This window comes from Paracoccus sp. SSJ (assembly GCF_030234105.1).
Lineage (GTDB): Bacteria > Pseudomonadota > Alphaproteobacteria > Rhodobacterales > Rhodobacteraceae > Paracoccus > Paracoccus denitrificans.
Map to the genome: position 1 here is coordinate 108,369 of NZ_JASSPE010000002.1, position 56,510 is coordinate 164,878.

Annotated in this window: 49 protein-coding genes, 1 other RNA gene and 1 pseudogene (2 of these 51 cut by a window edge); 19 read left to right on the forward strand and 32 right to left on the reverse strand. The window is 67.3% G+C overall.

Translation table 11 applies throughout. From position 1 onward, the window contains the following. On the forward strand, positions 1-884 hold the 3' portion of the coding sequence (locus QPR87_RS02765; protein WP_285048212.1) for a prephenate dehydratase. It extends 4 nt beyond the left edge of the window; 884 of the gene's 888 nt are visible here — the last part of the coding sequence; the start codon falls outside the window, past its left edge; the stop codon is at positions 882-884. 39 nt (positions 885-923) lie between these two features. On the opposite strand, the gene QPR87_RS02770 is transcribed toward QPR87_RS02765, so the two are convergent. Then, complete coding sequence (locus tag QPR87_RS02770) at positions 924-1,385, reverse strand: hypothetical protein (protein WP_011748104.1); 462 nt, start codon at positions 1,383-1,385, stop codon at positions 924-926. A gap of 117 nt (positions 1,386-1,502) precedes the next feature. Here QPR87_RS02770 and QPR87_RS02775 point away from each other — a divergent pair, with 117 nt between their 5' ends. The 4 genes from QPR87_RS02775 to QPR87_RS02790 all read left to right on the forward strand — a co-directional run bounded on the left by QPR87_RS02775 (position 1,503) and on the right by QPR87_RS02790 (position 5,417). Further along, positions 1,503-3,401 (forward strand): bifunctional 2',3'-cyclic-nucleotide 2'-phosphodiesterase/3'-nucleotidase, encoded by a 1,899-nt coding sequence (locus QPR87_RS02775; RefSeq protein ID WP_502921590.1) that lies wholly within the window; start codon positions 1,503-1,505, stop codon positions 3,399-3,401. 48 nt (positions 3,402-3,449) lie between these two features. Then, positions 3,450-3,546: signal recognition particle sRNA small type (ffs, locus tag QPR87_RS02780), an RNA gene on the forward strand. A gap of 63 nt (positions 3,547-3,609) precedes the next feature. Further along, complete coding sequence (locus QPR87_RS02785) at positions 3,610-4,506, forward strand: PfkB family carbohydrate kinase (RefSeq protein WP_285048216.1); 897 nt, start codon at positions 3,610-3,612, stop codon at positions 4,504-4,506. Next, positions 4,503-5,417 (forward strand): pseudouridine-5'-phosphate glycosidase, encoded by a 915-nt coding sequence (locus QPR87_RS02790; RefSeq protein WP_104491949.1) that lies wholly within the window; start codon positions 4,503-4,505, stop codon positions 5,415-5,417. Before QPR87_RS02785 ends, QPR87_RS02790 begins: the two co-directional genes overlap by 4 nt. Here the strand turns inward: QPR87_RS02790 and QPR87_RS02795 are convergent. From QPR87_RS02795 to QPR87_RS02815, 5 genes and pseudogenes are all read right to left on the reverse strand, one after another. Further along, positions 5,414-6,470, reverse strand: a pseudogene (locus QPR87_RS02795) (patatin-like phospholipase family protein). The gene QPR87_RS02790 and the pseudogene QPR87_RS02795 sit on opposite strands and share 4 nt — an antisense overlap. Before the next feature lie 178 nt (positions 6,471-6,648). Next, positions 6,649-7,776: a peptide chain release factor 2 gene (gene prfB / locus QPR87_RS02800; protein WP_285048218.1), complete on the reverse strand. Its 1,128-nt coding sequence runs from the start codon at positions 7,774-7,776 to the stop codon at positions 6,649-6,651. 88 nt (positions 7,777-7,864) lie between these two features. After that, on the reverse strand, positions 7,865-10,402 hold the full coding sequence (locus QPR87_RS02805; protein ID WP_285048219.1) for a penicillin-binding protein 1A: 2,538 nt from the start codon (positions 10,400-10,402) through the stop codon (positions 7,865-7,867). A gap of 70 nt (positions 10,403-10,472) precedes the next feature. Further along, complete coding sequence (locus QPR87_RS02810) at positions 10,473-11,708, reverse strand: N-acetylmuramoyl-L-alanine amidase (protein ID WP_011748111.1); 1,236 nt, start codon at positions 11,706-11,708, stop codon at positions 10,473-10,475. Continuing rightward, a complete protein-coding gene (locus QPR87_RS02815; RefSeq protein WP_285048220.1) occupies positions 11,705-12,841 on the reverse strand; it encodes a pyridoxal phosphate-dependent aminotransferase in 1,137 nt (378 codons plus the stop codon). The genes QPR87_RS02810 and QPR87_RS02815 overlap by 4 nt, the downstream gene beginning before the upstream one ends. Positions 12,842-12,976: 135 nt before the next feature. Here QPR87_RS02815 and QPR87_RS02820 point away from each other — a divergent pair, with 135 nt between their 5' ends. After that, the gene (locus QPR87_RS02820; RefSeq protein WP_285048222.1) at positions 12,977-13,729 is read left to right on the forward strand and encodes a DsbA family protein; all 753 of its coding nucleotides are present in this window, start codon (positions 12,977-12,979) and stop codon (positions 13,727-13,729) included. Between the two features lie 89 nt (positions 13,730-13,818). On the opposite strand, the gene ispG is transcribed toward QPR87_RS02820, so the two are convergent. The 3 genes from ispG to hemA all read right to left on the reverse strand — a co-directional run bounded on the left by ispG (position 13,819) and on the right by hemA (position 17,629). Next, entirely contained in the window at positions 13,819-14,943 is a 1,125-nt protein-coding gene (gene ispG / locus QPR87_RS02825) for a flavodoxin-dependent (E)-4-hydroxy-3-methylbut-2-enyl-diphosphate synthase (protein ID WP_011748114.1), read from the reverse strand. A 126-nt stretch (positions 14,944-15,069) separates the two neighbouring features. Continuing rightward, positions 15,070-16,290: a helix-turn-helix domain-containing protein gene (locus tag QPR87_RS02830; protein WP_011748115.1), complete on the reverse strand. Its 1,221-nt coding sequence runs from the start codon at positions 16,288-16,290 to the stop codon at positions 15,070-15,072. A 109-nt stretch (positions 16,291-16,399) separates the two neighbouring features. Continuing rightward, positions 16,400-17,629 (reverse strand): 5-aminolevulinate synthase, encoded by a 1,230-nt coding sequence (gene hemA / locus QPR87_RS02835; RefSeq protein WP_285048225.1) that lies wholly within the window; start codon positions 17,627-17,629, stop codon positions 16,400-16,402. A gap of 169 nt (positions 17,630-17,798) precedes the next feature. Between hemA and QPR87_RS02840 the strand changes: the two genes are divergently transcribed. Both QPR87_RS02840 and QPR87_RS02845 read left to right on the forward strand, forming a co-directional pair. Continuing rightward, positions 17,799-19,184 (forward strand): dipeptidase, encoded by a 1,386-nt coding sequence (locus QPR87_RS02840; RefSeq protein WP_285048227.1) that lies wholly within the window; start codon positions 17,799-17,801, stop codon positions 19,182-19,184. Positions 19,185-19,333: 149 nt separating this feature from the next. Beyond that, entirely contained in the window at positions 19,334-19,909 is a 576-nt protein-coding gene (locus QPR87_RS02845; protein ID WP_285048228.1) for a LysE family translocator, read from the forward strand. Positions 19,910-20,047: 138 nt separating this feature from the next. Here the strand turns inward: QPR87_RS02845 and QPR87_RS02850 are convergent, their stop codons facing one another. The 5 genes from QPR87_RS02850 to QPR87_RS02870 all read right to left on the reverse strand — a co-directional run bounded on the left by QPR87_RS02850 (position 20,048) and on the right by QPR87_RS02870 (position 25,327). Further along, a complete protein-coding gene (locus QPR87_RS02850) occupies positions 20,048-20,557 on the reverse strand; it encodes a CarD family transcriptional regulator (RefSeq protein WP_011748119.1) in 510 nt (169 codons plus the stop codon). 453 nt (positions 20,558-21,010) lie between these two features. Continuing rightward, complete coding sequence (gene fdxA, locus QPR87_RS02855; RefSeq protein ID WP_011748120.1) at positions 21,011-21,349, reverse strand: ferredoxin FdxA; 339 nt, start codon at positions 21,347-21,349, stop codon at positions 21,011-21,013. A 162-nt stretch (positions 21,350-21,511) separates the two neighbouring features. After that, complete coding sequence (locus QPR87_RS02860) at positions 21,512-21,781, reverse strand: RNA-binding S4 domain-containing protein (protein ID WP_011748121.1); 270 nt, start codon at positions 21,779-21,781, stop codon at positions 21,512-21,514. After that, a complete protein-coding gene (locus QPR87_RS02865; RefSeq protein ID WP_285048231.1) occupies positions 21,778-24,705 on the reverse strand; it encodes a helicase-related protein in 2,928 nt (975 codons plus the stop codon). The genes QPR87_RS02860 and QPR87_RS02865 overlap by 4 nt, the downstream gene beginning before the upstream one ends. 1 nt (position 24,706) lies before the next feature. After that, positions 24,707-25,327 (reverse strand): tetratricopeptide repeat protein, encoded by a 621-nt coding sequence (locus QPR87_RS02870; RefSeq protein ID WP_285048232.1) that lies wholly within the window; start codon positions 25,325-25,327, stop codon positions 24,707-24,709. A gap of 166 nt (positions 25,328-25,493) precedes the next feature. On the opposite strand from QPR87_RS02870, the gene QPR87_RS02875 reads away from it, so the two are divergent. The 5 genes from QPR87_RS02875 (at position 25,494) to QPR87_RS02895 (ending at position 30,739) form a co-directional block, all read left to right on the forward strand. Then, positions 25,494-25,778: an SCP2 sterol-binding domain-containing protein gene (locus tag QPR87_RS02875; RefSeq protein WP_011748124.1), complete on the forward strand. Its 285-nt coding sequence runs from the start codon at positions 25,494-25,496 to the stop codon at positions 25,776-25,778. Positions 25,779-25,781: 3 nt separating this feature from the next. Continuing rightward, positions 25,782-26,726: an alpha/beta hydrolase gene (locus tag QPR87_RS02880; protein ID WP_011748125.1), complete on the forward strand. Its 945-nt coding sequence runs from the start codon at positions 25,782-25,784 to the stop codon at positions 26,724-26,726. A 133-nt stretch (positions 26,727-26,859) separates the two neighbouring features. After that, a complete protein-coding gene (locus QPR87_RS02885; protein ID WP_285048431.1) occupies positions 26,860-28,677 on the forward strand; it encodes a M3 family oligoendopeptidase in 1,818 nt (605 codons plus the stop codon). Positions 28,678-28,861: 184 nt separating this feature from the next. Beyond that, a complete protein-coding gene (locus QPR87_RS02890) occupies positions 28,862-30,043 on the forward strand; it encodes a dipeptidase (RefSeq protein ID WP_285048234.1) in 1,182 nt (393 codons plus the stop codon). Positions 30,044-30,079: 36 nt separating this feature from the next. Then, positions 30,080-30,739, forward strand: a complete 660-nt coding sequence (locus QPR87_RS02895) for a glutathione S-transferase family protein (protein ID WP_285048235.1) — start codon at positions 30,080-30,082, stop codon at positions 30,737-30,739. 162 nt (positions 30,740-30,901) lie between these two features. Here the strand turns inward: QPR87_RS02895 and ppk2 are convergent, their stop codons facing one another. Then, the gene (ppk2, locus tag QPR87_RS02900) at positions 30,902-31,885 is read right to left on the reverse strand and encodes a polyphosphate kinase 2 (RefSeq protein WP_104491925.1); all 984 of its coding nucleotides are present in this window, start codon (positions 31,883-31,885) and stop codon (positions 30,902-30,904) included. 269 nt (positions 31,886-32,154) lie between these two features. Here ppk2 and parE point away from each other — a divergent pair, with 269 nt between their 5' ends. Both parE and QPR87_RS02910 read left to right on the forward strand, forming a co-directional pair. Continuing rightward, on the forward strand, positions 32,155-34,125 hold the full coding sequence (gene parE / locus QPR87_RS02905; RefSeq protein WP_230999105.1) for a DNA topoisomerase IV subunit B: 1,971 nt from the start codon (positions 32,155-32,157) through the stop codon (positions 34,123-34,125). Further along, on the forward strand, positions 34,122-34,457 hold the full coding sequence (locus tag QPR87_RS02910; RefSeq protein WP_011748131.1) for a YnfA family protein: 336 nt from the start codon (positions 34,122-34,124) through the stop codon (positions 34,455-34,457). The genes parE and QPR87_RS02910 overlap by 4 nt, the downstream gene beginning before the upstream one ends. Before the next feature lie 98 nt (positions 34,458-34,555). Here the strand turns inward: QPR87_RS02910 and QPR87_RS02915 are convergent, their stop codons facing one another. The 11 genes from QPR87_RS02915 to ccoN form a co-directional block, all read right to left on the reverse strand. Then, positions 34,556-35,059, reverse strand: coding sequence for a phosphatase PAP2 family protein (locus QPR87_RS02915; RefSeq protein ID WP_285048238.1), 504 nt, complete (start codon positions 35,057-35,059; stop codon positions 34,556-34,558). Further along, positions 35,056-35,718, reverse strand: coding sequence for an ABC transporter ATP-binding protein (locus QPR87_RS02920; protein ID WP_285048239.1), 663 nt, complete (start codon positions 35,716-35,718; stop codon positions 35,056-35,058). Before QPR87_RS02920 ends, QPR87_RS02915 begins: the two co-directional genes overlap by 4 nt. Continuing rightward, positions 35,711-37,012: an ABC transporter permease gene (locus QPR87_RS02925; protein WP_285048240.1), complete on the reverse strand. Its 1,302-nt coding sequence runs from the start codon at positions 37,010-37,012 to the stop codon at positions 35,711-35,713. Before QPR87_RS02925 ends, QPR87_RS02920 begins: the two co-directional genes overlap by 8 nt. Before the next feature lie 79 nt (positions 37,013-37,091). Then, a complete protein-coding gene (gene ccoS, locus QPR87_RS02930) occupies positions 37,092-37,250 on the reverse strand; it encodes a cbb3-type cytochrome oxidase assembly protein CcoS (protein WP_011748135.1) in 159 nt (52 codons plus the stop codon). A gap of 9 nt (positions 37,251-37,259) precedes the next feature. Continuing rightward, on the reverse strand, positions 37,260-39,458 hold the full coding sequence (locus QPR87_RS02935) for a heavy metal translocating P-type ATPase (protein WP_285048242.1): 2,199 nt from the start codon (positions 39,456-39,458) through the stop codon (positions 37,260-37,262). A gap of 1 nt (position 39,459) precedes the next feature. After that, positions 39,460-39,924, reverse strand: coding sequence for a FixH family protein (locus QPR87_RS02940; RefSeq protein ID WP_011748137.1), 465 nt, complete (start codon positions 39,922-39,924; stop codon positions 39,460-39,462). Then, positions 39,924-41,381 (reverse strand): cytochrome c oxidase accessory protein CcoG, encoded by a 1,458-nt coding sequence (gene ccoG, locus QPR87_RS02945; protein WP_011748138.1) that lies wholly within the window; start codon positions 41,379-41,381, stop codon positions 39,924-39,926. The genes QPR87_RS02940 and ccoG overlap by 1 nt, the downstream gene beginning before the upstream one ends. A 275-nt stretch (positions 41,382-41,656) precedes the next feature. Then, complete coding sequence (gene ccoP / locus QPR87_RS02950; RefSeq protein WP_011748139.1) at positions 41,657-42,706, reverse strand: cytochrome-c oxidase, cbb3-type subunit III; 1,050 nt, start codon at positions 42,704-42,706, stop codon at positions 41,657-41,659. After that, positions 42,706-42,894 (reverse strand): cbb3-type cytochrome c oxidase subunit 3, encoded by a 189-nt coding sequence (locus QPR87_RS02955; protein ID WP_285048244.1) that lies wholly within the window; start codon positions 42,892-42,894, stop codon positions 42,706-42,708. Before QPR87_RS02955 ends, ccoP begins: the two co-directional genes overlap by 1 nt. Before the next feature lie 8 nt (positions 42,895-42,902). Beyond that, entirely contained in the window at positions 42,903-43,628 is a 726-nt protein-coding gene (ccoO, locus tag QPR87_RS02960) for a cytochrome-c oxidase, cbb3-type subunit II (RefSeq protein WP_011748141.1), read from the reverse strand. Positions 43,629-43,637: 9 nt separating this feature from the next. Then, positions 43,638-45,257 carry a cytochrome-c oxidase, cbb3-type subunit I gene (gene ccoN, locus QPR87_RS02965; protein WP_011748142.1) on the reverse strand — a complete coding sequence of 540 codons (1,620 nt, stop codon included), beginning with the start codon at positions 45,255-45,257 and terminating at the stop codon, positions 43,638-43,640. A gap of 250 nt (positions 45,258-45,507) precedes the next feature. Between ccoN and QPR87_RS02970 the strand changes: the two genes are divergently transcribed. Then, entirely contained in the window at positions 45,508-46,341 is an 834-nt protein-coding gene (locus QPR87_RS02970) for a universal stress protein (RefSeq protein ID WP_011748143.1), read from the forward strand. A gap of 87 nt (positions 46,342-46,428) precedes the next feature. Here QPR87_RS02970 and fnrL read toward each other — a convergent pair whose 3' ends face one another. Further along, positions 46,429-47,178 (reverse strand): transcriptional regulator FnrL, encoded by a 750-nt coding sequence (fnrL, locus tag QPR87_RS02975; RefSeq protein ID WP_041529894.1) that lies wholly within the window; start codon positions 47,176-47,178, stop codon positions 46,429-46,431. Between the two features lie 48 nt (positions 47,179-47,226). Here fnrL and hemN point away from each other — a divergent pair, with 48 nt between their 5' ends. Beyond that, entirely contained in the window at positions 47,227-48,582 is a 1,356-nt protein-coding gene (hemN, locus tag QPR87_RS02980; protein ID WP_011748145.1) for an oxygen-independent coproporphyrinogen III oxidase, read from the forward strand. A 2-nt stretch (positions 48,583-48,584) separates the two neighbouring features. Here the strand turns inward: hemN and QPR87_RS02985 are convergent, their stop codons facing one another. From QPR87_RS02985 to QPR87_RS02995, 3 genes are all read right to left on the reverse strand, one after another. Continuing rightward, a complete protein-coding gene (locus QPR87_RS02985) occupies positions 48,585-49,520 on the reverse strand; it encodes a cation diffusion facilitator family transporter (protein WP_285048252.1) in 936 nt (311 codons plus the stop codon). A 71-nt stretch (positions 49,521-49,591) separates the two neighbouring features. Beyond that, positions 49,592-52,414, reverse strand: coding sequence for a DNA polymerase I (gene polA, locus QPR87_RS02990; protein WP_285048253.1), 2,823 nt, complete (start codon positions 52,412-52,414; stop codon positions 49,592-49,594). Positions 52,415-52,597: 183 nt separating this feature from the next. After that, complete coding sequence (locus tag QPR87_RS02995) at positions 52,598-52,786, reverse strand: zinc-finger domain-containing protein (protein WP_011748148.1); 189 nt, start codon at positions 52,784-52,786, stop codon at positions 52,598-52,600. A gap of 69 nt (positions 52,787-52,855) precedes the next feature. On the opposite strand from QPR87_RS02995, the gene QPR87_RS03000 reads away from it, so the two are divergent. Further along, positions 52,856-53,815: an ABC transporter ATP-binding protein gene (locus QPR87_RS03000; RefSeq protein ID WP_011748149.1), complete on the forward strand. Its 960-nt coding sequence runs from the start codon at positions 52,856-52,858 to the stop codon at positions 53,813-53,815. Here QPR87_RS03000 and QPR87_RS03005 read toward each other — a convergent pair. Continuing rightward, positions 53,803-54,177, reverse strand: a complete 375-nt coding sequence (locus tag QPR87_RS03005) for an HIT domain-containing protein (protein WP_011748150.1) — start codon at positions 54,175-54,177, stop codon at positions 53,803-53,805. The genes QPR87_RS03000 and QPR87_RS03005 overlap by 13 nt on opposite strands. 10 nt (positions 54,178-54,187) lie before the next feature. Continuing rightward, entirely contained in the window at positions 54,188-55,765 is a 1,578-nt protein-coding gene (locus QPR87_RS03010; protein WP_285048432.1) for a DUF5928 domain-containing protein, read from the reverse strand. A gap of 162 nt (positions 55,766-55,927) precedes the next feature. Between QPR87_RS03010 and QPR87_RS03015 the strand changes: the two genes are divergently transcribed. Next, positions 55,928-56,510, forward strand: partial view of a sulfotransferase family protein gene (locus tag QPR87_RS03015; protein ID WP_230999111.1) — the 5' portion only. The gene runs 236 nt beyond the window's last position; the window shows 583 of its 819 coding nt (coding positions 1-583); its start codon is at positions 55,928-55,930; its stop codon lies off the right edge, out of view.

A 56,510-nucleotide genomic window follows, 5' to 3' on the forward strand; every position in this document is an offset into this window, starting at 1 on the left:
CCGACGCCTCGACCCAGAACGTGATCGCATTCCAGGGCGAACCCGGCGCCTACAGCCACCAGGCCTGCCGCTTCTATCGCCCGCAGATGGAGGCGCTGCCCTGCCGCACCTTCGAGGACACGATCGAGGCGGTGCGCAGCGGCCGTGCCGAACTGGCCATGCTGCCGGTCGAGAACTCGACCTACGGCCGGGTCGCGGACATCCATCACCTGCTGCCCGAAACCGGGCTGCACATCATCGACGAGGGATTCGTGCGGGTGCGCATCAGCCTGCTGGCGGTGCCGGGCACGAAGCTGTCGCAGATCAGCGAAGCCATGAGCCATCCGGTGCTTCTGGGCCAGTGCCGCGGCTTTTTGCGCCGCCACGCCATCCGCAGCGTGATCGGCGCCGACACCGCCGGCTCGGCGCTGGAGGTTGCGCGCCGGGGCGAGCCGGCGCTGGCCGCGCTGGCCGCGCCGCTGGCGGGCGAGATCTACGGGCTCGAGGAACTCGCCTCGGGGATCGAGGACCGCCAGAACAACACCACCCGCTTCCTGGTCATGGCGCGGCAGCCCGATTTCAGCCGCCGCGCCAATGCCGAGGGCGGCACGACCATGATGACCAGCTTCGTCTTTCGGGTGCGCAACATTCCGGCCGCGCTTTACAAGGCGCTTGGCGGCTTTGCCACCAACGGCGTCAACATGACCAAGCTGGAAAGCTACATGGTGGACGGCGTATTCACCGCCACGCAATTCTATGCCGACATCGAGGGCCACCCCGAAGACCCGCATGTCGCCCGCGCGCTGGAAGAGCTGGATTATTTCACCTCCAGCCTGAACATCCTGGGCGTCTATCCCGCCGACCCGCTGCGCGCGGCGCAGTCGCAAGCGGCCGCCGCCGAGTAAGCGCGGCCGGGCAGCGCCGCTGCGGGCCGGGCGGAAGGCTCAGGCGTGTTGGCCCGAGACGAGGGCGGCGATGAAATCCCCGACCCGCCGCGCGAACTTGCGGTCGAGCTGCGCCTTGCCCAGCTTGGCGGTCTGCACCATCAGCCGCGCCTTCATGCTGCGCGGATGCGCCTCGGTCTCGAAGATCAGCCGCGCCTTGGCCCGGGTCAGCGCCACCACCGTCAGGCGGATCGTCAGGTCGAACTGGTCGGAACCGCCCTTGATGACGACCACCTCGGGCGCATCCAGCTGCGCAACCTCGGCGGTCACTTCGCGATGGCGGCCGCGCCAGTCAAAGCCGATCAGCCACCGCATGCCGACCCCCGGCTCGGCCAGGTCGTCCAGCCGGCGCACCGTAGCGCCGCGACGCACCAGCAGCCGCTCGATGGCAGGAAAGTTGCTGGCGGCGCGGAACAATCCTTCCGCGGCAAGGTCGATATCCTGTCGGGTCGAGAATTTCATCGTTAATCCGGTCAATATGAAAAGGTCGCAGCTTGGCGGCTCATCCCATGTTGCGTTGCGGCATGCAAGTCCGCCCGCCCATCTGCGGTAGCGACCTTTGATCACGAAATACAATCCATGGTTGCGTTATGGACCAATTGTCTGCATTCGCATGGCATGAGCTGCACGTCCTCCGCCATCCATCCGCATTCCGCCGCCAATGCCGTCGAGCTTCGCATCATGGCGACGACGGACCTGCACATGCATGTGCTGGGCTATGACTATTTCGCGGACCGGCCCTCGGACCGGCTCGGGCTGTCGCGGGTGGCGGCGCTGATCGCCCGCGCGCGCCGGACGGCACGGAATTGCCTGCTGTTCGACAATGGCGACGGGCTGCAAGGCAGCCCGATGGGCGATTACCTGGCCGAATCGGACGGCATCGGCCCGAACCGGCCGCACCCGGCCATCGCGGCGATGAATGCGCTGCATTATGACGCGGCCACCCTTGGAAACCACGACTTCAGTTTTGGCCTGGGCTTTCTGCGCCGCGCCCTGGAGGCGGCCGCATTCCCGGTGGTTTCGACCAACCTGCGGCCATTGCGTCCCCTGCCGGTGCCGAGCCATGTCCTGCTGGAGCGGCAGTTCCACGATGCGCAAGGACGCCCGCAGCGGCTGCGCATCGGCGTGTTGGGTTTTCTGCCGCCCCAGACGGTCGCGTGGGAGCCGAGGCTGAAATCCGAGATCGCCGTCGAGGACATCCTGCCGGCAGCCCGCACCGGCATCAGGGCGCTGCGCGACCAGGGCGCGCATCTGGTCGTGGCGCTGGCGCATAGCGGCATCGGCGCGCTTGCCCCCGCCCCGATGATGGAAAACGCCGCGACCGCCCTGGCCGCCCTGCCCGGCATCGACGTGGTGATCGCCGGCCATACGCATCGGCTGTTCCCGTCGCCTGACCATCCGCAGGGCCCAGGGATCGACGCCCTGCGCGGCACGCTGGCCGGCAAGCCCGCGGTCATGCCGGGCTTCTGGGGCTCGCATCTGGGGCTGGTCGACTTGCGGCTGCTGCCCACGGACGACGGCTGGCGCATCGCCGGCTTTGCCTGCCGCGCCGAGCCGGTCGGGACCGAAGACGACGACCCCGCCGTCACCGGCCCGGCACTGGCCGTCCACCGCCGCACCCTGCGGCATTTCCGCCGCCGCATCGGCCGGACCGAGCGGCCGCTGAACAGCTATTTCTCGCTGATCGGCCAGGATTCCGGGCTGCGGCTGGTGACCATGGCGCAGTGCTGGCATGTGCGGCACGCCCTGCGCGGCACGCGCTGGCAGGACCTGCCGATCCTTTCGGCGGCCGCGCCCTTTCGCGCCGGAGGGCGCGGCGGGCCGCAGCATTATACCGATGTGCCGGCGGGGCGACTGACGCTGCGCAACATCGCCGATCTCTACCTGTTCCCGAACCGGATCTGCGCCATCCGCCTGACCGGGGCCGAGCTGCGCGAATGGCTGGAACGCTCAGCCGGCCTGTTTCTGCGCATCGAGCCGGGCCGGCCCGACCAGCCGCTGATCGACCCGGAGTTTCCCAGCTACAATTTCGACGTCATCGACGGGCTCGGCTGGCAGATCGACCTCAGCCGCCCGCCGCGCTACGCCCCGGACGGCCGGCTGGCCCATGGCGATTCGCACCGCATCGGCGCGCTGACCCATCGCGGCCGCCCGGTGGTGCCGGACCAGCCCTTTATCCTGGTGACGAACAGCTACCGGCTGTCCGATTGCGGCCTGTTCGCCCCGGTGGCGGCGGGCCGGCCGGTGCTGCTGGACGGCGCCCTGCGCACCCGCGAGGTGCTGCGCCGCTATGTGGCGCGCCGCCGCGTGCTGGCCCCCGACCCGCAGATGGGCTGGAGCTTTCGCCCCTTGCCCGGCGCCTCGGTCCTGTTCGAGACCGGGCCGGCCGCCGCCCGGCATCTGGACGGGCTTTCCGCGCGGGCCGAGCCGGCCGGCATGGGCCCTGACGGCTTCCTGCGCCTGCGGCTGCATCTCTAGCGGGCCAAGCCGCTTGCATCCCGCCGCGCGCGCGCCTATCTAGGCGGCGAGAGGTTGGCGCGGGCAGGCGCCTCGCCAACCCGGTCAGGTCCGGAAGGAAGCAGCCGTAACGAGTCCCGCTTGGGTCGCTGTCCAGCCTCTCACCCTCTTTTCCCCCTCAGCGTGAACCGATAGCCTGCGCGGGCGCAACCCGTCCGAAGGCCCGCCGATGACCACCCGCCCCCGCATTCTCTGCCTCGGCGCCATGCTATGGGACGTGATCGGGCACAGCGCCATGCGGCTTGACCCGGGGGCCGACCTGCCCGGCCGGATCACCCGGCAGCCGGGCGGCGTGGCGCTGAACGTGGCGCTGGCCCTGGCGCGGCAGGGGCTCGCGCCGGCCATGCTTTCGGCCGTCGGCCGCGATGCGCCAGGCGAGGCGCTGGTGGCCGAGGTGGGCCGGCGCGGCGTCGATACCCGCTGGCTGTGGCGCGACGGCGGGCTTGCCACCGACAGCTACCTGGCCATCGAAAGCCCGGACGGGCTGGTCGCCGCCATCGCCGATGCCCGGGCATTGGAAACCGCCGGCACCGCGATCCTCGCCCCCTTGCTCGACGGCCGGCTGGGCGATGCCGCCCGGCCCTGGCGGGGCACGCTGGTGCTCGACGGCAACCTGACCGCGCCGGTCCTGGACCGGATCGCTCTGGATCCGTGCCTCTCGGCCGCCGACCTGCGCATCGTGCCCGCCAGCCCCGACAAGGCGGCCCGGCTGCGGGTGCTGATCGACCATCCCCGCGCCATCTTCCACCTGAACCGCGCCGAGGCCGAGGCGCTGGCCGGCCGCAGCCTGCCCGATGCCGCCCGCGCAGCCGAGGCCGTCGTCGCGCTCGGCGCCCGCCGCGCGCTGGTGACCGACGGCGCCCGTCCCGCCGCCGATGCGGCACAGGACGCGCCGACCCTGACCGAGGCACCGCCCCCCGTCGCAGCCATGCGCGTCACCGGCGCGGGCGACAGCTTCCTTGCCGCGCATCTCGCGGCCGAAAGCCGCGGCGCCGGGCGCGCCGAGGCCCTGACCCGCGCGGTGAACGCCGCATCCGACCATGTCTGTGGAAAGGACCAGCCATGACCCCCCTGATCGCGCTTTCCCCCGAAACCTCGCAGGCGCTGGCCGACCGCCAGCCCCTGGTGGCGCTGGAATCGACCATCATCACCCATGGCATGCCCTATCCGCAGAACCTCGAGGTGGCGCAGCAGGTCGAGGCCGCGGTGCGCGAAGAAGGCGCCGTGCCCGCCACCATCGCAGTGATGGGCGGGCGCATCCGCGTGGGCCTGGATGCCGAGGCGCTGGAGGCGCTGGCCTCGACGCCGGCCGAGCAGGTGATGAAGCTGTCGCGCGCCGACCTCGCCGCCTGCCTGGCGCTGGGACGGACCGGGGCGACCACGGTGGCCGCCACGATGATCTGCGCCCATCTGGCCGGGATCGAGGTCTTTGCCACCGGCGGCATCGGCGGCGTGCATCGCGGCGCCGAGACCAGCTTCGACATCTCGGCCGACCTGCAGGAGCTGGCGCAAAGCCCGGTCACGGTGGTCGCGGCCGGGGCCAAGGCGATCCTGGACCTGCCCAAGACGCTGGAGGTGCTGGAAACGCTGGGCGTGCCGGTGATCGCCTTCGGCCAGGACCAGTTGCCGGCCTTCTGGTCGCGCGAATCGGGCCTTGCCGCGCCGCTACGCATGGACGACCCGGCCCAGATCGCCGCCAGCGCCCGGCTGCGGCGCGAACTGGGCCTCTCGGGCGGCCAACTGGTGGTGAACCCGATCCCGCCGGAGGCCGAGATCCCGCGCGCAGAGATGATCCCGGTGGTCGAACAGGCGCTTGCCGAGGCCCAGGCGCAGGGCATCGCGGCCAAGGCGGTCACGCCCTTCCTGCTGCAACGCATCTTCGAGCTGACCCAGGGCCGCTCGCTCGACGCCAATATCGCGCTGGTGCTGAACAATGCCCGGCTGGCCGCGCGCATCGCCGCCGCCATGGCCACCTAGCGGCGGCCAAAAAGCCGCGACAGGTCGTAGGAATCGCGCTCGCCCAGATTCTCGGCATCATCCTCCAGGAACCGATCGGCCGCCTCGACCCCGGCGTCGTGCATGCGCTGCAACAGGCCGGGATTCGGGATCAGCTTGGTGCTGGCGCTCAGCGAGTTCATCAGATCCTCGTCCATGATCGCATGCAGCAGCACGTTCTTCATCGGCCGCCCGGTCAGCCGATCCTCGGCATGCAGCCGCTTGACGAAATTGATGGCACGCAATTCGGCCAGCAGCGCCGCGTTGAAGCTGATCTCGTTCACCCGGTCCTGGATCGCGGCCGGGGTCTTGGGCACGGCATCGCGCAGCATCGGATTGATGTTGACGATGACGATGTCGCGCGGCAGGTCCGGGCGATACAGCGGGAACAGCGCCGGATTGCCGGAATAGCCGCCGTCCCAATAGGCCTCGCGCCCTCCGGTCAGCGGATCGTCGATCTCGACGGCGCGGAACAGCTCGGGCAGGCAGGCCGAGGCCAGGATGCTGTCCACCGTCACCTCGGCCCCGCCGAAGACCCGCACCAGCCCGGTGCGCACATTGGTCGCGGTGACGAAAAAGGCCGGCCCCTCCTCGCGGCCCAGCCGGGGATGCGGCATCTCGCGCAGGATGGCGGCCAGCGGGTTGGTGTAGAACGGCCCCGAATCATAGGGGCTGAACACCCGCGTCAGCGAACCCAGCCAGGCCACGGGCGAGAAAAGCTCGGTCAGCCGCTGCCAGGCGCGCGGCGCCGGAAACATGGAATGCAGCCAGCGCACCACGGAATTGTCGCTGACCTGCCCGACCTGCGACCAGATATAGGCCAGGTTCTGCCGCGCCGCCTCGCGCCCGCGCCTGCCCGGTCCGCAGGACAGGCCGGCAGCCAGCGCAGCGCCATTCAGCGCCCCGGCCGAGGTGCCGCTGATGCCGCGGATCTCGATCCCGGGCTCGTCCAGCAACCGGTCCAGCACGCCCCAGGGCAAAGGCGCCATGCGCGCCGCCGCCCTGAAGCGCCAGATTGATCCGCTTCACGTCCATGCCCACCCCGCATTTTGCAATCGCAGCATACTATGCCGCAACGCAGCATCCAATCTCGGCGTTCCCGCGCTGACGAAAAGGTGTATGGCGCCACAGTCGCGGTCCGCACCGCGATGCGCAAGCCTCGGGCTTCTTCGTTCTCCAAATACTCATGCAACCGCGCGAAAGGCGCGACGGATCAGTCCTCGGCCTGCGCCTCGGCCCGCGACTTGCCCGCCACATCCAGCGCCAGCGTGGCGGCCATGAAGGCATCCAGCGCCCCGTCCAGCACCCCTTGCGTGTCCGAGGTCTCGTGCCCGGTCCGCAAATCCTTCACCATCTGATAGGGATGCAGCACGTATGAGCGGATCTGGTTGCCCCAGCCGGCATCGCCCTTGGCCTCGTGCTGGGCGTTGATCGCGGCATTGCGCTTGTCCAGCTCCAGTTGATACAGCCGCGCCTTCAGCGCCGCCATGGCGTTGGCGCGGTTCTGGTGCTGCGACTTTTCCGAGCTGGTCACCACGATGCCGGTCGGCAGGTGGGTGATCCGCACCGCCGAATCGGTGGTGTTGACGTGCTGCCCGCCGGCGCCCGAGGAGCGATAGGTGTCGATCCTGATCTCGTTGTCGGGGATGGTGATCTCGATATTGTCGTCGACCACCGGATAGACCCAGACCGACGAAAACGAGGTATGCCGCCGCGCCGCCGAATCATAGGGCGAGATGCGCACCAGCCGATGCACGCCCGATTCCGATTTCAGCCAGCCATAGGCGTTCGGCCCGGAAATCTTGTAGGCGGCGGAGCGGATGCCCGCCTCCTCGCCCGGCGTCTCGGACAGAAGCTCGACGCTATAGCCCTTCTTCTCGGCCCAGCGGACATACATCCGCGCCAGTATGCTGGCCCAGTCGGCGCTTTCCGTGCCGCCGGCGCCGGCATTGATCTCCAGGAAGGTGTCGTTGCCGTCGGCCTCGCCGTTCAGCAGCGCCTCCAGTTCCTTCTGGGCAGCCAGTTCCGCCAGCGACTTCAGCGCAGCCTCGGCATCGGCGACGATTTCGTCATCGCCCTCGGCCTCGCCCAGCTCGATCAGTTCGGCATTGTCCTTGAGCTCGCTCTCGATGCGGCGATAGGTCTCGACCGCATCCGACAGCATCTGCCGGTCGCGCATCAGCTTCTGGGCGCGGGCCTGGTCGGACCAGATGTCGCCCGCCTCGATCATCGCGTTCAGCTCTTCCAGCCGGTGCGGCGCGGTTTCCCAGTCCATGCGCTGGCCGAGCAGTTTCAGCGATTTGCGGATCGCCTCGATGGTGGCTTGGGTTTCGGCGCGCATGGGCACTCTCTGGGTTCGGATTTCGGATAGGGCAGGACAAATAACGCGGGCGGCGGGCGGCGGCAAGCACCCGCCCGGCAAAGCGGCCTCAATACAGCCCGCCCGAGGACAGGGTGCCGAAATCGGCCTTTTTCGGGATCACCCTCTTCTGGCCGGTCGAGGTGGTCACCGCCTGCCCGCCATCGCGTGCCTGCGTGAACAGCGGCAAGGTGCCCGGATCGGCGCGCCCGAAGCCACCGTCGACCAGCATCAGGCCGGTCAGGTCCTGGCCATCGCGGAAATATTCGGCGATCACGTTGTCGCCCTTGGCATCCGGGCCGAGGATCGCGCCGCTGAAGCGGTCGATGTTGACGAAATGCCCGCCCGGCGGAACTTTGAAGGCGGTGCCGCCGAATTCCTTGACAGCCTCTTGCATGAACTCGTTGAAGACGGGCACGCAAAGCGTGCCGCCATAGGCGTTGGCGCCCAGCGTGCGCGGCTGGTCATAGCCCAGGTAGCAGCCGGCGACGATGTTCGAGGTAAAGCCGATGAACCACACGTCCTTGGCGTCGTTGGTGGTGCCGGTCTTGCCGGCGACCGGCACCGGCAGGTTCACCCCACGCCCCGAGCCGCGCTTGACCACGCCCTCCAGCATCGAAGTCAGCTGATAGGCGGTGATCGCGTCCATCACCCGTTCGCGGTTCGAGCGGATCTCGGGCGCGGCGCCGGCGGGCAGCGTCGGCTGGCCGCAGGTCACGCATTCGCGGCGGTCGTGGCGATAGATGGTGCGGCCGCGGCGGTCCTGCACGCGGTCTACCAGCGTCGGCTCGACCCGCTCGCCGCCATTGGCGAACATGGCATAGGCCGCAACCATCTTGAACAGCGTCGTTTCCTGCGCGCCGAGGCTGTTCGCCAGGAAATGGCCAAGGTGGTCGTAGACCCCGAATTTCTCGGCATATTTCGCCACCGTGTCCATGCCGATGCCTTGGGCGATGCGGATGGTCATCAGGTTCCGGGACTGCTCGATCCCGGTGCGCATGGGGGTCGGGCCATAGAACTTGCCGCTGGCGTTCTTGGGCGTCCACAGCCCCTGGGGCGTGTTCACGGTGATCGGCTCGTCCACCACGATGGTCGCCGGGTTGAAGCCCGAATCCAGCGCGGCGGCATAGACGAAGGGCTTGAAGCTGGAGCCCGGCTGGCGCTGCGCCTGCGTCGCCCGGTTGAAGACCGAGCTTTGATAGGAAAAGCCGCCCTGCATGGCGATGACCCGGCCGGTATTGACGTCCATGGCCATGAAACCGCCCTGCACCTCGGGCACCTGCCGCAGGGTCCAGCGGATGAAGCTGCCGTCGCTGTCGCTGGTCATGCGGCGCACCAGCACCACGTCGCCCAGCTCCAGCAGGTCCGAGGCCACCTTGGCCTTGGGCGCCAGCGTGCCGTCGGCGCGGCGTTTCCTTGCCCATTGCACGTCCTTGGCCGGGATGGTGGCGATGCCCTCCTGATCCTCGATGCCGATGGAGGCGTCGCCGCCCTCCAGCGACAGCACCACGGCCGGGAACCAGCCCTCGATGTCGCGCGGCACGCTGGCATCGGCAAGCGCGGCGCGCCATTCCTGCTCGCTGTCCAGTTGCTCGGCGGGGATCGTGACGCGGGTGCCGCGCCAGACGCCGCGGCCGCGGTCGTATTTCTCCAGCGCCTGTTGCAGCGCGTGCGCGGCGACCTTTTGCAGCTTGGGGTCGACGGTCGCCCGGATCGCCAGGCCGCCGCCGAAGAATTCCTCGGCGCCGAACTGCGCCGAAAGCTGGCGGCGAATCTCGTCGGTGAAATAATCGCGCTGCGGCAACTGCTCGCGGAAGGCGGGGAAGTCGCCGTTCTGCACCGAGCGCAGCGGCTGCTGCGCCTCGGCTTCATAGGTCGCCTTGTCGATATAGCCGTTCTGCCACATCTCGCGCAGGACGTAGTCGCGCCGCTCGGTCAGGGCCTCCTTGGCGGTGACCGGGTGATAGCGGCTGGGCGCCTTGGGCATGGCGGCAAGCGTCGCGGCCTCATGCGGGGCCAGTTCGGTCAGCGGCTTGTTGAAATAGCTTTGCGCCGCCGCAGCCACGCCGAAGCTGTTCTGGCCCAGGAAGATCTCGTTGAGATAAAGTTCAAGGATCTGGTCCTTGCTGAGCGTCGCCTCCAGCCGCGTCGCCAGGATCAGTTCCTTGATCTTGCGCTCGACGCTGCGGTCGCTGGACAGCAGGAAGTTCTTCATCACCTGCTGGGTGATGGTCGAGGCGCCGCGCAGGTTGCGCCCGCCCGAGCTGATCGCATCCAGCACCGCCTTGCCCATGCCCATCGGGTCGAAGCCGTGATGGCTGTAGAAATGCTTGTCCTCGGCGCTGACGAAAGCCTGCTTCACCAGCGGCGGAATGTCGCCGATCGGCACGAAGATGCGGCGCTCCTCGGCGAATTCGTCGATCAGGCGCCCCTCGGCGGAATAGATCCGGCTGATGGTCTTGGGCGCGTATTGCGCCAGCTGCTCATGGCTGGGCAGGTCGCGCGAATACATCCAGAACACCGCGCCCACGGTCAGGGCGATGAAGAAGACCGCGGTCACGAGCCAGGAAAAGATCGCGCCGATGAAGGACAGCAGGAAACGCAGCAATGGGCAAGCCTCTGGGGATAACCTGCGTCTCTATAGACAGCGTCGCCGCGCCCGTCAAAGCAACCTTGCGCTACTTGCGCAGCAAGGCGGCGCGGGCGGCGTCGTCCTGCGCCCAATGTCCGATCGCCTGCGCCAGCGCCTGCGCGGTGCGCGCCCGCCAATCCGGGTCGAACAGGTTGGCCCGGTCGCCCGGATCAGTCATGAAGCCCAGTTCGACCAGCACCGAGGGAATGTCGGGCGATTTCAGCACCGAGAATGCTGCGCCGCGCACCGGCCTGCGATGCATGGCGATGCCTGCGCGGTTCAGTTCCGAAACCGCGAACTTGGCAAAGGCTTCCGAGCGCGGATGCGTCTCGGTCCGCGCCAGATCCATCAGCACGTCGGCCAGCTGGTCGTCGGTGCCCGACAGGTCCAGCCCGGCCAGAAGGTCGGCGCGGTCGTGGCGCATGGCCAGTTCGCGCGTGGCGCGGTCGTCGGCCTGCTGGTTCCAGACATAGATCGACAGGCCCGCCGCCTCGCCCGCCGGCAGCGCATCGGCATGCAGCGAGATGAACAGGTCGGCCTGCGCCGCACGGGCGATGGTCATGCGCCGCTCCAGCGGGATGAAGCTGTCATCCTTGCGGGTGGCCACGACCTCGAAACCGGCGCGGGTCAGGATCTCGGTCAGTTCGCGGGCAAAGCCCAGCATCAGCGCGGCCTCGCTGATCGCCCCGACCTGGGCGCCCGGGTCATGGCCGCCATGGCCCGGGTCCAGTGCGACGCGCAAGGGCCGCGCGCCCGCACGGCGCGGCGGCAATGGGGCGACGGCCGCCGGCGACGGCAGGTCCCACAGCGCCGAGAGCGCATTGCCCCGGGTAGCGAAATCCTTCTGATCGACCGGCTCGATGCGCAGCTTGACCAGCGCCCCCTGCGCCCCGCCCTCGGCCGGGCTTTGCACGGCCAGGCGCAGCGCATAGGGGCCGGGCAGTTCCATCACCAGGCGCGACCAGCCGGGCCGGAACCGGCCCCAGCGCAGCGCCGGCACCAGTTCGCGCCCCGGCAGCGCATCGGCATCGGCGCCCGAAAAGTCGATCTCGCGGAAATCGACCACCAGCCGCGGCGGCCCGTCGAGGAAATAGACCCGGTAAGGCACCGGCTGGCTGATCGTCAGCCGCAATTCCATCGGCCGCGGCCTGCCCCGGTCGCGCCCCTCGGCCATGAGCGAGGACTCCGCCAGGTCGACCGTCGCAAGCGCCGAGCGCGCGCGGTCATCGGCCAGCACCGGCAGCGCAAGCCAGACCAGCAGCAGGGCGCAAAGCCATCTCATCGCGCCGCCATGAAGGCCGCGAGCCTGTCCAGCCCCTCGGCGATCTCGGCCGTCGATGCGGCATAGCTGAAGCGCAGCGTCCGGGCGCCGCGACGGGGGTCGAAATCCAGCCCCGGCGTCACGGCCACGCCGGCCTTTTCAAGGATCTCCGCGGCAAGGCCCAGGCTGTCCGTCGTCAGGTCCGACACATCGGCATAGATGTAGAAGGCGCCCTCGGGCGGCGCGATGCGGTCGAATCCCATCTGCGGCAGGCGTTCCAGCATCAGGCGGCGGTTCTCGGCATAGACAGCCAGGTTCGCCTCGGCCTCGTCCACGCAATCCAGCGCCGCCAGCGCCGCGACCTGACTGGCATGGGGCGGGCAGATGAACATGTTCTGCGCGATGCGCTCGACGGTGCGGATCATGCTGTCCGGCACCACCATCCAGCCGACCCGCCAGCCGGTCATGCTGAAATATTTCGAGAAGCTGTTGATGACGAAGACCTCGTCCGTCACCTCCAGCGCGGAATGGAAGCCGGCGCCGTAATCCAGCCCGTGATAGATCTCGTCCGAGATCACCGCCATGCCCAGTTCCGCCGCCCGCGCGCATAGCACCGCCAGTTCCTCGCGCCGCAGCACCGTGCCCGACGGGTTGCCGGGCGAGGCAAGGATCAGCCCCTGCGCATCGGCCGGAAGATCCCCGGGGCGCGGCTGATAGCGATCCTCGGCCCGGGTCGGGATGCCGACCGGCGTGAGCGACATGGCGCGCAGGATCTGGCGATAGCTGGGATAGCCCGGCTCGCCCAGTGCCACCCGCTCGCCCGCGTCGAAGAGCGCCGAGAAGGCCAGGATGAAGGCACCCGAGGAGCCCGGCGTCACCACGACGCGGCGCGGATCGAGGTCGAGCCCATACCAGCGCTTGTAAAGCCCGGCGATGCCCCGGCGCAGTTCCGGCAGGCCAAGCGCGACCGTATAGCCCAAGGGCCGGTCCAGCGCCGCGGCCAGCGCCCGGCACGCGCCCTGGGGGGCCGGGGTCGAGGGCTGGCCGACCTCCATGTGGATGATGCGGCGGCCCTCGGCCTCGGCCTTGCGGGCGGCCTCCATCACATCCATGACGATGAAGGGGTCGACCTGCCCGCGGCGGGATTGTCTCATATCTGCCAGCCTCATGGTTTTGGCCGGGTATCAGGCCTGCGGGCGGCCCGGTCAAGCCCGCGTGAAACCGGGGCGGATCGCTTGCAACGCAGCCCCGAACGGGCCAAGTTGCCGGCAACTGGAAAGGACCCTTGGATGAAAGCCCTTTTGACCGCCGCCCTGCTGACGGCGACCGCCCTGCCCGCCATGGCCTTCGACCCGGCCAACATGACCGAGGCCGAGAAGGCCGCCTTCGGCGAGGCGGTGCGCGACTACCTGATGGCCAATCCCGACGTGCTGATCGAATCGATCAGCGTGCTGGAGGAACGCCGCCTTGCCGACGAGGCCAGGAACGACGAGCTGCTGGTCGAAAACAACAAGGCCGCCATTTTCGACGACGGGCACAGCTGGGTCGGCGGCAACCCGCAGGGCGACGTGACGCTGGTCGAGTTCATCGATTACCGCTGCGGCGTCTGCAAGCGGGTCAGCCCGGACGTGGAGAAGCTGATCTCGGCCGATGGCAATATCCGCTGGATCCTGAAGGAATTCCCGATCCTGACCCAGGAAAGCGACATGGCCGCCCGCTTTGCCGTCGCGGTGCAGCAGGAAGCCGGCCCCGACGCCTACAAGAAGGCGCATGACGCGCTGATGGAATCGCGCGGGCCGGTCAACCTGGAAAGCCTGACCAAGCTTGCCGGCGAGTTGGGCGTCGAGGCGCAGGCGGTCATCAACCGGATGAACACCGAGGACGTCTCGGCCGTGCTGCGCAAGAACCACCAGCTGGCCGAGCAGATGCGGATCATGGGCACGCCCACCTTCATCATCGAGGGCGAGATGCTGCGCGGCATGCCCGCCGAGGGGCTGGAGGGCACCGTCGCCCGGGCACGCGAGGCCAAGGCCGAGGGCTGAAGCCGCACCGCCGGCGCGCGTTGCGCGGGTGGAATGAGTATTTGCAGAACGAAGAAGCAGCAGGGGCGGCGCTTGGGCCGCCCTTTCGCTTATTCGGCAGCGGCGGATTGCGCGGCCTCGATCTCGGCGGCGCGTTTCTCGACCAGTTCGACGATATGGTCGACCATCTGGGCGTTCGTCATCTTGTGGTTCTGCTTGCCGGCCAGATAGACCATGCCCGACCCCGCCCCGCCGCCGGTGAAGCCGATATCGGTCATCAGCGCCTCGCCCGGGCCGTTCACCACGCAGCCGATGATCGACAGGCTCATCGGTGTCTTGATATGCTCGAGGCGCTTTTCCAGGATCTCGACCGTCTTGATCACGTCGAAACCCTGCCGCGCGCAGCTTGGGCACGAGATGATCTGCACGCCGCGGGTGCGCAGGCCCAGCGATTTCAGGATCTCGAAGCCGACCTTGACCTCTTCGACCGGATCGGCGGAAAGGCTGACGCGGATCGTGTCGCCGATGCCCATCCACAGAAGGTTGCCAAGCCCGATGGCGGATTTCACCGTGCCGGCCGTCAGCCCGCCCGCCTCGGTGATGCCCAGATGGATCGGGGCGTCGGTGGCGTCGGCCAGCTGCTGATAGGCGGCGGCGGCAAGGAAGACGTCGCTGGCCTTCACGCTGATCTTGAATTCGTGGAAATCGTTGTCCTGCAGGATGCGGATATGGTCGAGGCCGGATTCCACCATCGCATCCGGGCAGGGCTCGCCGTATTTCTCCAGCAGGTGCTTTTCCAGGCTGCCGGCATTCACGCCGATCCGGATCGAGCAGCCGTGATCGCGCGCGGCCTTGATCACCTCGCGCACCCGGGTCGCATCGCCGATATTGCCGGGATTGATGCGCAGGCAGGCGGCGCCGGCCTCGGCGGCCTCGATGGCACGCTTGTAGTGGAAATGGATGTCGGCCACGATGGGCACCGGGCTTTCGCGGCAGATCTCGCGCAGCGCACGGGTCGAATCCTGGTCCGGGGTCGAGACGCGGACGATATCGGCACCCACATCGGCGGCACGGATGATCTGGTCCAGCGTCGCGCGCACGTCCGACGTGTCGGTGTTGGTCATGGTCTGCACGCTGATCGGTGCATCGCCCCCAACCGGCACGTTGCCGACCATGATCCGGCGCGAGTTGCGCCGATCGATATTGCGCCAGGGGCGGATCGGATTGTGCGACATGGCTGGGGCCTTTTCCTGCGCCAGGGACGGGATTCACCTGTCACAGATAGGCTGATGCGGCCGGACGGGCAAGCCATCCGGCCCCCGCCCGACGATGCGATGCCGCATCCGTGACCTGCGGTCGGATCAATCCTGCACGGGCACCTGTTCCGCCTGGCCTGCCGACGCGAAGGACACCATCTCGGCCAGTTGCGGGTCCTTGGCCAGGTCGGCAAAGGCGAATTTCGCGGTCAGCGCATTGGGCGAAAGCTCGACATTCTTGACCACCTTGGCACCGGGCGCGGCCGGACCGTAGGTGCGGCCGTTCACCGCGAAATAGATCGCGCCCGAATTGCCCGCACGCAGCACCGGCGGCGCTTCAAGCTTGGGCAGGGCGAAACGCTCGCCGGCGTCCATGGTCTTTTCCAACAGCACCGTGCCATCGGCCGAGGTGACGCGCACCCAGGCCGGGCGGGCGGCCAGGATCTCGACCTCGGGCGCATCGGGGGCCACGGTGCGTACGGCGGCCTGCTCGGCCGGCATTTGCGGGCCATGGACCCGGTCCTGGACTGCGGCGATGCGGGCCACCGGTTCGGCGCCTTCGGGTTGCATGGCCGGCGCATTCAGACCCGGGTCGATGGCGGCGATGGGTCCGTCGCGGGCCATCAGCACCGGCACCTCCAGCGCCTGCGGGCGATAGGTGCGGTCCAGCCCCTCGGGGCGCGGCAGGTTGACCTGGGCCGATTCCACGGTTTCGGGCTCGGCGGCCTCCTGCACCGGATCGAGCGCGGCGATCACGCCGGGCGCCTGGTCGCCGGGGGTCAGGTTGACCTTCTGCACCTCTTGCAGAACGGTCCAGCCGCCATAACCCAGCCCGCAGGCCAGCACGACCATGACCAGCAGCGAGCCGATGGCCCGCGGCTCGATCGAGTTCCAGACGCTTTCCTGCCGGGGCAGGAAGATCGGATGCGGATTGGCCAGCGCCTCGGCCGGGTCCGAGGGCCGGCGCTGCGGCTTCGGCCCCGCGGCGGAAGGCGCCATGCCATGCGTCGGCTGGAAGCCCGATTCCTGGCAGAAACGACGGAAGGTCCAGTCGGCATCCATGCCCAGATAGCGCGCATAGGAGCGGACATAGCCCGCGATGAAGCTGGGCGTGTCGAAGGCGGAGATGTCGCAATTCTCGATGGCGGCGACATAGGAGGCACGAATGCGCAATTCGCGCTGGACATCCAGCAGCGACTTGCCCAGCGTGGCCCGTTCGCCCCGCATCAGGTCGCCAAGACGAATATCAGGATCGTCGAAACCGGGCGGCAATGCCGCCGGCTCCTCATGGCCATTGGACGGGGGATTCCCCCTTAGCCCGATCATTGCGCCTGCCCCATTCTTTGCTGTTCGCCCTCCCCGAATCGGAAGACTCTCACAACTTGATTAAAGCAAGGTTATCACGGGCGCGAGAGGTCTTCACCCCGAAACCGCTTCAGGCAGCCGAAGTTGAACGGTTCAGTTTGCACTGCGACCACAGGCTGTCCATGGCCTTCACCAGATGGTCGATCTGCTTGGGATCATGCACCGGAGAGGGCGTGAAACGCAGACGTTCGGTCCCGCGCGGCACGGTCGGGAAGTTGATCGGCTGCACATAGATGCCGAAATCGGCCAGCAGCATGTCCGACAGCGCCTTGCAATGCACCGGGTTGCCGACATGCACCGGCACGATATGGCTGCCATGGTCCATGATCGGCATGCCGAGGCCGCGCAGCCGCATCTTCAGGATGCGGGCGTTCAGCTGCTGTTGGTCGCGCAGCAACTGCCCCTCGGCCGTCTTCAGGAAGGCGATCGAGGCCGCCGCGCCCGCCGCCACCGCCGGGGGCAGCGAGGTGGTGAAGATGAACCCGGGCGCATAGGAGCGGATCGCATCCACCATCCTGGCCGAAGCGGCGATATAGCCGCCGAAGACGCCGAACGCCTTGCCCAGCGTGCCGTTGAAGATGTCGATGCGATGGCTCAGCCCGTCGCGCTCGGCCACGCCGCCGCCGCGCGGACCATACATGCCGACGGCATGCACCTCGTCCAGATAGGTCAGCGCGTTGAATTCGTCCGCAAGGTCGCAGATCGCCTTGATCGGGCCGAAATCGCCGTCCATCGAATAGATGGATTCAAAGGCGATCAGCTTCGGCGCCTCGGGATCGTCGGCCGCCAGCAGCTCGCGCAGATGCGCCACGTCGTTGTGGCGGAAGATGCGCTTGGCGCCGTCGAACCGCTTGATCCCCTCGATCATCGAGGCGTGGTTCAACTCGTCCGAATAGATGATGAGGCCGGGAAACAGCTTGCGCAGGGTCGAGAGCGTCGCGTCGTTGGCGATATAGGCGCTGGAAAAGACCAGCGCGGCCTCTTTCCCGTGCAGGTCGGACAGCTCGGCTTCCAGCCGCTTGTGATAGACCGTGGTGCCCGAAATGTTGCGCGTCCCGCCCGAACCCGCGCCGGTGGCGTCCAGTGCCTCGTGCATCGCCGCCAGCACGACGGGATGCTGGCCCATGCCCAGGTAGTCGTTGCCGCACCACACGGTGATCTGGGTTTCGGTCCCGTCCGGCCGCGTCCAGACCGCCTGCGGATAGGCCCCCTTGCGCCGCTCGATGTCGATGAAGGTCCGGTAGCGCCCCTCTTCGTGCAGCTTGCCGATGGCCTGATCGAGGGTAGCTGAATAGTCCATTACGGATCCCTTGCCTTGCTTGAACTTGCTCGCTTGGGGGATCATGCTGCGATCCCGCGGGTCACACCTTGATACGCATCAAGCCAGAGAAAATACAGCGTAAAAATGTCGCACTCAAACCAAGATGGCAGGGGTTTTCTCTGAGGAAATCAATCAGGAAAGGCGAAGGATGACGGATCATTCCAGAATTGGCGAAGTGCTTTCAACGCTGGACGAAGAATTGCCCCGGGCGCTCGACCGGCTCGTGGAATTTCTTCGCATTCCCTCGATCTCGACGGACCCGGCCTACAAGGGCGAGGTGCGGCGGGCGGCGGAATGGCTGTGTGCCGAACTGACCTCGCTGGGCTTCGAGGCCGGACTGCGCGACACGCCCGGCCACCCCATGGTCGTCGCCCATTCACCGAAGGGAACGCGCCGCCCGCTGCTGTTCTACGGCCATTACGACGTGCAGCCGGTCGATCCGCTGGACCTGTGGGAGCGCCCGCCCTTCGAGCCGCAGATCGAGGATACGCCCCAGGGCAAGGTGATCCGCGGCCGCGGCGCCTCGGACGACAAGGGCCAGCTGATGACCTTCGTCGAGGCGTTCCGCGCCTGGAAGGCGGTGCATGGCAGCCTGCCCTCGGACCTGGTGCTGCTGTTCGAGGGCGAGGAGGAATCCGGCTCGCCCAGCCTGCGCCCCTTCCTGCGCGAAAATGCCGAGGAGTTGCGCGCCGGCGTGGCGATGATCTGCGACACCGGGCTTTATGCCGACGGCCGGCCGGCCATCACCACCCAGCTCCGCGGGCTTTACGGGGACGAGATCGTGCTGCGCGCCGCCGATCGCGACCTGCATTCGGGCAGTTTCGGCGGGCTGGCGGCGAACCCGATCCAGATCCTCGTCAATGCGCTCTCGACCATCAAGGACGCCACCGGCCGCGTCACCCTGCCCGGCTTCTACGACGGGGTCGAGGAACTGTCCGGGGAACTCCGCGCCGACTGGGATGCGCTCGGCTTCGATCCGGGCGAGTTCCTGTCGCGGGTCGGGCTGAAGCATCCCATCGGCGAACAGGGCCGCACCGGGCTGGAGATGGTCTGGAACCGCCCCACCTTCGAGATCAACGGCATCACCGGCGGCTATACCGGCGATGGCTTCAAGACCGTGCTGCCGGCCGAGGCTCGTGCCAAGGTCAGCTTCCGCCTGACCGGCGCCCAGGACCCCGAGCGCATCCGCGAAGCCTTCCGCGCCCATATCCGCGCCCATGTGCCCGCGGACTGCACGGTCGAATTCCACGGCCACGGCGCAAGCCCGGCCAGCCGCATGGACATCTCGGACCCGGCCTTCACGGCGGCCAAGGCGGCGCTGAGCCAGGAATGGGGACGCGAGGCCGCCTATATCGGCGCCGGCGGCTCGATCCCCATCGCCGGGGATTTCAAGGAGATCCTGGGCATGGATTCCATGCTGATCGGCTTTGCCCGCGACGACGACCGCATCCACTCGCCGAACGAGAAATACGACCTCGACAGCTTCGCCAAGGGGGCGCGAAGCTGGGCGCGCATCCTGGCGGCCCTGGGCTGAGATGCGGCGGGGCGGTCGCCGCGGCCGCCCCGGCACCCTGGCAGGAGCGCCCGCAATCCCGATCCTTGCCTTGCACGCGTGACCCAGATCAATTCATGCAGCACGGAGCCGTGCTAGCGCACTTGCAGCATTGAGGAGATCTGCACCCGATGACCATCATCGCATTCGTCTCGGCGGTTCTGGCCCTGCTTCTGGCTCCGGGGCCGACGAATACGCTGATGGGGATCGCCGGGGCGGAGCGGGGTCTGGCCCGGGTCATGCGCCTGCTGCCTGCGGAACTGGCGGGTTATCTGACGACCGTCCTGCCGCTGGCCCTGCTGGGCGCGCAGCTTCTTGAACGCTCGCCGACCTTCGCCACCGCCCTGAAACTGGCGGCAGCCGTCTGGATCATGATCCTCGCCACTTCCCTGTGGCGGTCGCGAAACGGCGAAGGGGAAGGCCGGGGGGTCAGTGCCCGCCGGATCTATGTGACCACCGTGCTGAATCCCAAGGCGCTGATCTTCGGCCTCGTCCTGCTGCCCGCGCCGCAGGATCCGGCCTTCGCAGCCCGGCTGGGGCTGTTCTGCCTGATGGTGACGGGTGCCGCGCTGGTCTGGGGCGGTGCGGGCGTGTTGACGCAGGTGGGCAAGGGCGGCCAGGGGCGGCGGCAGGGCATCCAGCGGCTTGCCTCGATCTGGCTCGCCTTCGTTTCGATTTCGCTGGTTTTCGGCGTCATGCGCGCCTGATGACGGCAAGCCGTCCCCAAGCGGTTCCCCGGCAGTTCTTGAGCCCTCTGCATGTGCATCGCGCGGCAGGCTCATCGTGCCGTGGCATGACATGAAAAGGGCGCCCGAAGGCGCCCGATCATCGCGACTGCCGGCCCCTTATGCGGCGCGTGCGGTCAGCACGGTTTCGACCCTCTTCTGAGCGCCCGCCTCGTCCATGCCGGAAACGGCAGCCACTTCGCGGGTCAGGCGGTCCAGCGCAGCCTCGTAAAGCTGGCGCTCGGAATAGGACTGCTCGCGCTGGTCGTCGTTGCGGTGCAGGTCGCGCACCACCTCGGCAATCGACATCAGGTCGCCCGAGTTGATCTTTTGCTCATATTCCTGGGCGCGGCGCGACCACATCGCACGCTTGACCCGGGCCTTGCCCTTCAGCGTGTCCAGCGCCCGCTCGACCAGGTCGGGGGTCGAAAGACCGCGCATGCCGATCTCGGTCGCCCGCGCGGTCGGCACGCGCAGGGTCATCTTGTCCTTTTCGAACGAAATGACGAACATTTCGAGGCGCAGCCCCGCGACCTCTTGCTCTTCGATGGAAACGATGCGACCCACGCCATGGGTCGGATAGACGACGAAGTCATCGGGACGGAATTCGGTCTTCTTGGCTTTCGACATTGGGCATCCTTCGCAGTTGCGCCGCCGCGCGACACAAAAGCCCCCAAGGCGGGACGATCCCCCCTTACGGGCCACATTGTTGTTCTTGCACTACTGACCGGGCAGGCGATCATGACAGGCAGCAGCGCCGCTCAGGCCACGAAAGCGGCCCGACCGGCGCGAGATAGCTGCACCATAGCACAAAAATCGCCCCGGTTCAAAGCCTCGCTGCAAAGCGGCACCGGCCCTGCCTGATGATGGAAAATCGTTTAAAATCAGCACTACGCTACCGATTCACCGACAGAGCCGATGCGTGGCACGGGACGAATCAACCGCTCCCCGCCACAACCGCGATTTAACGATTCCCGGCTTTTCCCGCCAGAATGATCCCAGACAAAAGCACCATATGATGCGCGATCAGCACAGTCGTTAGCTTTGTGAACAAGCTTTCGGACCCGAACGGGACCGCCGGTCTCAATCCCCCTCGCCCGGAGCTTCCGAGAAGTATTTCTCCAGCTTGCCGGGCGCGCCGTCCATCTCCTGATAGCCGGGCATCGGATCCTTCTTGCGGGTGATCACCGGCCAGGATTCGGCATATTTGCGGTTGAACTCGACCCACTTGTCCATGTCGGGCTCGGTATCGGGACGAATCGCGTCGGCCGGGCATTCCGGTTCGCAGACGCCGCAATCGATGCATTCGTCGGGATGGATGACCAGCGTGTTCTCGCCTTCATAGAAACAGTCCACGGGACACACCTCGACACAGTCGGTGTATTTGCACATGATGCAGTTTTCAGTGACGACGTAGGTCATGGCGCGATATTCCTGTTTCCTGATCGGCTAGTTACGCCCGCGACCGCCATCAATCAAGGCCACCACCGGCGAAAAGACGAGGATAGGGCCGCGGCATGGCCGACACGGGATGGCGTTCTGTCGCAGGGGCGCGGGGCGGAACCCGGTTCCTTGCCCCCGCGCCTAGAGTTCCTCGTAAAGCGTCGCGGCCTCGCTGGCCGGACCGCGCCGCTCGCCCAATAGCCGGACCCGCAGCACCCGCACCCGGCCATGGGCCGATACGGTGACGGTATCGCCGCCCCTGACCGCCTGCGCCGGCTTGCTGCAAGGCTGCCCGTTCACCCGGATGCCCCCGGCGCCGATCGCGTCGGCGGCCAGGGTGCGGGTCTTGAACAGCCGCGCGTGATGCAGCCAGCGGTCCAGCCGGATCGCCCCGGCCGCCTCCTGGCTCACGACTTGTTCTTGAGCGCGGCCAGGATGGCGAAGGGGCTGTCGGGATCGGCCTGCTTCTCGGCGCGCGGCGGGCGGGCCTCGAAACTCTTGGGACCGTCATGGCGCGGCTTGCCCTTGGGCTTGCCTTTCGGGCCACGCTCGCCACGCTGCTCGTCGCGACGCTTGCCCTCGAAGGGCTTGCCCTCGCGCCGGTTCTCCTGCCCGGCCTTTTCCGATCCCGCCTCGCGCTCGCGGCGCGGGCCGCGCTCGCCCTGGGGGCGCGGCTGGCCCTGGCCGTGACGCTCGCCCCGCTCGGGCCGGCGATGGCCGCCCCGCGGGCGCGGCGCCCAGGTGAAGGTATAGAACAGCTCCATCTCGGCCGCGGTCGGCTCGGCAGCCTCGTCGCCGGTTCCGGCCGCAGCCTCGGCTTCCGCCTCCGCGGCCTTGCGGGCGGCCTGCTCGGCCTCCCACTTGGCCCGGGTTTCAGCGGCAAGCACGCTTTCCTCCTCGGTCAGCGGATGCTCGTGATCGGCCTCTTCCGGCGCGGGCTCGGCGACGGGCGCCGCCTCTGCGCGGACCTTGGCACGCTCGCCCTTTTCGGCGCGGTAGCCCAGACCTTGCATCAGGCCCGCGAACTGCTCCAGCGTCATGCCGGTGATCGACAGCATGTCGGGCGTCGCCTCGAAGCCGCCACGGCTGTCCTGGCTGCGCAGCATGTCGGCCAGCCGCTCCAGCATGTCGATGCGGATCGCCCGCTCGCCCGCCGGGTGATAGCCCGAAAGCGTATAATAGCCCTTGGGCACGTCCGGCAGGTTGGGGATCGTCACCAGCCCCGGAGGCGGGCTTTCGGGAAACTCGGACAGGCCCTGGTCCAGACCCCAGAGCACCAGCCGCAGCCGGGTCGGCGCCGGCTTCAAGAGCGCCGGCTGGAAAATGGTGAACTGGCCGAAGCGCACGCCATGCTTGCGCAAGAGGCCGCGCGCATCCTGATCCAGTTCCTTGACCTCGGTGGCCACGCCCTCGCGCGGCAGCACGCCGAAGGATTCGAGCAGGCGAAAGGCGAAACCGCGGGCCAGCCCGGCCAGCGTCTCGTCGTTCTTCAGCGCCAGAAGCGGCTCGAACAGGGTGGCGATCTTGCGGTCGACGAAATGCTGGAGGCGGCGGCGCACCTTCTCGGCGATCTCGGGCCCGGCCTCTTCGTCGACGAAGGGCTCGACGCCGGGCTTCAGCGCCTCGCCGCCCTTGACCAGCTTGCCCACCGCCGAGCTGCCCCACATCAGGCCGCCCTGTTCGGTGAAGTCCAGCTCGGTATCCGGCGCGTTGTAGAAGCGGTCGGCGCGCAGATGGAATTCGGGGCGCAGCGCCTCATAGGCGGCGCGCTGCAGCATGCGCGCCTCGTCCCCGGTTGCGCTCGGATCGGCGTGGAAGCGGAAGCCCTCCAGACGACCGGCGAACTCGCCCTCGACCGTCACTTCGCCCTTGTCATTCACCTCGGCCAAAAGGCTCTCCTTCTGTTTGAGCCGGCGCAGCAGCACGGAAGTGCGCCGGTCCACGAATCTTTGCGTCAGAGCCGCGTGCAACGCGTCCGACAACCGATCTTCTACCGCGCGCGTCTCCGCACGCCAATGGCTTTCGTCCGAAACCCAGCCGGATCGTTGGGCAACATAGGTCCAGGTCCGTATATATGCCAATCGTTTCGACAATGTGTCGATGTCGCCTTGCGTTTTATCAATCCGGGCGATCTGCCCCGCCAGCCAGTCCCGGGGCACGCCGCCCTCGCGCAGAAAGCCGAATATCCGCGCCAGAAGCGTCGCATGCTCGACCGGAGAGATGCCGCGGAAATCCGGGATCCGGCAGACATCCCACAAAAGCCGCACGTCGCGGGGGTGCGACATGCTGTCGCGGATCTCGGGCATGGCGGACAGCGCCTTGAGCGCGCGCATGTCGTCCGCCTCGCGCCCGCGCGCCAGCCATTCCGATTGCGGCTGGATCTCCAGGCTTTGCAGCAGCCGCTCGACCGTGCCGAATTCCAGCGCGCCGTTGCGCCACATCAGCCGGCTGATGGGCTGGAAGCGGTGGTTCTCGATGGCCTCGATCAGCCCCTCCTCCAGCGGGCCGGCATCGCCGGTGACGCCGAACGTGCCCGGCTCGGTATGCCGCCCGGCCCGCCCGGCGATCTGGCCCAGCTCATGGGGGAACAGCGGGCGATAGCGGCGGCCGTCAAACTTCTCGGTGGCGGAAAAGGCGACATGGCGGATGTCGAGGTTCAGCCCCATCCCGATCGCATCGGTGGCAACCAGGTAATCCACCTCGCCCTGCTGATACATGGCGACCTGCGCGTTGCGGGTGCGCGGGCTCAGCGCGCCCATCACCACCGCGCAGCCGCCCTTCTGGCGGCGGATCAGCTCGGCCGTGGCATAGACCTCCTCGACCGAAAAGCAGACGATGGCCGAGCGCGGCGGCATGCGGCTGATCTTTTTCGAGCCCGCCCATGACAGCGTGGAAAACCTTTCGCGCCGCATGAACTGCACTTGAGGCACCAGCGCGGCGATGGCGGGACGCATGGTGTCGCTGCCCAGCAGCAGGGTTTCGTGCAGGCCCCGCATGTTCAGCAACCGGTCGGTGAAGACATGGCCGCGCTCGGGGTCGGCGCAAAGCTGGATCTCGTCTATGGCGACGAAGTCGGCGCCGACCTCGGGCATGGCCTCGGTGGTGGCGACCCAGTATTGCACCCGCTCGGGCACGATCCGCTCTTCGCCGGTGACCAGCGCCACGACCGACGGGCCGCGCGCCTTGACGATGCGGTCGTAGACCTCGCGCGCAAGCAGGCGCAACGGCAGGCCGATGACCCCCGTGCGATGCGCCAGCATCCGGTCGATGGCGTAATGCGTCTTGCCGGTATTGGTCGGGCCGAGAACGGCCGTGACCCGCGATCTGTCCTGCATCTCAGGCGTCCGTGCCCTGCAATTTCTGTTCCAGGCGCCGGACGGCGTCCTGCGCCTCTTGCTGATGGGGGTGGATCTTCAGGCTCTGGCGAAACGCCTCCAGCGCGTTCCTGTCGTCGCCCAGCTCCTCCAGCATCGTGCCAAGCTGGGTCAGGGCGCCGAAATGGCGCGGCTCCAGCCGCAGCACCTCGCCCAGATCGGCGATGGCCGGGCCCAGGTCCCCGTCCAGGTAAAAGGCGACCGAGCGCAGATACCAGCCCGACGCGAAATCCGGCGCGTGATCGGTCAGCGCGGTCAGGTGGCCGAGGGCGGTAACGGTGTCGCCCGCGTCCAGCGCCGCCTCGCCGCGCTTGTAGAGCAGGTCCATCGCCGCCGAGCCGGAACGCGACCAGATGCGCAGGATGTCGGTTTCGGCCCGCGCCCAGGTCTCGCCGCCCGGCTGGGCCAGTTCCGCGAACAGCAGGTCCAGATCCTCGCGCTCGCGCAGCCTTGCCTCGGCGGTCGGCTCGGACGGCGCGGCAGGTTCGGAAAGCGGGCTTTCCGGCGCCGCATCGCCGCCGTCCTCGGGCGGGCCTTCCTGCGGCGCCTCGTCCTGAACCGGGATCGCGGGGGCCGGAATCATCTCTGCCTGGGCCGCCGCAGGCCCGGCATGGCAGGCACCGGCACCTGCCAGCCCCAGGAAAAGCGCTGCCGTGACGGCATGATGGAAATGTGGGACTGGCAAAAGCATACTCACCATGTAACTTTCCCAATCGTCTAATTCCAGACACGAGAACAGGAGATCGAGAATGAGCAAAGTGGTCGAGGCAGCCGTGGCCGCACTGGACGAGAAGGCCAAGGGCTTCGACGGCACCGCCAAATTCGTCATCGAGGGCGAGGGGTCGGTCTATATCGACGCCGATGGCGCCCGCGCCGCCGACGACGAAGCCGAGGTGACGCTGACCGCCAGCCGCGAGACCTTCGAGGGCCTGCTGTCGGGCGACGTTAACCCGACCACCGCCTTCATGACCGGCAAGCTGCGGGTCGACGGCTCGATGGGCATGGCGATGAAGCTGGGGGCGCTGCTCTCGTAAGCGATGAAGCCCGCACCCTTCAACACGCTGCCCGGCGATCCGCTCCCCTTGGCCCGCGCCTTCTGGCTGCGGGCCGAGGACGGGGTGCGGCTCCGGGCGGCGCATTGGGCGGCGGGCGGCGCCTCGGGGACGGTGCTGCTGTTTCCGGGCCGCACGGAATATCTGGAGAAATACAACGACATCGCGGCAGAATTGAATGCCGCCGGGCTGGACGTGCTGGCACCGGACTGGCGCGGCCAGGGCATGTCCGACCGATTGCAGGACAATACCCGCCCCGGCCATGTCGGCGATTTCGCCGATTACCAGCGCGACGTGGTCGAACTGGTCGTCGCCGCGCAGGAACTGGACCTGCCCCGGCCCTGGCATCTTCTGGCGCATTCCATGGGCGGCGCCATCGGCCTTGCGGCGCTGGATGCCGGGCTGCCGGTGGAAAGCGTGGTCTTCTCGGCGCCGATGTGGGGCATCGACCTGCGCCGCGTGCCGGAAGCCGTCGCCATGGCCGTCGCCCGGCTTGGCATCCGGCTGGGCCGGAGCGGCCATCCCGCCCCCGGCTCGGGGGGCGAGGAAAGCTTCGTGCTGCTGGACCCTTTCCACGACAACCTGCTGACCGGGGACGGCCGGCGCTGGGGGCGGCTGGTGGCCGAGGCCGCCACCTGGCCCGATATCGCGGTCGGCGGCGCCAGCTACGGCTGGCTGCGCGCGGCGCTGCTGGAGTGCCGCCGCCTCGCCGCCCTGCCCTCGCCGGCACTGCCGGCGCTGATCGCGCTTGGCGATCGCGAGCGGATCGTCTCGCCCCATGCCATCCGCACCCGCGTCGCCGCCTGGCCCGGCGCCACCATGCTGGACTTGCCCGATTGCCGGCATGAGCCGATGATGGAGCGCGACCCCGTCCGCAGCCGCTTTCTTGAAGCCGCCCTCGCCCATTTCGAGTCCGCCGCGGCGGGCTGAACCGGCCCGCAACCGGAAACCGGCCCATCGGATGCCTTGCAGCCCGGCGGTTCAGAGGTCACATGTTGACCATACGAAAGGACCGATCATGACGATTTCTGCCCGCAGCCCCCTGGACCGCATCCTCCACCGCATGCTGCCGCGTGACGAGAACGCCCTGCCCGTCGCAGCCGAGGCCCCCGATCTGGGCGCGCTGCCGGAATGGGACCTGAGCGACCTTTACCCCGCCCCCGATTCGCCCGAGCTGACCCGCGACCTCGAAGCGGTGGAACAGGCATGCTGCGAATTCGCCCGCCACTACGAGGGCAAGCTGGCCTCGCTGGACGCCGGCAAGATGCTGGACTGCATCGAACGCTATCAGCAGATCGACATCCTGGCCGGGCGGATCATGTCCTATGCCGGGCTGCGCTATTACCAGAACACCACCGATTCGGCCCGCGCCAAGCAGATGGGCGACCTTCAGGACCGCATCACCACCGCGACAACCAAGCTCGTGTTCTTCAGCCTGGAGTTCAACCGCATCCCCGATGCCCGCTATGAGGAAGTCTTTGCCGCACCGAACGGCCCGGCCCGCTACAAGCCGGTCTTCGACCGCATGCGCGCCATGCGCCCCTATCAGCTTTCGAACGAGCTGGAGCGCTTCCTGCACGACAATTCGGTGGTCGGTGCCGCTGCCTGGAACCGGCTTTTCGACGAAACCACGGCGGGCCTGACCTTCGACGTGGCAGGCGGGGAACTGGGGCTGGAAGCCACGCTGAACCTGCTGACGGACCACGACCGCGCCCGGCGCGAGGCCGGCGCCCGTGCGCTGGTCGAGGTCTTTGGCAAGAACGTCAAGCTTTTCGCCCGCATCCACAACACGCTGGCCAAGGAAAAGTCCATCGAGGACAAGTGGCGCAAGATGCCGACTCCGCAGACCGCGCGGCACCTGTCGAACCATGTCGAGCCCGAGGTGGTCGAGGCACTGCGCAACGCCGTCACCGCCGCCTATCCGCGCCTGTCGCATCGCTATTACCGGCTGAAGGCGAAATGGCTGGGGCTCGACAAGCTGCAGGTCTGGGATCGCAACGCGCCGCTACCGACCGAGAGCCCGCGGCTGATCGCCTGGCCCGAGGCGCAGGCGACGGTGCTGGATGCCTATGCCGGCTTTTCGCCGAAGCTGGCCGAACTGGCGCAGCCCTTCTTCGAGCGCGGCTGGATCGATGCGGCGGTGAAACCCGGCAAGGCGCCGGGTGCCTTTGCCCATCCGACCGTGACCACCGTCCACCCCTATGTGCTGCTGAACTATCTCGGCAAGCCGCGCGACGTGATGACGCTGGCGCATGAGCTGGGCCACGGCGTCCACCAGAGCCTGGCGGCGGCACAGGGCGAGTTGCTGGCCGCGACGCCGCTGACGCTGGCCGAGACCGCCTCGGTCTTCGGCGAGATGCTGACCTTCCGCGCGCTGCTGGCCAAGACCACCGACAAGACCCAGCGCAAGGCGCTGCTGGCCGGCAAGGTCGAGGACATGATCAACACGGTCGTGCGCCAGATCGCCTTCTACGATTTCGAATGCAAGCTGCACGCCGCACGCGCCAAGGGCGAGTTGACGCCCGAGGACATCAATGCGCTGTGGATGTCGGTGCAGGCGGAATCGCTGGGCGATGCTTTCGAGTTCATGCCGGGCTACGAGACCTTCTGGACCTATGTGCCGCATTTCGTGCATTCGCCCTTCTACGTCTATGCCTATGCCTTCGGCAACGGGCTGGTGAACGCGCTTTACGCCGCCTACGAGGACGGGCTGCCCGATTTCCAGGCGAAGTATTTCGACATGCTGGCGGCGGGCGGCTCGCGGCACCACAAGGAACTGCTGGCGCCCTTCGGCCTCGACGCCTCGGACCCGGCGTTCTGGGACAAGGGCCTGTCGATGATCGAAGGCTTCATCGACGAGCTTGAGGCCATGGAGGGGTGAACCGCCGCTTGCCCCGGGGGCGTCTTGCCCCCGGGTCCGCCTGGCCTATCCCATTGTTCTTGCGTGCCCGTATTCCCCAAGGGACAGGCGCATTCCCCCTTCTCCTCCGCCCCGTCGGGGCAGTTTTCCGTCGCCCGGGGCGCATCCCTGCCCTATGCTGCCGGAAAACGGGAAAGGGGACGGCATGATCCGCATGATCCGGCGCATCATCCTTTGGCTTCTGGCGCTGGCGGTGCTGGCCGCGGCCGTGGTGGCGATCTGGGGGCCGGGCTTCGTCGAGCGGCGGCTGAACCCGGTCACCATGCCGGCCGAGGGATGGCCCGTTTCGCCCCAGGCCGAGGCGCTGCATCAGCGGCTGGTGATCGGCGACTGGCATTCCGACGCGCTGCTTTGGGACCGCGACCTGCTCAAGCATGCCGACCGCGGCCATACCGACATCCCGCGGCTGGCGCAGGGGAATGTCGCGGTGCAGGTCTTCACCACCGTCACCAAAAGCCCGCGCGGCCAGAATTACGGCCAGAACTCCGCCGAGGCGCCGGACAATATCACCCCGCTTTTCATCGGCCAGCTGCGCCCGCTGCCAAGCTGGTTCAGCCTCAAGGAGCGCGCGCTGGTGCAGGCCGCCGCACTGCGCCGCGCCGCCGAACGCGCACCCGACCAGGTGATGCTGATCCGTTCGGCCGAGGACCTGCAAACCTTGCTGGAGGCGCGGCAGAACGGCGCAAGCACGGTCGGCGCCATCCTCGGCGCGGAGGGGGCGCATCCGCTGGAGGGGCAGATCGGCAATCTCCAGGTGCTTTACGGCGCCGGTTTCCGCCTGCTGGGCCTGACGCATTTCTTCGACAACGAGTTGGGCGGCAGCCTGCATGGCGAGGGCGGCAGCGGCGCCGGGCTCAGCCCCTTCGGCCGGCAGGTGGTCGAGGAGATGATGGCCCGTCGCATGATCATCGACCTGGCCCATGCCAGCCCGCAGATGGTGCGCGACGTGCTGGCCATTCCGGGCACCCGGCCGATCCTGTCCCATACCGGCATCCACGGCCAATGCCCCAGCCCGCGCAACCTGGACGATGCGCTGCTGAAGGCCATCGCCGACAAGGGCGGGCTGATCGGCATCGGCTATTGGGCCGACGTGGTCTGCGGCAAGACCCCGGCCGACATCGCCCGCAGCATCCAGGCAGCCATCGCGCTGGTGGGCGAGGATCACGTCTCGCTGGGCTCGGATTACGACGGCTCGGTCGATGCGCCCTTCGACGCGGCGCATCTGGCGGCTCTGACCCAGGCGCTGATGGATGCCGGCCTTGGCGACGAGCAGATCGCCAAGGTCATGGGCGGCAACATGATGCGCTATCTTGCCCAGATGCTTTGAGCGTGCCTAAGCTTTCGCAGCATCAAGGAGAGGCCCATGCTGACCATCTATGGCGTCACCCGCTCGCGCGCCTCGCGCATCATCTGGCTGTGCCATGAACTGGGCCTGCCCTTCAGGCAGGTGCCGGTGATCCAGGCCTATCGCCTGCCCGATCCCGAAGCGCCGGACGCGCCGCTGAACACGCATTCGCCGGACTTCCTGAAGCTCTCGCCCGCCGGCGCCGTGCCGGTGATCCAGGACGGCGACCTGGTGCTGTCGGAATCGCTGGCCTGCACGCTGCATCTGGCACGCAAATACGGCCAGCCCTTCGGGCCCGCCGATGCCGTCGAGGACGCGCTGATGCTGCAATGGAGCTTTTACGCCGCCACCGCCATCGAGCAGGACGCACTGACCATCCTGTTCAACCATGACAAGGGCCAGATCCAGTCAGGCGCGGCCCAGGCCAGCGTCGCCCATGCCGCCGAGCGGCTGATCCGGCCCTTGCGCGTGCTGGAGGATCACATCGCCCGCCATGGCCACCTGGTCGGGGGGCGCTTCACCGTGGCCGACCTGAACCTGGCCGAGGTGCTGCGCTATGCGCAGGGCTATGGCCAGCTGATGGAGCAGTTCCCGGCGGTCATGGCCTGGCTTGACGACTGCCAGGCCCGTCCCGCCTTTCGCAAGATGTGGCAAGAGCGGCTGGCCGAGCCCGAGTGACCCGCACGGCCGGAGCCGGTGGCGGCCCTTGCCTGCGCATTCCGCCCTGCCCGTCCCGAAGTTTGCGGGGCGGTTCCGGGGCCGGCAACTCCGCCCCAGCGCCTGAGCCTTGGGAAAGGAGCACAGCTTCCTGCGCCTTTCGACGGCGGGTAGCGCCCGAACCTATCCTTCCGCCGCCGCCGTCCGCCGGTGATCGGGATGCAGGGCCGCGCCCAGGATATGCTCGGCCGAATGGATCACATGGCTGGCATGGCCGACGATCATCGGATCGGGCGGCATCGCGATGGCCAGGTCCTTGTCGGGATAGTCCAGCGTGGACAGGAAATGCCGCATGCAGTTCAGCCGCGCACGCTTCTTGTCGTTCGACTTGACGATGGTCCAAGGCGCGTCGGCGGTGTCGGTGTAGAAGAACATCGCCTCCTTCGCCTCGGTATAGTCTTCCCATTTGTCGAGGCTGGCCAGGTCGATGGGCGAAAGCTTCCAGCGCTTCAGCGGATCGGTCTCGCGCGCCTTGAACCGCGCCCGCTGCTCGTCGCGGGTGACCGAGAACCAGTATTTGTAAAGCCGGATGCCCGAGCGCGCCAGCATACGCTCAAATTCCGGGGCCTGGCGCATGAATTCCAGATACTCGACGGGCGAGCAGAAGCCCATGACCCGCTCGACCCCGGCGCGGTTGTACCAGCTGCGGTCGTAGAACACCATTTCGCCCGCGGTCGGCAGATGCTGGATATAGCGCTGAAAGAACCACTGCCCCCGCTCGATCTCGGACGGCTTGTTCAGTGCCACCACCCGGGCAAAGCGCGGGTTCAGATGCTCCATGAAGCGCTTGATCGTGCCGCCCTTGCCGGCGGCGTCGCGGCCTTCGAACAGGATGACGAATTTCTGCCCGGTTTCCTGGGCCCAGATCTGCACCTTCAGCAGTTCCGCCTGCAACCGGGCCTTTTCCCGTTCATAGGCCACGCGCCCCATGCGGCGCGGATAGGGATAATGCCCGGTTTCGAAGGCCAGCCGGATCGCATCCGGGTCAAGGCTCGGAAAGCTTTTCGGCCCCCTCGCCTCCGCCTCGGGCGGAGGAATGACGGGCGGGGCGGCCGATACCTCTGCCCTCCCCGCCTCAGCCCCGGCGAACTCGTTGACCGCAGACATGGCCGGAAACACTTTTCCTGGAACCGGATGACCTTCCATATACCCAAACCAAACTATCACTCGTTAACTTTGTAGATTATGGCACGACACGCGGCCGCGCGACTTGATCCGTGTCAACAAACCCCGATTCCAGTCATGCAATCGACACAGATCCGTCATGAGGCCGCACCCATCCCTTGCGGTCGGCGACGGATGATCCACTTTCCCTTGCCCCCGGCCCATGGGACATGAGATAACCCCGCCCCAGAAGAACAAGACGAGCAGGTGCCATGGCCGACGATCTCTTCCCCGCCGCGGATAAGGCTTCCGAAAGCTATTCGGCCTCCTCGATCGAGGTGCTCGAAGGGCTGGAGCCGGTGCGCAAGCGACCCGGCATGTATATCGGCGGCACCGACGAACGCGCGCTGCATCACCTGGTCGCCGAGATCCTCGACAACTCGATGGACGAGGCGGTCGCCGGCCATGCCAGCCGCATCGAGGTCGAGCTGCTGGCCGATTTCAGCGTGGTGATCCGCGACAACGGCCGCGGCATCCCCATCGACCCGCACCCCAAGTTCCCCGGCAAGTCGGCGCTGGAGGTGATCCTGTGCACGCTGCATGCCGGCGGCAAGTTCTCGGGCGATGCCTACCAGACCTCGGGCGGGTTGCACGGCGTCGGCGCCTCGGTCGTGAACGCGCTTTCCGACAGCATGGTAGTGCAGGTCGCCCGCAACCGCGAACTTTACGAGCAGTGCTTCTCGCGCGGCCTGCCCCTTGGCCCGGTCGAGAAGGTCGGCGCCGCCCCGAACCGGCGCGGCACCACCGTCACCTTCCATGCCGACGAGCAGATCTTCGGCCATCACCGCTTCAAGCCGGCGCGGCTGCTGCGCATGGTCAAGTCCAAGGCCTATCTGTTCTCGGGCGTCGAGATCCGCTGGAAATCCGAGATCGACGACGGCGAGACGCCGCTGGAGGCCACGTTCCACTTCCCCGGCGGGCTTGCCGACTATCTGGGCGAGGTGCTGGGCAATGCCTCGACCTATGCCGACCGTCCCTTTGCCGGCAGCGTCGACTTCAAGGAAAAGTTCAACACACCCGGCAAGGTGGATTGGGCGATCAACTGGACACCGTCGCGCGACGGCTTCATCCAATCCTATTGCAACACCGTGCCCACGCCCGAGGGCGGCACGCACGAGGCCGGCTTCTGGTCGGCCATCCTGCGCGGCATCCGCGCCTATGGCGAGCGGGTCAGCAACAAGAAGGCGGCGCAGATCACCCGCGACGACCTGCTGGCCGGCGGCTGCGCGCTGGTCTCCTGCTTCATCCGCGAGCCGGAATTCGTCGGCCAGACCAAGGACCGCCTGGCCACCACCGAGGCGCAGCGGCTGGTCGAGGGCGCGGTGCGCGACCATTTCGACAACTGGCTGGCGGCGGATACGAAATCGGCGGGCGCCATCCTGGACTTCCTGGTGCTGCGGGCCGAGGAACGGCTGCGCCGCCGGCAGGAAAAGGAAACCGCCCGGAAATCGGCGACGAAAAAGCTGCGCCTGCCGGGCAAGCTGGTCGATTGCTCGGCCACCAATCGCGAAGGCACCGAGCTTTTCATCGTCGAGGGCGATTCGGCGGGCGGCAGCGCCAAGATGGCGCGCGAGCGCACCACCCAGGCGCTCTTGCCTCTACGCGGCAAGATCCTGAACGTGCTGGGCGCGGCCTCTTCCAAGCTCGGCTCGAACCAGGAGATCGCCGATCTTTGCCAGGCGCTTGGCGTCGGCATGGGCTCGCGCTTCAACGTCGACGACCTGCGCTATGACAAGATCATCATCATGACCGATGCCGATGTGGACGGTGCCCATATCGCCTCGCTGCTGATGACCTTTTTCTTCACCCAGATGCGGCCGCTGATCGACAAGGGGCATCTCTACCTCGCCTGCCCGCCGCTTTACCGGCTGACGCAGGGGCCGCATCGCATCTATGTCGCCGACGATGCCGAAAAGGAATCGTGGCTGGCCAAGGGGCTGGGCGGCAAGGGCAAGATCGACGTGCAGCGCTTCAAGGGGCTGGGCGAGATGGACGCCAAGGACCTGAAGGACACCACGATGAACCCGCGGACGCGCAAGCTGATCCGTGTCTCGATCGACGAGGAAGAGGGCGGCGAGACCGGCGATCTGGTCGAGCGGCTGATGGGCAAGAAGCCCGAACTGCGCTTCCAGTTCATCCAGGAGAACGCCCAGTTCGCCGATGCCGAGGAACTGGACGTGTGACCCTGGCCGCACCGATCGCCGTCTATGTCCTGGCGGCGCTGGCCGAGATCGCCGGCTGCTTTGCCTTCTGGGCCTGGCTGCGATTGGGGAAATCGCCGCTGTGGCTGGTGCCGGGAATGGTCTCGCTGGCAGTTTTCGCCTGGCTGCTGACCCGGGTCGATGCCGATTTCGCCGGCCGCGCCTATGCCGCCTATGGCGGGATCTATGTCACGGCCTCGCTGGGCTGGCTGTGGCTGACCGAGGGACAGGTGCCGACGCGCTGGGATATTCTTGGCGGCGGGCTGTGCGTGCTGGGGGCGATGGTGATTCTGGCCGGGCCGCGCGCGGCATAGCGCCCCGCCCGCAGGTCGGTTCAGCGGCAGGTCGGTTCAGCCGCAGGTCGTCGGCCAGCAGCGTTCGCCCTATCCCTGAAATCCTGGCGGCGGGTCGATCAGAACCGCATGCCGACCGAAAAGCTCACCCCCTCGGTGCCGATGCCGAAGCTCGCGGCGCCGAAGGTGAACCCCACCAGCGCCCCCGTCCAGACCTGCTGCGGCGTATGCTCGCCGGCATGGACCCGGCTCCAGCCGGTCAGGCCCGCCGCGCCATAGGCCAGCGCCCCGGCCTCGGGCCGGTCGTCGAAACATTTCCCCGCCAGATCCGCCGCCCCGAAAAACGCCGCTGCCGTATGGCCCGAGGGGAAACCCTTGCCCTCGCCCGAGGGCCGGCGCGAGATCGGCTGGCCGTCGAAGAACTCCTTCATTCCCCAGACCAGCGCCGCCTGCAGGATGCCCCGGACCGCGAAATCCTCCAGCCGGTCCTGGTCCATGGCGCAGGCCGCCGCCGCCAGCGGCAGGCCGTATTTCATCGCCGTGCCGAACTGCTCGAACGGATCGGCCGCTGCCGGGGCCGTCAGAAGGCAGATCGCCGCGCAGGCCGCCGTTGCGCGGCTCATGCGTCCAGCCGGATCACCCGGTCCATCCGCGCCGCCAGTTCCATGTTATGGGTGGCGATCAGCGCGGCAAGCCCGGTCTCGCGCACCAGCGCCATCAGCATGTCGAAGACCTTGTCCGAGGTCGCAGGGTCCAGGTTCCCCGTCGGCTCGTCCGCCAGCAGCAGCGAGGGCTGGTTCGCCAGCGCCCGGCAGAAGGCGACGCGCTGCTGCTCGCCCCCGGACAATTGCGCCGGGCGGTGATCGGCGCGATGCGTCAGCCCCACGCGCCCCAGCAGATCCAGCGCCCGCGTCCGCGCCGCCGCCTGCGAGACGCCGTTGGCGAGTTGCGGCAGGACGATGTTCTCCGCCGCCGAAAATTCCGGAAGCAGGTGGTGGAACTGATAGACGAAGCCCAGTTCCTCGCGCCGCGCCTCGGTCCGCGCCCGGTCGCTCTGCCCGGCCATGTCGCGCCCGTTCAGCAGCACCCGGCCAGAATCCGCGGTGTCGAGCAGCCCGGCAATGTGCAGCAGCGTCGACTTGCCGGCGCCCGAGGGCGCGACCAGCGCCACCACCTCGCCTCGGACGATCTGCAGGGACAACCCGTTCAACACCGGCACCGGCGCGGGACCACCAATGCCGTAAGTCTTAGAAATTTCTTCCAGAACCAGGATGTCACTCATAGCGCAGCGCCTCTACCGGGTTCATGCGCGCAGCGCGGCGCGCAGGGAAGATGGTGACAATGAAGGACAGGGCCAGCGACAGCGCCGCCGCCCGGAAGATGTCCCAGCCCCGCAATTCGGCAGTCAGCTGGTAGATGCCGCGCACCTCGGGCTGCCAGGCATTGCCGCCGGTCAGCATGTTCAGCGCCGCCATGATGTGATCGACATTCAGCGACAGAAGGACGCCCAGCACCACGCCGGCGATGGTGCCGATCACCCCGGTAAAGGCGCCGCAGAGGAAAAAGACCCGCAGGACGGAGCCCTCGGTCAGCCCCATGGTGCGCAGGATGCCGATGTCGCGACCCTTGTTCTTGACCAGCATGATCAGCCCCGAGGTGATGTTCATCGAGGCGATCAGCACCAGGATCGACAGGATGATGAACATCACGTCATCCTCCATGTCGAGCGCAGCCAGGAACGATCCCGAGGCATCGCGCCAGGTCCAGATCTGCCCCCGCTCGCCCAGGACCTGCAAGAGCGGCATGGTCCAGTCGTCGACCCGCTCGGGATCGGCGACATAGACCCCGATCTCGTCGGCAAGCCCCTCTCGGTTGAAAAAGCTCTGCGCCTTGGCCAGCGGCATGTAGATGCGGGCCTGGTCCACGTCATAGCGCCCCGCCGAGAAGATATAGACGACCTCGAAGGATTCGACCCGCGGCGTGGTGCCGAAGGGGGTCTTAGCACCATCGGGCGCGACCAGTTGCAGCCGGTCGCCGATCCGAACGCCCAGGTTGCGCGCCATGCCGATGCCGATGGCGATGCCTTGGTCGAAATCGTCCAGGCTGCCCGACGCGCTCTCGGGATCGGCAATGCCCGCCATCCCCCCGAGCGCATCGAGCGTGATGCCATGCACATCGCCCAAGGCGGCCGCATCGCCCTGCCGCGCCATGACCTGGGCGCGAACGGCCGGAACGGCACGGGTCACGCCGGGGATCTGCGCGATCCTGGCGGCCAGCGCGTCGTAATCCTCGATCCGGCCCTGGGTGACATAGGTCTCTTCGGTCAGCTCGTTATAGACCTGCGTGGGCGCGTAATAGACGGTGCTATGGGCATTGGCGCCCAGGATGGTGTCGACGAACTCGGCCCGGAAACCGGCGCGCACCGCCAGCGTGGCGACCAATGCCATCACGCCCAGGGTGATGCCGATCAGGCTGATCCAGGTCATCACGCTGACCCCGCCCTCGGCGCGGCGGGCGCGCAGATAGCGCCAGGCGATCATGAATTCGTAACGCGAAAACGGGGCGGTGCTGGCCATCGCTCACCTGTCTGTTGGGTGGCGCCTGATTGGCCTTTCGCCGCCCGCAATGCAAGCCAACAAGGCCGTGACCACGGGATCAGGGCTTCGGGTGATCGTCCCATTCCGAGCTGAGGATGCGCTCGGCATCGCCTTTGGGATCGTCGTATTGCCGACCGCGCAGCGACCAGATGAAGGCCAGCAGGCCAAGCCCGCCAAGACCCAGGGAAACCGGAATCAGAAGGCCGAGGATTTCCATGCTTCCTCCCTATCGCAGCCGCAACGCGTTCAACGTCACGCTGATGGAGCTCAGCGACATGGCCAGCGCCGCCATCAGGGGCGTGGCAAAGCCGGCGATGGCGATGGGCACCGCGACGATGTTGTAGACCAGCGAGATCGCGAAGTTCTCCTTGATCCGGGCACGGGCGCTTCGCGCGAGTTCCAGCGCCTCGGCCACCGGGGCCAGGTCGCTGCCCATCAGCACCATATCCGAGGCGGTGCGCGCCGCATCAAGCGCCGAGGCGGGCGAGATCGAGACATGCGCCTCGGTCAAGGCGGCGGTGTCGTTGAGTCCGTCGCCGACCATCAGCGGATGCAGCCCCTCCTGCCGCAGACGGCGCAGGGCCTCGGCCTTTTCGACCGGGGTGACGCCGGCCCGCCATTCCTCGATGCCCAGCCGACGCGCCAGATCCTGAACCACCGGCGCCGCATCGCCCGAGAGCAGCATCACCCGCCGGCCCGAGGCAAGGATCCGCGCCACGCAGGCCTCGGCCCCCGGACGCAGCCGGTCCGAGAATTCCAGCCGGATCGGCGCGCCCTGCCCCAGCGACAGCCAGCTTGCCGACAGCGTCGCCTCGCCATGCCGGGCGCCCAGCCAGTCGGCGCGGCCCAGCCGCACCTCGCGGCCCAGCCAGACCCCGGAAATGCCATGGCCCGGCACCTCGCGCAGATCCTGCAATGCCGCTGGCTCGGTGCCGGTCTCGCGCAGCGCCTGCGCCAAGGCCTGGGACAGCGGATGGCCCGATCCTTGCGCCAGGGCCAGCGCCACGGGACGCGCATCGGTCGGGATAGGGTCCAGCGAGACCAGTTGCGGCACGCCCATGGTCAGGGTGCCGGTCTTGTCGAAAACCGCGGCATCGACCTCGGCCAGACGCTCCAGCGCGGTGCCGTCCTTGATCAGCATGCCGCGCCGGAACAGCCGCCCCGAGGCCGCGGTGACCACCGCCGGCACCGCCAGACCCAGCGCACAGGGACAGGTGATGATCAGCACAGCCGCGGCCACGTTCACCGCCAGCCGCAGGTCATGCGTGCCGAGATACCAGCCGAGAAAGCTGCAAAAGGCCAGAAGATGCACCAACGGCGAATAAAGCCGCGAGGCGCGGTCGGCGAGGCCGGTATAGTGGCCGCGCGCCGATTCCGCGGCGGCGACCAGCGCGGTCAGCCGCGCCAGAGAACTGTCGCGCCCGGCCGCCGTCACCCGCATGACCAGAGGGCCGGTCAGGTTCACCTCGCCCGCCGAAAGCGCAAGGCCGGGGCCGGCCGCGACCGGGATGCTCTCGCCGGTCAGAAGCGAGCGGTCGATCTCGCTGCTGCCCTCGGCGATCTCGCCATCGGCCGGGACGCGGGCACCGGGGCGGATGCGGATCAGGTCGCCAGGAACCAGTTCGGCCACCGGGACCGGCTCGTCGCCCGCAGGGGTGACGCGGAAGGCGCGCGGCACCTCCAGCGCCGTCAACTCCTCGGCTGCGGAGCGGGCGACGGCGCGGGTGCGATAGTCCAGGTAACGCCCGATCAGCAGGAAGAAGCACAGCATCACCGCCGCGTCGAAATAGGCGTGATGGCCGGAATGCAGCGTCTCGTAGACCGAGATGGCGCTGGCCAGGATCAGCGCCAGCGAGATCGGCACGTCCATGCCCAGCCGGCCATGCCTGAGTGCCCGCCAGGCGCTGGAAAAGAAGGGCTGGCCGGCAAAGGCCACGGTCGGCAGGGCGATGGCGCCGGAAATCCAGTGGAACATGTCGCGCGTCGCGTCCTCGGCCCCCGACCAGACCGCGACGGACAGGATCATGATGTTCATCATCGCGAAACCCGACACGCCGATGCGCATCAGGATGTCGCGGCCCTGCCGGTCGGCGGCGCTGGCCGACAGCGCGGCGGGGTCGAGCTCATGCGCCTCGTAGCCGATGCTTTCGACCACGGGGATCAGTTCCTCGGCGGTCATGCCCGGCGCGTCCACGGTGACGCGGCGCAGCGTCAGGTTGACCCGCGCATCCCTGACGCCGGGATGGCGTTGCAGCACCCGCTCGACATCGGTGATGCAGGTCGCGCAATGGATGGTCGGCAGCGACAGGACGATATCCTCCTGCACGCCCCGAGTCCCCGCGATGCGGCTCGCCAGCGGTGCCGCGTCGCAGGCCGGACAGGCCGAAAGCCGGGCGTCGTGATCGTGCAGCGTGGCGTCGGACATCTCATTTCACCCGGTTGCCGTGGTAATGGTCGATGCGCTGGCGAAAGACCGTGCCGTCGGGTGCGGTCGCGGTCAGGTGGATGTTCCACGTCCCCGGCGCCAGCGCCAGCGGCGCGCGGAACAGCCCGCCGGCATAGGTGAACTCGGGCCGCCGATCATCGCGCATGTGGGTAGGACGTCCGACCGTCACCTCCAGCCCCTGCACCGGCGCCGGATAGCCCTCTGCGTCGCGGATCGCCAGCGTAAGCTCGCGCCCGTCATATTCCGGCGTCACCGTCCAGTTCAGGGCCGCCTGGGCGTCGCGGTCGCGGTCGAAGCTTTGCGAGGCGACATAGCTGTTCTTGACCTCCAGCCCCGGGAAGGTGCCGACGGCCTTGACCGCCATGAACACGTTGACGGCGATGATGGTGCCGAAGGCGCCCAGAGTGATGATCAGCACATGGCGGCCGGTCAGTTCGCGGGGCATCATTCGCTCCTTCCGTGGAAGACGGTGCCGATACGGGACTTCACCCCATCGGTGACATCCTCGACCCAAAGCGTCAACTCGCTCTGTGCGGCTTCGGCCAGGGCCGAGTCCTTCTCGGCGGTGATGTAGACCCGCTGGGTATGGGTGCTGTCGGCGGCCACCTTGACACCGGCATCGGGCAAGCCCTCCAGCGTCAGGCTGATCCCCTGCGGCGCGGCGCCGTCCGAGCCGGTGACCGAAACGGCAAAGTCGCGCTCGGCCCCCTGCTTGTTGCGCAGCCGCAGGGCATAGGTGTTGCGGATCGCACCGTCGGCCATCGTGACGTAAAGCGGGTTCCTGACCGGCGTCACGTTCAGGTCGAAGGGCGAGCGCAGGAACAGCGCCACCACCAGCGCGACGCCGATCCCCGCCCAGAGCGTGAAGTACAGCATCGTGCGCGGCCGCAGGATATGCTTGAGCACAGGCTTGGGCGCGGCGCCGGACCGCTCGGCCGTCTCATCCTTCAGCGCCATGTAGTCGATCAGCCCGCGCGGCTTGCCGATCTTGTCCATCACCTCGTCGCAGGCGTCGATGCAGAGCGCGCAGGTGATGCATTCCAGCTGCTGGCCGTCGCGGATGTCGATGCCCATCGGGCAGACGTTCACGCAGGCCATGCAGTCGATGCAATCGCCCTTGGCGCCGCCGTCGGATTTCGTCGGCTCGCCCTTGTGCAGCTTGCCGCGCGGCTCGCCTCGCCATTCGCGATAGGCGACGGTCAGCGTGTCCTCGTCCATCATCGCGGCCTGGATGCGCGGCCAGGGGCAGGCATAGACGCAGATCTGTTCGCGCGCGAAGCCGCCGAACAGGAAGGTGGTCGCGGTCAGGATGCCCATGGTGATATAGGCGACGGGGTGGGCCGTTCCGGTGAACAGGTTGCCCAGAAGCGTCGGCGCATCGGTGAAATAGAAGATCCAGGCGCCGCCGGTCGCCACCGAAATGAGCAGCCAGACCACCCATTTCACCAACCGCAGCCGCAGCTTGCGCGCACTCCAAGGCGCGTTCCACAGCCGCAGCCGGGCGTTGCGGTCGCCCTCGACCCAGCGCTCGGTCAGCAGGAAAAGGTCCGTCCAGACCGTCTGCGGACAGGCATAGCCGCACCAGACCCGTCCCAGCGCCGAGGTGAACAGGAAAAGCCCCAAACCCGCCATGACCAGAAGGCCGGCGACGAAATAGAACTCATGCGGCCATATCTCGATCCAGAAGAAATAGAAGCGGCGGTTGGCCAGATCGATCAGCACCGCCTGGTCGGGCATGCCGGGGCCGCGGTCCCAGCGGATCCAGGGCGTGACGTAATAGATCGCCAGGGTCACCGCCATGATGATCCATTTCAGGTTCCGAAACCAGCCATGGACCCGGCGGGGAAAGATCGGCTCCCGGGCGGCATAGAGACGTGGCGGGTCGATGTCGGAATTCGACATGATTGGCTCCTGTTGCGCGTGGCCCGGGTATAAAGCCTTGCTGCGAGAGCGCATTGATCTGCGTCAAGCGCGGGCATGCCGAGCATAACGGACGGGAAAATGGCAAGACATGGGCCGGATTGTCGCATCCCGGCGCAAAAAAACGCGCCACCGGCTTGCGCCGGTTCGCGTGCCTGGCATTTGATAAAAACACCGGCCCCCCTTGGAAACGCGCGAACAGGACGGGGGGCCGGTGCCTCCGGGGCCGGTTGCCCGGCCGCGGATCTCGGGATCTGTTATTCGCCACCGCCGAGGCTGTGGACATAAGCGGCGACGGCGACGATGTCGGCCTCGGACAGGCGGCCGGTCCAGGCCGGCATCACGCCGAAAGGACCGTCGCGCACGATGCGGGTGATCGTCGCCGGATCCGAACCGTAAAGCCAGACCGCATCGGTCAGGTCGGGCGCGCCCTGCGCACGGTCGCCCGTGCCATCCTCGGCATGGCAGGACGAGCAGTTGTCGGCGAAGACCTCCACCCCCTCGGCCGCCAGCGCCGCGTCATGCGGCAGGCCGCCCAGTTCCAGCACATGGTTCACGACCTGGCTGATCTGGGCATTTTCCAGCAAGCCGTCGATGCCGAAACGCGGCATTTCGGAATAACGGGTATCCGCATCCTTGGGATCGCGGATGCCATGCATGACCGTGGTGTGGATCTCTTCCAGAGTGCCACCCCAGAGCCAGTCGTTGTCCAGAAGCGAGGGATAGCCCGTGGCCCCGCCCGCCCCCGAGCCGTGGCACTGCGCGCACCAGGTGCGGAAGATCGCGGCGCCGGCATTGGCGGTATAGTTCGCCAGTTCCGGGTCGGCGGCGATCTCTTCCAGCGGCGTCTCGACCAGCTTGGCCTGGATCGGGGCATTGGCCTCGTTGAAGCGCTGGATCTCGGCGGCCACGTCCGAACGGTAGTTCTGGCCCAGAAGGCCCTGCGTCGCCCCGTTCACCAGCGGAATGGCGGGATAGGCGATGAGATAGAGCACCCCCCAGACGATGGTGGCGTAAAAGGTCCACAGCCACCAGCGCGGCAAGGGGTTGTCATACTCTTCGATCCCGTCCCAGCTATGGCCGGTCGAGGGCACCTCGACCACCCTGCGCCCGCCCTTGCGGTCGCGCACCACGCGGGTGGCGCCGGGCCGGGGCGTGACCGGAGGATGCAGCGGATCGCCGCCGGGCCCTTCGGGCGGATGGGCGAGGATCTTCGCCTTGTGAGCCTCGTCGGCGGCCTGGCGTTCCAGCTCGATCCGGTTGTCGGGGTTCTGCGGGCTGGCATGCTCGTCGTCGGTATCGGCCATCACTCGACCTCCTTCTCGCCCGCGGATGCGGGTTTCGTCTCGTTACGGAAGATGCTTTCGGCCGCGTCGCGGTGCAGCAGCCGCGAGCCCGGCCTGAAGGCGAAGACAATCGTCCCCAGGAAAAAGACCACCAGCAGCAGAAGCACCCAGCTGTCGGCCAGTTCGCGCAGGAAGGAATACCTGTCCATGGCGGGCCTCAGCGGTTCGGATCGGGTTCGAAGGTCGAGAAATCGACCATCGTGCCCAAGACCTGGAGATAGGCGATCAGGGCATCCATCTCGGACACGCCGGGGCGGCGGTCGAAATTGCGCTGTTGCGCACCCGGATAGCGTTCCTCCAGCCCCGAGGCATCCGCATCCGGGTCGGCCTGGGCACGGAAGTCCTCGACCGCCGCGGCGATCATCGCGTCGTCATAGGGGACGCCGACCAGCGCGTCGGTCTTCAGCCGCTGCTGCATGTTCGAGGCGTCGACCTGGCGATTCAGCAGGAAGCCGTATTTCGGCATGATCGATTCCGGCACCACCGCCTGCGGGTCCACCAGGTGGTCGAGATGCCATTCGTCCGAGTAGCGGCCGCCAACGCGGGCCAGGTCCGGCCCGGTCCGCTTGGAGCCCCATTGGAACGGATGGTCATACATCGACTCGGCCGCCAGGCTGTAATGGCCGTAACGCTCGACCTCGTCGCGCATCGGGCGGATCATCTGGCTGTGGCAGACATAGCAGCCCTCGCGGACATAGATGTCGCGGCCCTTCAGTTCCAGCGGCGTATAGGGCCGCATGCCCTGCACCTTTTCGATGGTGTTTTGCAGATAGAACAGCGGCGCGATTTCCACGATGCCGCCGATGGTCACCACGAGGAAGGAAAAGACCAGCAGAAGCGTGGCGTTCTTTTCCAGGACCTTGTGCTTTTCAAGAATGGCCATGATCCGTCCTCACTCGGCAGGAACCGCAGCGGCGGTCGATTGGGTCTTGGGCTGCTTGGCGACGGTGGCCCACAGGTTGTAGCACATGATCAGCGCACCGCCGAGATAGAGCACGCCGCCCAGGGCCCGCACCACGTTCATCGGGAATTTTGCAGCGACCGTGTCGGCAAAGGCGTTGACCAGGAAACCCTGGGCGTCGACCTCGCGCCACATCAACCCTTCCATGATGCCCGAGACCCACATCGAGGCCGCGTAGAGCACCAGACCGATGGTGGCGAGCCAGAAATGCCAGCTGACCAGCCCTGTCGAATAAAGCCGCTCACGTCCCCAAAGCCGCGGCACCAGGTAGTAGAGCGCGCCAAAGGTGATCATGCCGTTCCAGCCCAGCGCGCCGGAATGGACGTGACCGATGGTCCAGTCGGTGTAATGTGACAGCGAGTTCACCGCCTTGATCGACATCATCGGCCCCTCGAAGGTCGCCATGCCGTAGAAGCCGACGGCCACCACCATCATGCGGATGATCGGATCGGTGCGCAGCTTGTCCCAGGCGCCCGAGAGCGTCATCAGCCCGTTGATCATGCCGCCCCAGCTGGGCATCCACAGGATGATCGAGAACACCATGCCCAGCGTCGAGGCCCAGTCGGGCAGCGCGGTATAGTGCAGGTGGTGCGGACCGGCCCAGATATAAAGGAAGATCAGCGCCCAGAAGTGGATGATGGACAGCTTGTAGCTGTAGACCGGACGCTCGGCCTGCTTGGGGATGAAGTAATACATCATGCCCAGGAAGCCCGCCGTCAGGAAGAAGCCCACCGCGTTGTGGCCATACCACCATTGCGTCATCGCGTCCTGCACGCCCGAGAAGAGCTGCACCGATTTCGAGCCGAAGAGGCTGACCGGGATCGCCAGGTTGTTGACGATATGCAGCATGGCGATGGTGACGATGAAGGACAGGTAGAACCAGTTCGCCACATAGATATGCGGCTCTTTCCGCTTCAGGATCGTGCCCAGGAACACTGCCAGGTAGACGACCCAGACGACGGTCAGCCACCAGTCCACATACCATTCCGGCTCGGCATATTCCTTGGACTGGGTGGCGCCCAGGATGTAGCCGGTCGCGGCCAGAACGATGAAGAGCTGATAGCCCCAGAACACGAACCAGGCCGCGTTGCCGCCCCAGAGCCGCGCCGCCGAGGTGCGCTGCACCACGTAGAACGAGGTCGCGATCAGGGCGTTGCCGCCAAAGGCGAAGATCACCGCCGAGGTATGCAGCGGGCGAAGCTTGCCGAAATTGGTATAGCCCATGGTGATGTCGCTGAGGTTCAGCGCCGGGAAGGCCAGCTGGAAGGCGATGACCACCCCGACCAGAAAGCCCACCACGCCCCAGAACGCGGTGGCGATCACGCCCGCCCGGACGACGTCGTCCATATATTGCGTTTCGGGGTGCGGCTCGAGCGCAGGCTGCTCATTGCCCATCTGACGCAGCACGCGCAGGAACATGATCCCCGCCGCCAGCATGATGATCAGGGCGTTGACCAGATACGCGAGATCATCGGGTCGCGCATAATTGGCCGCGATCGCGGCCAGGACCGCGATCGTGCCCAGCGCGATCAGCTTGATGGTGTCCAACATGAATTCGTGTCCTTAAATCCTGCGCCGAAGGCGGCCGATTCGCACGAAATGCGACGGGAACGCGGCTCCGACAGCTAACTTCTAACGTCACACGGTTTCGTGAGACTTTGATCTGCGTCAATCTGTCATTGCTGGATAGGTGTAAAATCCCGGAATATCTGGACAGGATGTCGCAGCCGCCCCCCGGCAACGATTGCGATCCTGCCGGATGCAGGTGAAACTTGCGCCGAACCCCGAAAGGAGAGGGCCCATGGGCTACAAAACGATCCTCACCGTCCTGACCAACGCCAACCAGCAGAAGCAACTCGATTCGGCCGTTGCCATGACCCGGCGCGAGGATGCGCATCTCGACGTGTTCTGCATGGGCGTGGACCACACCCAGAGCGGCTATTACTACGCGGGTGCCTCGGCCTATGTGTTCCAGGAATCCATCGACAAGGCCGTGGCCGCTGCCGGCGAGCTGGAGGAAAAGGTCCGCGACCGGCTCGATCCCGAAGACATCCGCTGGTCCGTGGATTCCGCAGTGGCCCAGGTCGGCGGGCTTTCGACGCTGGTGGGAATGCGCGCGCGCTATTCCGACCTGGTGGTGCTGAACCGCCCCTATGGCGAGGGCGCCCCCGCCGACGCCGAGGCGGTGACCGAGGCGGCGCTGTTCGAGGGTGCGGCCCCGGTGCTGATCGTGCCGGATGAGCTGAAGGAGCCCTTCGGCAAGAAGGTCATGATCGCCTGGAACCAGTCGAACGAGGCGCTGGCCGCCGTGCGCCGCGCCCTGCCCCTGCTGATCGCCGCCGAAAGCGTCGAGATCACGGTGATCGACCCCTCGCCCAGCGGCCCCGAGCGCTCGGATCCCGGCGGCGCGCTGTGCCAGATGCTGACGCGCCATGGCGTGAAGGCGGAAATCTCGGTGCTGGCCCGCACCTTGCCGCTGATCAGCGACATCCTGAACCGCCGCGCCACCGAGATCGGCGCCGACATGCTGGTGATGGGCGCCTATGGCCATTCCCGCTTCCGCGAGGCGATCCTGGGCGGCGCGACGCGCAACATGCTGGAAAAGGCGCAGGTGCCGGTCCTGATGGCGCGCTGATCTGCCGTCCTGGCAAAGCAAACCCCCGGGCAAGTCCCGGGGGTCTTGCTTTGGGCCGCCGGGCAACCCGCGACCCGGCCCGGCCGCCTAGCTGAGCGGCCCGCCGTCCGAGTCGTCGCCGCTTTCGGTGACCAGCCGCACGAAAGAAGGCACGATCACCCGCCGCTTGCCGTCGAGTTCGATCACCCCTTCGCGCTTGAGCGCGCTCATCTGCCGGCTGACGGTCTCCAGCGTCAGGCCCAGGTAATCCGCCATCGCCTCGCGCGTCAGCGGCAGTTCGATGGTGATGCGCCCCTCTGGGCGGCGCTTGATCAGCGCAGCCTCGCGCCGTGCCAGGATCACCAGCAGCGAGGCGATCTTCTCGCGCGCCGATTTCCGGCCCAGCAGCAGCAGCCAGTCGCGGGCGGCGTCAAGCTCGTCCAGCGTCATCTCCAGCAGCCGGCTGGCGATGCGGGGATTGTCGATCAGCAGCTTTTCGAAAGGCTTGCGCCGAAAGCAGCACAGCACAAGGTCGCTGGTCGCGGTCACGGTATAGGCCGCCATGTCGCGCCCCGGCCGGCCCAGGAAATCGCTGGGCAGCAGCAGGCCCACCATCTGCGTGCGCCCATCCTCGAGCTGCTGGGTCAGCCCGGCCATGCCGGCGACCACCGAGGCCACGAAATCCATCCGGTCGCCGGCCCAGACCACGACCTGTCCCGCCTCGTAGCGGCGATAGAATTTCATCTCCTCCAGTTCGGTCAGCTCATCGCCTTCGCAATGTGCGCAAACGGCCCGATACCGTATCGGACAAATCTCGCAGGGCTGCTGCGTCGCGCAGAGGGCGGCGTCATGTGGCATTTGATTTGGGTCAAGGTTCCAGCGCGTGTTCCGCGGCAGGATAGCAGTATGGAACAACAATCGCAACTTGAGCGGCTGGGACTGTTTGACGCGCGCGTGCCGCGCTACACCAGCTATCCGACCGCGCCGCATTTCACCCCCGCCGTGGGCGAGCCGGTCTTCCGCGACTGGATCGCAGCGATTCCCGCCGGCGCGGCGATCTCTCTCTACATGCATGTGCCGTTCTGCCGGCGATTGTGCTGGTTCTGCGCCTGCCGCACGCAGGGCACGCAATCCGACGAGCCGGTGCGCGCCTATGCCAAGGCCCTGCTGGCCGAACTCGACATGCTGAAGTCGGCGCTCGCCCCCGGCGTCCGGCTGTCGCGCCTGCATTGGGGCGGCGGCACGCCGACCCTGATGCCGGCCGAGATGATGCGGCTGGTCGCCGGCGCGGTCCTCGACGCCTTCCCGCTGGCCGAGGGCGCGGAATTCTCGGTCGAGATCGATCCGAACGAGATCGACGAGGCCCGCATGGACGCCTTGGCCGAGGCCGGGCTGAACCGCGCCTCGATCGGGGTGCAGGATTTCGACCCCGAGATCCAGAAGATCATCGGCCGCGAGCAGAGCTTCGAAGTGACGAAACGCGCCGTGGACATGATCCGCGACCGCGGCATCGCCAGCCTGAACGCCGACATCCTCTACGGCCTGCCCCATCAAGACCCGCACCGGATCGCCGAATCGGTGCAGAAGCTGCTGGCGCTGTCGCCCGACCGGGTGGCGCTCTACGGCTATGCCCATGTGCCCTGGATGGCCAAGCGGCAGGTGATGATCCCGTCCGAGGCGCTGCCCGACCCGCATGGCCGGCTGCGGCTGTTCGAGACCGCGCGCGAATTGTTCCTCGCCGACGGCTATGACGAGATCGGCATCGATCATTTCGCCCGCCCCGGCGACGGTCTTGCCCGCGCGCAAAAGGCCGGCCTGCTGCGCCGCAACTTCCAGGGCTATACCGACGACCGGGCCGAAGTGCTGGTGGGCCTGGGCGCCTCGTCGATCTCGCGCTTCCCGCAGGGCTATGCGCAGAACGCCCCGGCGACCGGCGCCCACCTGGCCAGGATCCGCGACGGGCGCTTCTCGACCACGCGCGGCCATGCCTTCTCGGCCGAGGATCGCTGGCGCTCGCGGATGATCGAGGCGCTGATGTGCGATTTCGAGATCCGGGCCGAGGAGTTCATCCGCGACCACGGCTTCGACGCCGAGAGCCTGTCCCGCATCCTCACCCCCGTCGCCGCGCATTTCGGCGACATGGTCGATGCCGACGCCTCGGGCCTGCGCATTACGCCCAGGGGGCGACCGCTGACCCGGATGATCGCCCGCATGTTCGACGGCTACGACATGGCGGCCTCGGGCCATTCCGCGGCGATCTGACGCTAATGGCGATGGCCGTCATGGCCGTCGCCGGCATCGCTGCAGGCATCGCCTTCGCGCTCGGCCTCGATCGTGGCATGGTCGATGCCGAAATCGCGCCACAACATTGCCTTGGCCTGGCGCACCGTCATCACCGCATCGGCCCCGTCGCGCATGACCAGATGCACCGACAGCGCCGTGCGGCGCTCGTCGATCTGCCACAGATGCAGGTGATGCGCGCCGGCGACGCCCTCGACCCCGGCCATGGCGCCGATCAGCGCCGCGTGATCCACGCCGGCGGGTGCGGCCAGCATCAGCATGCGCATCACCGGCCCGATCTCCTGCCCGACATGCCACAGGATCACCCCCGAGATCAGCAGCGTCAGCACCGGATCGGCGAGATGCCAGCCAAAGGCCCAGATCAGCGCCCCGCCCAGGATCACCGCAACCGAGACCGCCGCATCGGCCAGGTTGTGCAGGAAGGCGGCGCGGATGTTCACGCTCTCCTTCGCGGCGCGCCAGACCAGCGCCGCCGTAGCCATGTCCACGAGCAGCGCAAAACCCGCCAGGGCCATCACCAGCCCACCCGCGACCTGCGGCGGCTCGACCATGCGCCCCAGCGCCTCGATCCCCAGCCAGACCGAAATCGCGATCAGCGCGATATAGTTGACGAAGGCCGCGACGACCTCGGCCCGTCCCCAGCCATAGCTCATCCCGGGGCTGGCGGGACGCCGGGCCAGGCGCCGGGCGCCAAAGGCCAGCACCAGCGCCAGCGCATCCGAAAGATTATGCACCCCATCCGCGATCAGCGCCGTGGAATCGGCGACATAGCCGCCCAGGATCTGCGCCCCGGTCAGCGCCAGGTTGACCACCACCGCGATCAGGATGGTGCCGTCGCCCACCCCGCCCGGCAGATGCGAATGACCGTGCTCGCCCTCATGCGCATGCGAATGGCCCATTCCGTCCCCTCGCCGGCTTCTTCGTTCCCCAAATACTCATGCGGCCGCGCAATCCACGCGACCGCCGGTCCTCAATGCGCCTCGGCCCAGTTGGCGCCCTGCCCCGCATCGACGATCAGCGGCACGTCCAGCCGGACCGCGGGATCGGCCGCGCCCTGCATGACGCCGCGCGCAACCTCGACCAGCTCGGGAACCGCCGCCTCCTCGACCTCGAAGACCAGCTCGTCATGCACCTGCAGCAGCATCCTGGCCGGCAGATGCGCGATGGCTTGGGGCATGCGGATCATGGCCCGGCGGATGATGTCGGCCGCCGCGCCCTGGATCGGCGCGTTGATCGCCGCGCGGCGCGCGCCGCCGGCCGCCGGCCCCGACTGGTTGATGCCCGGCGTCATGATCCGCCGCCCGAACAGCGTGCGCACGAAACCGTCCTGCTTGGCCCCGGCCACGGTGCGATCCATATAGGCGCGGATCTCGGGGAAGCGCTCGAAATAGGTGTCGATGAAAGCCTGCGCCTCGGCGCGCGGAATGCGCAGGTTGCGCGCCAGGCCAAAACCCGAGATGCCGTAGATCACCCCGAAATTGATCGCCTTGGCGCGACGGCGGATCATCGGGTCCATGCCCTCGACCGGCACGCCGAACATCTGGCTCGCCGTCATGGCATGGATGTCGATTCCGTCGCGAAAGGCCTGTTGCAGCGCCGGGATCTGCGCCACATGCGCCAGGATGCGCAACTCGATCTGGCTGTAGTCCAGGCTCACCAGCCGCATTCCCGGCGCGGCGACGAAGGCTTCGCGAATGCGCCGCCCTTCGTCGGTCCGCACGGGAATGTTCTGCAGGTTCGGATCGGTCGAGGCCAGCCGCCCGGTCTGCGCCCCGGCGATGGAATAGCTGGTGTGCACGCGGCCGGTCTCGGGGTTCACATGCAAGGGCAGCGCATCGGTATAGGTCGATTTCAGCTTGGAGATCGCCCGCCAGTCCAGCACCCGCGCCGGCAGTTCATGCCCCTCGGCGGCCAGATCCTCCAGCACCTCGGCGCCGGTGGAAAAAGCTCCGGTCTTGCCCTGCTTGCCGCCGGCAAGCCCCATGCGCTCGAACAGGATCTCGCCCAGCTGCTTGGGGCTGCCGACGTTGAACGGCCCGCCGGCCAGTTCGTGGATCTCGGCCTCCAGCCCCGCCATCTTCTGGGCAAAGGCGTTGGACATGCGCTTCAGGTGCTCGGAATCGATGCGGATGCCGGCCATCTCCATGTCGGCCAGCACCGCGATCATCGGCCGTTCCAGCCGTTCATAGGCGGCGGTGACATGGTTCGGCGCCAATTTCGGACGCAGGTGATGCCACAGCCGCCAGGTTACCTCGGCATCCTCGGCGGCATATTCGCTGGCCTTGTCGATGGCCACCTGCGAGAAATTGATCTGCGACTTGCCCGAGCCGATCAGATCCTTGATCGGCAGGCAGCGATGGCCCAGATACAGGTCCGCCAGCTCGTCCATGCCGTGGTTGTGCGCCCCGGCGTTTTGCGCATAGGACAGCAGCATGGTGTCGTCCAAAGGCGCCATGCGGATGCCGTGGCGGGCCAGCACCTTCCAGTCATACTTGATGTTCTGGCCGATCTTCAGCACCGACGGATCCTCCAGCACCGGCTTCAGCATCGCCAGCGCACGGTCCAGATCCATCTGCCCCTCGACCCGCGCGCCCGAGCCGAACAGATCGGCGGCCCCGTCGACATGGCCCAGCGGCAGATAGGCCGCCCGCCCCGGGCCGGTGCAAAGCGAAACCCCGACCAGTTCGGCCTGCATCTCGTCCAGCCCCGTGGTCTCGGTGTCGATGGCGACCACGCCCTTCTCGGCGATCTCGGCCAGCCACTCGGCCAGCACGGCCTCGTCGCGGATGGTGACGTAAAGGCTGCGGTCGATCGCCGGCAGTTCGGCCGCGGCCGGCATCGCCGGGTCCGCACCGGCGGCGGGTGCGGGAACAGCTACCTCGGCCATGGTCGGCGGCTCGGTCCCGAAACGCTCGGCCACTCGCTTGGTCAGGGTGCGCAGCTCCATACGGGTCAGGAATTCCAGCAGCGCCTCGGGATCGGGCTCGCGGATCTCCAGGCTTTCCAGGGTGAAATCCAGCACCATCCCGCAGTCCAGCTCGACCAGCCGCTTCGAGATGCGGATCTGCTCGGCATGGTCGATCAGCGTCTGCCGGCGCTTGGGCTGCTTGATCTCGGCAGCGCGCGCCAGCAGGCTTTCCAGATCGCCATATTCCTCGATGAGTTGCGCGGCGGTCTTGATGCCGATCCCCGGCGCGCCCGGCACGTTGTCGATGGAATCGCCGGCCAGGGCCTGCACATCGACCACCCGCTCGGGACCGACGCCGAATTTCTCGCGCACCTCGTCAGGACCGATGGGCTTGGCCTTGATCGGGTCCATCATCTCGACGCCGCCCCCGACCAGCTGCATCAGATCCTTGTCCGAACTGATGATGGTGACCCGCCCGCCCGCATCCCGCGCCTGGCAGGCCAGCGAGGCGATGATGTCGTCGGCCTCGAAGCCCTCGGTCTCGATGCAGGCGATGTTGAAGGCCCGCGTCGCCTCGCGGGTCAGCGGGAATTGCGGCCGCAGGTCCTCTGGCGGCTCGGGCCGGTTGGCCTTGTAGAGCGGATAGATGTCGTTGCGGAATGTCCGCGCCGAATGGTCGAAGATCACCGCCGCATGGGTCGGCTGGTCCGATCCCTTGCCGTCCTGCAGGTATTTCCACACCATGTTGCAGAACCCGGCCACCGCCCCGATCGGCAGCCCGTCCGAGCGCCGGGTCAGCGGCGGCAGCGCGTGATAGGCGCGAAAGATGAAGGCCGATCCGTCGATCAGGTGCAGGTGATGGCCCTTGCCGAATCCGTCCGTCATATGCGCGCGCCCCCTGCTCTTGCTATCGCCAGCCTTACTGCCACGAAGCGGCCCCGGGGCCAAGACCGCGCTTCCCCGGCTTTCTCCGTTTGAAAAATACTCCCGCCGGAGGCGTCGCAACGCCCCGGTCCGCGCTCCGTCGCGGCCTTGGAGGACCGGGCTTGATAAGACCCGGCCGCGGCGTCAGTGATCGTCGTGCGCGTGCTCGCGGTCGATCACGAAACGCTTGTCGCAATAGCCGCATTCGACCCAGCCTGTGTCGCGCGGAATGGCCAGCCAGACGCGCGGATGGCCCAGGCCCCGCGCCTCGTCGCCGTCGCAGGCGACCTTCCAGGAGGTGACGGTCTGGATCTCGGGGGCCGGAATGGTCATGGCGGTTCCTTGAGCTTTGACGACAAACGGGGTTAAACCGGCGGCGATCATAATGAACGCCAAGAGCCGATGCCAGCCCCAGAGCAAAGCCCGAACGCCATCGAAATCAGTGGCCTGACCAAGACCTATGCCGCCGCCGGCCAGGCGCCGGCGAAACAGGCGCTGAAGGGGCTGGACCTCGCCATCCCCGCCGGCTCGATCTTCGGCCTCCTGGGTCCGAACGGCGCCGGGAAATCGACGACGATCAATATCTTGGCCGGGCTGGTGCGCAAAAGCTCGGGCAAGGTCAGGATCTGGGGCTTCGACCAGGACGTGAACCCACGCCAGTCCCGCGCCGCCATCGGCGTCATGCCGCAGGAACTGAACATCGACCCGTTCCTGACCCCTCGCGCCAGCCTTGAGGTGCAGGCGGGGCTCTACGGCGTGCCGAAACGCGAACGCTGGACCGACGAGCTCCTGGAACTGGTCGGGCTGACCGAACAGGCGGAAAGCTATTCGCGCCACCTGTCGGGCGGCATGAAGCGGCGACTGCTGCTTGCCAAGGCGCTGGTCCACCGGCCGCAGATCCTGGTGCTGGACGAACCGACGGCGGGCGTCGACATCCAACTGCGCGAGATGCTGTGGCGCAACGTGCGCAGGCTGAACGACCAGGGCATGACCATCATCCTGACTACGCATTACCTGGAGGAGGCCGAGGAGATGTGCGACCGCATCGCCATCATCGACCATGGCCAGCTGATCCTGTGCGAGGATACCGCCGCCCTGCTCGGCCGCGCCGATTCCAAGACGCTGGTCGTCGACACGGGCGAGGCCCGCGCCCTGCCTGCCCTGCCAGAGGGCGTGCGGGCCGAGCGGCGCGAGGACGGCCGGCTCGCGCTCAGCTATGCGCCTTCGCGCATCCCGGCGGACGGGCTGATCGACGCGCTGCGCGCCGCGGGCCTGCCGATCCGCGACGTCGCGGTCGAAGCACCGGATCTCGAGGACGTCTTCGTCCAGCTGACCTCGCGCCAGGCGCCTCAGCCTGGCTGAACCATGCGGCCCATCGGCCGGCCACCCAGGATGTGCATGTGGAAATGCGGCACTTCCTGCACGCCGTCCGGGCCGGCATTCGAGATGGCGCGAAAGCCCTGTCCGCCGTCCAGCGCGACGCCCAGCTCGCGCGTCACCCGGGCCAGGGCGCGGTGGAAATCCACGATCTCGGCATCCGAGGCATTGGCCGCGAAATCGTCGTAGCTGACATAAGCCCCCTTGGGGATCGCCAGCACATGCACCGGCGCCTGCGGCCGAATGTCGCGAAAGACCAGCGTATGCTCGGTCTCCAGCACGGTGTCGTTGGGAATCTCGCCGCGCAGGATGCGGGCGAAGATGTTGCTGTCGTCATAGGCGGGCATGGATCTCTCCTCAATCGCTGAACAGGTATTCGGTCCTGGCAAGCGCCAGCGCGGTTTCGGTCGTCACATCCAGGAAACGCGCCAGTTGCGCGGCATTCTGCTCGGGCGACCGCCAGGGAGCAATGGAGTGCAGGGCGGCGAAGTCCAGGTCGCGCAACCGTTCGGCCTCATGTTCCAGATCGGCGCGCACCATGGGCAGCAGCCGCTCGATGACCTCGGACGCGGTTTCGCTCCCGGCCAGGCCCACGCGCGCGATATGGCCGCGCAGATAGTCGTCGTCGAAGCGCGAATCGATCAGCAGAAGCCGGGTATCGGCCTTGTCCGAGGTCAGGTCCTGGATCAGAGGCAGCGCCGAAGGGTCCAGGCACAGCACCAGCCGATGCGATTCAAACTGCTGAAACAGCAGCCGGATCAGCGCGCGCCGGTGCCGGTCGCGCTTTTCGACCGTGGTCTCGACCCCGCCCAGATCGGGCAGGTGCGCATCGAGTTCGTTGAAGACGAAATCCACCGCCGGGATCGCGGCCTGCGCCCGGATCGCCGCGGTCAGCCGCTTGGCGACATGCCATTTCTTGCTCACCACCAGCAGCAGCGTATTGTCCCGGCCCAGGCTGCCCTCGGCCTCCCAGAAGCGCTGGCCGAAGCGCCGCCCGATCCGGCCGCGCGCGGTCAGGAAGCGAAACAAGCCCCCCGCCTCGTTCGAGATCGGGAAGTGCACCCCGCTCGCCGCCCAGAGCGCACCCAGCCGCTCGCGCAAGCGGATCGCCTCGGGGCTGATCTTGCGGGCGAACAGATAGTTCTGCCCCATCAGCAGATCGTAATGGTCGTTGTGGAACGTCACCGGCATGCCGTAATCGGTGAAGATCAGATAGGTCAGCGTGCGCGAGCGGATCTCCTTGCGCGGCACGACATGCGGCACGACGGTCTGGAAGAACGTCTCGTCCGGGATCCAGGTGGTCGAGAAAAAGCGCATCACATCCGTTCGGGCGGCGCAGAAATCCAGCACCTTCTCGACGGTCTGGCGGCGCAGGCACCACCATTGCGATCCGATCATGACCTGGATGTCGGCGGGCACCCTGCGCTCCAGGCCGAATCGCTTTTGCAGCTCATAGCTGGTGTAGAATAGCCATTTCTGCGTGCGCTCGTTGAACCAGTGGCGATAGACCAGCCGTTCCTCCTTGAACCCGGTCTTGATCCAGTCCGATTCGAAAAAGTCGAAGCTCTCGATATAGTCGCAATCCTCCGCCTCCAGGAAGGCATGGGCATGTTCCGCCGACTTGATCGGCATGCAATCGCCCGAAAGCATGTAGAAATGCGTCGCCTGCGGAAAGGCGGCGACGGCGGCGCGCACCGCTTCCAGCGTGGCGCCGACCAGCGACCATTCGCCCCAGCCGCATTTCCAGCGCCGCTGCGCGAAAACGACCGAGGGATTGTCGGCCAGCGCCTCGCGGATCAGGTCGAAATCCCCCGGATTGGCGCGCCCGTCGAAATGGATCGACACGTAATCGCCCGAGGCCGTCAGCCGGCGGGCCTGCGCCACCACGCCCTTTGGGTCCTTGTGACAGAGCAGAATGAAGGCAATACGCGCCATCTCGATACCCATCCCGTCCGGCTCCCGCGGGGCAACAACTCTACAGCAGGTTGAATCTCTGCCGGCGATTTGCTTTGTGTCCTTACCGATTTTGAACGAGGGAGCAACCCGGTCGCAGACCCGCCCCGGCCGGTGCAGTTTTTTGTGAAGGGAAAGTATAGTATGGGTTTTCCAGGAACCTGGATGACGGAAAGCGAAAGCATGGTCTATCGCGTCGTCCCGAAATGCGCCTGCTCGTCCATCGGGCAGATCATGTTCTATTCCGACCACGGCCGCTACTTCGACGGTGACATCCACGATTCCACCGGCGGGCTGCACAAGTGGAACCAGCCCGACAGCCAGCCGCTGATCGAAAGCAACGTCACGGCGCACAAGGCGCTGACCTTCACCTGCGTGCGCAATCCCTATGCGCGCATCCTGTCCTCGTTCTTCGACAAGATCGCCGGCATCCAGCGCAACGGCAAGCGCTACCGCGGCAATCTCGTGCCGCAGTTGATGCAGCGCTACGGGGTCGATGTCGGCAGTCCCGAAAACGGCTTCGAATTCGACCAGGTCGCCAGCTTCCGCCGCTTCCTGCTGTTTGCCCGCGACACGATCCGCTGGCGCCGCCCGATGGAGCCTGACATCCACTGGTCGGCCATGTCGGGCCATATCTCGACCTTCATCGCCAACGGCGGCCGCTACGACCAGATCTTCTTTACCGAGAAGTTCGACGAAGGCATGCAGAAGGTGCTGGACGCCGCGC

Bases quoted from the DNA above. Each gene is read 5' to 3' on its own strand.
- QPR87_RS02770 (WP_011748104.1), bottom strand. From the start codon at position 1,385: ATGAAATTCTCGACCCGACAGGATATCGACCTTGCCGCGGAAGGATTG.
- QPR87_RS02775 (WP_502921590.1), top strand. From the start codon at position 1,503: ATGGTTGCGTTATGGACCAATTGTCTGCATTCGCATGGCATGAGCTGC.
- QPR87_RS02785 (WP_285048216.1), top strand. From the start codon at position 3,610: ATGACCACCCGCCCCCGCATTCTCTGCCTCGGCGCCATGCTATGGGAC.
- QPR87_RS02790 (WP_104491949.1), top strand. From the start codon at position 4,503: ATGACCCCCCTGATCGCGCTTTCCCCCGAAACCTCGCAGGCGCTGGCC.
- prfB (WP_285048218.1), bottom strand. From the start codon at position 7,776: ATGCGCGCCGAAACCCAAGCCACCATCGAGGCGATCCGCAAATCGCTG.
- QPR87_RS02810 (WP_011748111.1), bottom strand. From the start codon at position 11,708: ATGAGATGGCTTTGCGCCCTGCTGCTGGTCTGGCTTGCGCTGCCGGTG.
- QPR87_RS02815 (WP_285048220.1), bottom strand. From the start codon at position 12,841: ATGAGACAATCCCGCCGCGGGCAGGTCGACCCCTTCATCGTCATGGAT.
- QPR87_RS02820 (WP_285048222.1), top strand. From the start codon at position 12,977: ATGAAAGCCCTTTTGACCGCCGCCCTGCTGACGGCGACCGCCCTGCCC.
- ispG (WP_011748114.1), bottom strand. From the start codon at position 14,943: ATGTCGCACAATCCGATCCGCCCCTGGCGCAATATCGATCGGCGCAAC.
- QPR87_RS02830 (WP_011748115.1), bottom strand. From the start codon at position 16,290: ATGATCGGGCTAAGGGGGAATCCCCCGTCCAATGGCCATGAGGAGCCG.
- hemA (WP_285048225.1), bottom strand. From the start codon at position 17,629: ATGGACTATTCAGCTACCCTCGATCAGGCCATCGGCAAGCTGCACGAA.
- QPR87_RS02840 (WP_285048227.1), top strand. From the start codon at position 17,799: ATGACGGATCATTCCAGAATTGGCGAAGTGCTTTCAACGCTGGACGAA.
- QPR87_RS02845 (WP_285048228.1), top strand. From the start codon at position 19,334: ATGACCATCATCGCATTCGTCTCGGCGGTTCTGGCCCTGCTTCTGGCT.
- QPR87_RS02850 (WP_011748119.1), bottom strand. From the start codon at position 20,557: ATGTCGAAAGCCAAGAAGACCGAATTCCGTCCCGATGACTTCGTCGTC.
- fdxA (WP_011748120.1), bottom strand. From the start codon at position 21,349: ATGACCTACGTCGTCACTGAAAACTGCATCATGTGCAAATACACCGAC.
- QPR87_RS02865 (WP_285048231.1), bottom strand. From the start codon at position 24,705: ATGCAGGACAGATCGCGGGTCACGGCCGTTCTCGGCCCGACCAATACC.
- QPR87_RS02870 (WP_285048232.1), bottom strand. From the start codon at position 25,327: ATGATTCCGGCCCCCGCGATCCCGGTTCAGGACGAGGCGCCGCAGGAA.
- QPR87_RS02875 (WP_011748124.1), top strand. From the start codon at position 25,494: ATGAGCAAAGTGGTCGAGGCAGCCGTGGCCGCACTGGACGAGAAGGCC.
- QPR87_RS02880 (WP_011748125.1), top strand. From the start codon at position 25,782: ATGAAGCCCGCACCCTTCAACACGCTGCCCGGCGATCCGCTCCCCTTG.
- QPR87_RS02885 (WP_285048431.1), top strand. From the start codon at position 26,860: ATGCTGCCGCGTGACGAGAACGCCCTGCCCGTCGCAGCCGAGGCCCCC.
- QPR87_RS02890 (WP_285048234.1), top strand. From the start codon at position 28,862: ATGATCCGCATGATCCGGCGCATCATCCTTTGGCTTCTGGCGCTGGCG.
- QPR87_RS02895 (WP_285048235.1), top strand. From the start codon at position 30,080: ATGCTGACCATCTATGGCGTCACCCGCTCGCGCGCCTCGCGCATCATC.
- ppk2 (WP_104491925.1), bottom strand. From the start codon at position 31,885: ATGTCTGCGGTCAACGAGTTCGCCGGGGCTGAGGCGGGGAGGGCAGAG.
- parE (WP_230999105.1), top strand. From the start codon at position 32,155: ATGGCCGACGATCTCTTCCCCGCCGCGGATAAGGCTTCCGAAAGCTAT.
- QPR87_RS02915 (WP_285048238.1), bottom strand. From the start codon at position 35,059: ATGAGCCGCGCAACGGCGGCCTGCGCGGCGATCTGCCTTCTGACGGCC.
- QPR87_RS02920 (WP_285048239.1), bottom strand. From the start codon at position 35,718: ATGAGTGACATCCTGGTTCTGGAAGAAATTTCTAAGACTTACGGCATT.
- QPR87_RS02925 (WP_285048240.1), bottom strand. From the start codon at position 37,012: ATGGCCAGCACCGCCCCGTTTTCGCGTTACGAATTCATGATCGCCTGG.
- ccoS (WP_011748135.1), bottom strand. From the start codon at position 37,250: ATGGAAATCCTCGGCCTTCTGATTCCGGTTTCCCTGGGTCTTGGCGGG.
- QPR87_RS02935 (WP_285048242.1), bottom strand. From the start codon at position 39,458: ATGTCCGACGCCACGCTGCACGATCACGACGCCCGGCTTTCGGCCTGT.
- QPR87_RS02940 (WP_011748137.1), bottom strand. From the start codon at position 39,924: ATGCCCCGCGAACTGACCGGCCGCCATGTGCTGATCATCACTCTGGGC.
- ccoG (WP_011748138.1), bottom strand. From the start codon at position 41,381: ATGTCGAATTCCGACATCGACCCGCCACGTCTCTATGCCGCCCGGGAG.
- ccoP (WP_011748139.1), bottom strand. From the start codon at position 42,706: ATGGCCGATACCGACGACGAGCATGCCAGCCCGCAGAACCCCGACAAC.
- QPR87_RS02955 (WP_285048244.1), bottom strand. From the start codon at position 42,894: ATGGACAGGTATTCCTTCCTGCGCGAACTGGCCGACAGCTGGGTGCTT.
- ccoO (WP_011748141.1), bottom strand. From the start codon at position 43,628: ATGGCCATTCTTGAAAAGCACAAGGTCCTGGAAAAGAACGCCACGCTT.
- ccoN (WP_011748142.1), bottom strand. From the start codon at position 45,257: ATGTTGGACACCATCAAGCTGATCGCGCTGGGCACGATCGCGGTCCTG.
- QPR87_RS02970 (WP_011748143.1), top strand. From the start codon at position 45,508: ATGGGCTACAAAACGATCCTCACCGTCCTGACCAACGCCAACCAGCAG.
- fnrL (WP_041529894.1), bottom strand. From the start codon at position 47,178: ATGCCACATGACGCCGCCCTCTGCGCGACGCAGCAGCCCTGCGAGATT.
- hemN (WP_011748145.1), top strand. From the start codon at position 47,227: ATGGAACAACAATCGCAACTTGAGCGGCTGGGACTGTTTGACGCGCGC.
- QPR87_RS02985 (WP_285048252.1), bottom strand. From the start codon at position 49,520: ATGGGCCATTCGCATGCGCATGAGGGCGAGCACGGTCATTCGCATCTG.
- polA (WP_285048253.1), bottom strand. From the start codon at position 52,414: ATGACGGACGGATTCGGCAAGGGCCATCACCTGCACCTGATCGACGGA.
- QPR87_RS02995 (WP_011748148.1), bottom strand. From the start codon at position 52,786: ATGACCATTCCGGCCCCCGAGATCCAGACCGTCACCTCCTGGAAGGTC.
- QPR87_RS03000 (WP_011748149.1), top strand. From the start codon at position 52,856: ATGCCAGCCCCAGAGCAAAGCCCGAACGCCATCGAAATCAGTGGCCTG.
- QPR87_RS03005 (WP_011748150.1), bottom strand. From the start codon at position 54,177: ATGCCCGCCTATGACGACAGCAACATCTTCGCCCGCATCCTGCGCGGC.
- QPR87_RS03010 (WP_285048432.1), bottom strand. From the start codon at position 55,765: ATGGCGCGTATTGCCTTCATTCTGCTCTGTCACAAGGACCCAAAGGGC.